The organism is Pseudomonas sp. GW821-FHT02B10 (genome assembly GCF_059421865.1).
Map to the genome: position 1 here is coordinate 456,921 of NZ_JBWKVU010000001.1, position 56,664 is coordinate 513,584.

57 protein-coding genes (1 of these 57 cut by a window edge) are annotated in these 56,664 nt (G+C 60.8%); 53 read left to right on the forward strand and 4 right to left on the reverse strand.

What is annotated here, in order from left to right; all coding sequences use genetic code 11:
* Position 1: 1 nt before the first annotated feature.
* The gene (gene map, locus AC07VU_RS02040) at positions 2–784 is read right to left on the reverse strand and encodes a type I methionyl aminopeptidase (RefSeq protein ID WP_009042382.1); all 783 of its coding nucleotides are present in this window, start codon (positions 782–784) and stop codon (positions 2–4) included.
* Between the two features lie 407 nt (positions 785–1,191).
* Between map and rpsB the strand changes: the two genes are divergently transcribed.
* The 23 genes from rpsB (at position 1,192) to ispD (ending at position 27,481) form a co-directional block, all read left to right on the forward strand.
* On the forward strand, positions 1,192–1,932 hold the full coding sequence (gene rpsB / locus AC07VU_RS02045; protein ID WP_007924078.1) for a 30S ribosomal protein S2: 741 nt from the start codon (positions 1,192–1,194) through the stop codon (positions 1,930–1,932).
* A gap of 204 nt (positions 1,933–2,136) precedes the next feature.
* On the forward strand, positions 2,137–3,003 hold the full coding sequence (gene tsf, locus AC07VU_RS02050; protein WP_007924077.1) for a translation elongation factor Ts: 867 nt from the start codon (positions 2,137–2,139) through the stop codon (positions 3,001–3,003).
* 208 nt (positions 3,004–3,211) lie between these two features.
* The gene (gene pyrH, locus AC07VU_RS02055; RefSeq protein WP_007924076.1) at positions 3,212–3,955 is read left to right on the forward strand and encodes a UMP kinase; all 744 of its coding nucleotides are present in this window, start codon (positions 3,212–3,214) and stop codon (positions 3,953–3,955) included.
* Positions 3,952–4,509, forward strand: coding sequence for a ribosome recycling factor (gene frr / locus AC07VU_RS02060; protein ID WP_007924074.1), 558 nt, complete (start codon positions 3,952–3,954; stop codon positions 4,507–4,509). The genes pyrH and frr overlap by 4 nt, the downstream gene beginning before the upstream one ends.
* 14 nt (positions 4,510–4,523) lie before the next feature.
* Entirely contained in the window at positions 4,524–5,279 is a 756-nt protein-coding gene (uppS, locus tag AC07VU_RS02065; RefSeq protein WP_007924072.1) for a polyprenyl diphosphate synthase, read from the forward strand.
* Positions 5,279–6,085, forward strand: a complete 807-nt coding sequence (locus AC07VU_RS02070; protein ID WP_009042384.1) for a phosphatidate cytidylyltransferase — start codon at positions 5,279–5,281, stop codon at positions 6,083–6,085. The genes uppS and AC07VU_RS02070 overlap by 1 nt, the downstream gene beginning before the upstream one ends.
* A complete protein-coding gene (gene ispC / locus AC07VU_RS02075; RefSeq protein ID WP_277587969.1) occupies positions 6,082–7,272 on the forward strand; it encodes a 1-deoxy-D-xylulose-5-phosphate reductoisomerase in 1,191 nt (396 codons plus the stop codon). Before AC07VU_RS02070 ends, ispC begins: the two co-directional genes overlap by 4 nt.
* Before the next feature lie 54 nt (positions 7,273–7,326).
* Complete coding sequence (gene rseP, locus AC07VU_RS02080; protein WP_277587970.1) at positions 7,327–8,679, forward strand: sigma E protease regulator RseP; 1,353 nt, start codon at positions 7,327–7,329, stop codon at positions 8,677–8,679.
* Between the two features lie 74 nt (positions 8,680–8,753).
* Positions 8,754–11,141, forward strand: a complete 2,388-nt coding sequence (gene bamA, locus AC07VU_RS02085; protein WP_274305656.1) for an outer membrane protein assembly factor BamA — start codon at positions 8,754–8,756, stop codon at positions 11,139–11,141.
* Positions 11,142–11,186: 45 nt separating this feature from the next.
* On the forward strand, positions 11,187–11,690 hold the full coding sequence (locus tag AC07VU_RS02090; RefSeq protein WP_007924063.1) for an OmpH/Skp family outer membrane protein: 504 nt from the start codon (positions 11,187–11,189) through the stop codon (positions 11,688–11,690).
* Positions 11,691–11,693: 3 nt separating this feature from the next.
* Entirely contained in the window at positions 11,694–12,749 is a 1,056-nt protein-coding gene (lpxD, locus tag AC07VU_RS02095) for a UDP-3-O-(3-hydroxymyristoyl)glucosamine N-acyltransferase (protein WP_277587971.1), read from the forward strand.
* 109 nt (positions 12,750–12,858) lie between these two features.
* Positions 12,859–13,299, forward strand: a complete 441-nt coding sequence (fabZ, locus tag AC07VU_RS02100) for a 3-hydroxyacyl-ACP dehydratase FabZ (RefSeq protein WP_007924058.1) — start codon at positions 12,859–12,861, stop codon at positions 13,297–13,299.
* The gene (gene lpxA, locus AC07VU_RS02105; RefSeq protein WP_007924057.1) at positions 13,296–14,072 is read left to right on the forward strand and encodes an acyl-ACP--UDP-N-acetylglucosamine O-acyltransferase; all 777 of its coding nucleotides are present in this window, start codon (positions 13,296–13,298) and stop codon (positions 14,070–14,072) included. The genes fabZ and lpxA overlap by 4 nt, the downstream gene beginning before the upstream one ends.
* Positions 14,073–14,074: 2 nt before the next feature.
* On the forward strand, positions 14,075–15,205 hold the full coding sequence (lpxB, locus tag AC07VU_RS02110) for a lipid-A-disaccharide synthase (RefSeq protein ID WP_422121722.1): 1,131 nt from the start codon (positions 14,075–14,077) through the stop codon (positions 15,203–15,205).
* 11 nt (positions 15,206–15,216) lie between these two features.
* A complete protein-coding gene (rnhB, locus tag AC07VU_RS02115) occupies positions 15,217–15,849 on the forward strand; it encodes a ribonuclease HII (RefSeq protein WP_007924054.1) in 633 nt (210 codons plus the stop codon).
* Between the two features lie 212 nt (positions 15,850–16,061).
* Positions 16,062–19,586: a DNA polymerase III subunit alpha gene (gene dnaE / locus AC07VU_RS02120; protein ID WP_101336966.1), complete on the forward strand. Its 3,525-nt coding sequence runs from the start codon at positions 16,062–16,064 to the stop codon at positions 19,584–19,586.
* 140 nt (positions 19,587–19,726) lie between these two features.
* Positions 19,727–20,674: an acetyl-CoA carboxylase carboxyltransferase subunit alpha gene (locus tag AC07VU_RS02125; protein ID WP_016705313.1), complete on the forward strand. Its 948-nt coding sequence runs from the start codon at positions 19,727–19,729 to the stop codon at positions 20,672–20,674.
* A 119-nt stretch (positions 20,675–20,793) separates the two neighbouring features.
* Positions 20,794–22,122, forward strand: coding sequence for a tRNA lysidine(34) synthetase TilS (gene tilS, locus AC07VU_RS02130; protein WP_457275735.1), 1,329 nt, complete (start codon positions 20,794–20,796; stop codon positions 22,120–22,122).
* Between the two features lie 274 nt (positions 22,123–22,396).
* Positions 22,397–24,028 carry a CTP synthase gene (gene pyrG, locus AC07VU_RS02135; protein ID WP_007924045.1) on the forward strand — a complete coding sequence of 544 codons (1,632 nt, stop codon included), beginning with the start codon at positions 22,397–22,399 and terminating at the stop codon, positions 24,026–24,028.
* Positions 24,029–24,033: 5 nt separating this feature from the next.
* A complete protein-coding gene (gene kdsA, locus AC07VU_RS02140) occupies positions 24,034–24,879 on the forward strand; it encodes a 3-deoxy-8-phosphooctulonate synthase (protein WP_009047224.1) in 846 nt (281 codons plus the stop codon).
* A 157-nt stretch (positions 24,880–25,036) separates the two neighbouring features.
* A complete protein-coding gene (eno, locus tag AC07VU_RS02145) occupies positions 25,037–26,326 on the forward strand; it encodes a phosphopyruvate hydratase (RefSeq protein ID WP_007924041.1) in 1,290 nt (429 codons plus the stop codon).
* A 172-nt stretch (positions 26,327–26,498) separates the two neighbouring features.
* Entirely contained in the window at positions 26,499–26,777 is a 279-nt protein-coding gene (gene ftsB / locus AC07VU_RS02150) for a cell division protein FtsB (RefSeq protein WP_007924039.1), read from the forward strand.
* The gene (gene ispD, locus AC07VU_RS02155) at positions 26,774–27,481 is read left to right on the forward strand and encodes a 2-C-methyl-D-erythritol 4-phosphate cytidylyltransferase (RefSeq protein WP_007924037.1); all 708 of its coding nucleotides are present in this window, start codon (positions 26,774–26,776) and stop codon (positions 27,479–27,481) included. The genes ftsB and ispD overlap by 4 nt, the downstream gene beginning before the upstream one ends.
* Positions 27,482–27,603: 122 nt before the next feature.
* On the opposite strand, the gene AC07VU_RS02160 is transcribed toward ispD, so the two are convergent.
* Positions 27,604–28,500: a LysR substrate-binding domain-containing protein gene (locus AC07VU_RS02160; RefSeq protein ID WP_009047227.1), complete on the reverse strand. Its 897-nt coding sequence runs from the start codon at positions 28,498–28,500 to the stop codon at positions 27,604–27,606.
* 106 nt (positions 28,501–28,606) lie between these two features.
* On the opposite strand from AC07VU_RS02160, the gene AC07VU_RS02165 reads away from it, so the two are divergent.
* The 8 genes from AC07VU_RS02165 (at position 28,607) to rpoS (ending at position 35,803) form a co-directional block, all read left to right on the forward strand.
* A complete protein-coding gene (locus AC07VU_RS02165) occupies positions 28,607–29,719 on the forward strand; it encodes an S-(hydroxymethyl)glutathione dehydrogenase/class III alcohol dehydrogenase (protein ID WP_007924035.1) in 1,113 nt (370 codons plus the stop codon).
* Between the two features lie 83 nt (positions 29,720–29,802).
* Positions 29,803–30,654: an S-formylglutathione hydrolase gene (fghA, locus tag AC07VU_RS02170; protein WP_274305661.1), complete on the forward strand. Its 852-nt coding sequence runs from the start codon at positions 29,803–29,805 to the stop codon at positions 30,652–30,654.
* Between the two features lie 52 nt (positions 30,655–30,706).
* A complete protein-coding gene (gene ispF / locus AC07VU_RS02175; RefSeq protein WP_007924033.1) occupies positions 30,707–31,180 on the forward strand; it encodes a 2-C-methyl-D-erythritol 2,4-cyclodiphosphate synthase in 474 nt (157 codons plus the stop codon).
* Entirely contained in the window at positions 31,177–32,235 is a 1,059-nt protein-coding gene (gene truD / locus AC07VU_RS02180; protein ID WP_123411584.1) for a tRNA pseudouridine(13) synthase TruD, read from the forward strand. The genes ispF and truD overlap by 4 nt, the downstream gene beginning before the upstream one ends.
* Positions 32,223–32,972 carry a 5'/3'-nucleotidase SurE gene (gene surE / locus AC07VU_RS02185; protein WP_009042402.1) on the forward strand — a complete coding sequence of 250 codons (750 nt, stop codon included), beginning with the start codon at positions 32,223–32,225 and terminating at the stop codon, positions 32,970–32,972. The genes truD and surE overlap by 13 nt, the downstream gene beginning before the upstream one ends.
* Before the next feature lie 41 nt (positions 32,973–33,013).
* Complete coding sequence (locus tag AC07VU_RS02190) at positions 33,014–33,649, forward strand: protein-L-isoaspartate(D-aspartate) O-methyltransferase (protein ID WP_172963011.1); 636 nt, start codon at positions 33,014–33,016, stop codon at positions 33,647–33,649.
* A gap of 209 nt (positions 33,650–33,858) precedes the next feature.
* Positions 33,859–34,692 carry a peptidoglycan DD-metalloendopeptidase family protein gene (locus tag AC07VU_RS02195; protein ID WP_007924027.1) on the forward strand — a complete coding sequence of 278 codons (834 nt, stop codon included), beginning with the start codon at positions 33,859–33,861 and terminating at the stop codon, positions 34,690–34,692.
* Positions 34,693–34,798: 106 nt separating this feature from the next.
* The gene (rpoS, locus tag AC07VU_RS02200; RefSeq protein ID WP_007924026.1) at positions 34,799–35,803 is read left to right on the forward strand and encodes an RNA polymerase sigma factor RpoS; all 1,005 of its coding nucleotides are present in this window, start codon (positions 34,799–34,801) and stop codon (positions 35,801–35,803) included.
* Positions 35,804–36,303: 500 nt separating this feature from the next.
* Here the strand turns inward: rpoS and fdxA are convergent, their stop codons facing one another.
* The gene (fdxA, locus tag AC07VU_RS02205) at positions 36,304–36,627 is read right to left on the reverse strand and encodes a ferredoxin FdxA (RefSeq protein ID WP_007924025.1); all 324 of its coding nucleotides are present in this window, start codon (positions 36,625–36,627) and stop codon (positions 36,304–36,306) included.
* Between the two features lie 142 nt (positions 36,628–36,769).
* Positions 36,770–39,349 (reverse strand): DNA mismatch repair protein MutS, encoded by a 2,580-nt coding sequence (gene mutS, locus AC07VU_RS02210; RefSeq protein ID WP_457275739.1) that lies wholly within the window; start codon positions 39,347–39,349, stop codon positions 36,770–36,772.
* A 187-nt stretch (positions 39,350–39,536) separates the two neighbouring features.
* Here mutS and AC07VU_RS02215 point away from each other — a divergent pair, with 187 nt between their 5' ends.
* From AC07VU_RS02215 to AC07VU_RS02320, 22 genes are all read left to right on the forward strand, one after another.
* A complete protein-coding gene (locus tag AC07VU_RS02215) occupies positions 39,537–40,271 on the forward strand; it encodes a LexA family transcriptional regulator (protein WP_173679781.1) in 735 nt (244 codons plus the stop codon).
* 529 nt (positions 40,272–40,800) lie between these two features.
* A complete protein-coding gene (locus tag AC07VU_RS02220) occupies positions 40,801–41,148 on the forward strand; it encodes a phage holin family protein (RefSeq protein WP_007924020.1) in 348 nt (115 codons plus the stop codon).
* A 184-nt stretch (positions 41,149–41,332) separates the two neighbouring features.
* Positions 41,333–42,097, forward strand: a complete 765-nt coding sequence (locus tag AC07VU_RS02225; RefSeq protein WP_495029462.1) for an N-acetylmuramoyl-L-alanine amidase — start codon at positions 41,333–41,335, stop codon at positions 42,095–42,097.
* Between the two features lie 234 nt (positions 42,098–42,331).
* Positions 42,332–42,856, forward strand: a complete 525-nt coding sequence (locus AC07VU_RS02230; RefSeq protein ID WP_495029463.1) for a hypothetical protein — start codon at positions 42,332–42,334, stop codon at positions 42,854–42,856.
* A gap of 3 nt (positions 42,857–42,859) precedes the next feature.
* A complete protein-coding gene (locus tag AC07VU_RS02235) occupies positions 42,860–43,471 on the forward strand; it encodes a phage baseplate assembly protein V (RefSeq protein ID WP_495029464.1) in 612 nt (203 codons plus the stop codon).
* Positions 43,472–43,485: 14 nt separating this feature from the next.
* On the forward strand, positions 43,486–43,818 hold the full coding sequence (locus AC07VU_RS02240; RefSeq protein ID WP_007924012.1) for a phage baseplate protein: 333 nt from the start codon (positions 43,486–43,488) through the stop codon (positions 43,816–43,818).
* The gene (locus AC07VU_RS02245; RefSeq protein WP_495029465.1) at positions 43,815–44,810 is read left to right on the forward strand and encodes a baseplate J/gp47 family protein; all 996 of its coding nucleotides are present in this window, start codon (positions 43,815–43,817) and stop codon (positions 44,808–44,810) included. The genes AC07VU_RS02240 and AC07VU_RS02245 overlap by 4 nt, the downstream gene beginning before the upstream one ends.
* Complete coding sequence (locus AC07VU_RS02250) at positions 44,807–45,442, forward strand: phage tail protein I (RefSeq protein ID WP_495029466.1); 636 nt, start codon at positions 44,807–44,809, stop codon at positions 45,440–45,442. The genes AC07VU_RS02245 and AC07VU_RS02250 overlap by 4 nt, the downstream gene beginning before the upstream one ends.
* Entirely contained in the window at positions 45,443–47,002 is a 1,560-nt protein-coding gene (locus AC07VU_RS02255) for a phage tail protein (RefSeq protein WP_495029467.1), read from the forward strand. It begins immediately after the preceding gene.
* Positions 47,003–47,013: 11 nt separating this feature from the next.
* Positions 47,014–47,445 (forward strand): phage tail protein, encoded by a 432-nt coding sequence (locus AC07VU_RS02260; RefSeq protein ID WP_495029468.1) that lies wholly within the window; start codon positions 47,014–47,016, stop codon positions 47,443–47,445.
* 92 nt (positions 47,446–47,537) lie between these two features.
* Positions 47,538–47,759, forward strand: a complete 222-nt coding sequence (locus AC07VU_RS02265; RefSeq protein ID WP_009042414.1) for a hypothetical protein — start codon at positions 47,538–47,540, stop codon at positions 47,757–47,759.
* A gap of 2 nt (positions 47,760–47,761) precedes the next feature.
* A complete protein-coding gene (locus AC07VU_RS02270) occupies positions 47,762–48,928 on the forward strand; it encodes a phage tail sheath protein (protein ID WP_007924004.1) in 1,167 nt (388 codons plus the stop codon).
* On the forward strand, positions 48,928–49,434 hold the full coding sequence (locus tag AC07VU_RS02275; RefSeq protein WP_114759911.1) for a phage major tail tube protein: 507 nt from the start codon (positions 48,928–48,930) through the stop codon (positions 49,432–49,434). Before AC07VU_RS02270 ends, AC07VU_RS02275 begins: the two co-directional genes overlap by 1 nt.
* Before the next feature lie 127 nt (positions 49,435–49,561).
* A complete protein-coding gene (locus AC07VU_RS02280) occupies positions 49,562–50,143 on the forward strand; it encodes a phage tail assembly protein (RefSeq protein ID WP_023969820.1) in 582 nt (193 codons plus the stop codon).
* A gap of 128 nt (positions 50,144–50,271) precedes the next feature.
* Positions 50,272–52,542 carry a phage tail tape measure protein gene (locus AC07VU_RS02285; RefSeq protein ID WP_495029469.1) on the forward strand — a complete coding sequence of 757 codons (2,271 nt, stop codon included), beginning with the start codon at positions 50,272–50,274 and terminating at the stop codon, positions 52,540–52,542.
* Positions 52,542–52,925, forward strand: a complete 384-nt coding sequence (locus AC07VU_RS02290) for a phage tail protein (protein ID WP_007923988.1) — start codon at positions 52,542–52,544, stop codon at positions 52,923–52,925. Before AC07VU_RS02285 ends, AC07VU_RS02290 begins: the two co-directional genes overlap by 1 nt.
* Positions 52,918–53,130 carry a tail protein X gene (locus tag AC07VU_RS02295; RefSeq protein ID WP_023969822.1) on the forward strand — a complete coding sequence of 71 codons (213 nt, stop codon included), beginning with the start codon at positions 52,918–52,920 and terminating at the stop codon, positions 53,128–53,130. The genes AC07VU_RS02290 and AC07VU_RS02295 overlap by 8 nt, the downstream gene beginning before the upstream one ends.
* Positions 53,131–53,139: 9 nt before the next feature.
* Complete coding sequence (locus AC07VU_RS02300) at positions 53,140–54,159, forward strand: phage late control D family protein (protein WP_495029470.1); 1,020 nt, start codon at positions 53,140–53,142, stop codon at positions 54,157–54,159.
* A gap of 178 nt (positions 54,160–54,337) precedes the next feature.
* Positions 54,338–54,922: a phage tail terminator protein gene (locus AC07VU_RS02305; RefSeq protein WP_495029471.1), complete on the forward strand. Its 585-nt coding sequence runs from the start codon at positions 54,338–54,340 to the stop codon at positions 54,920–54,922.
* Positions 54,919–55,101, forward strand: coding sequence for a DUF2635 domain-containing protein (locus AC07VU_RS02310; RefSeq protein WP_007923975.1), 183 nt, complete (start codon positions 54,919–54,921; stop codon positions 55,099–55,101). Before AC07VU_RS02305 ends, AC07VU_RS02310 begins: the two co-directional genes overlap by 4 nt.
* Positions 55,101–56,597 (forward strand): phage tail sheath subtilisin-like domain-containing protein, encoded by a 1,497-nt coding sequence (locus tag AC07VU_RS02315; RefSeq protein WP_009042423.1) that lies wholly within the window; start codon positions 55,101–55,103, stop codon positions 56,595–56,597. The genes AC07VU_RS02310 and AC07VU_RS02315 overlap by 1 nt, the downstream gene beginning before the upstream one ends.
* Before the next feature lie 66 nt (positions 56,598–56,663).
* A protein-coding gene (locus AC07VU_RS02320; protein ID WP_007923973.1) for a phage tail tube protein crosses the window boundary here: on the forward strand, position 56,664 shows a 1-nt sliver of it. Its footprint extends 347 nt past the window's final position; a 1-nt sliver of its 348-nt coding sequence is all that appears in the window; its start codon straddles the right edge of the window (only 1 of its three bases is visible, at position 56,664); its stop codon lies off the right edge, out of view.

Here is a 56,664-nt window from a genome sequence, read left to right on the forward strand (position 1 = left end):
ATCAGGCCGAGACGCGTGCGATGGTGTCATCGCTGCGCAGGGTGAAGATCTCGTAGCCAGTCTCGGTCACCAGCAGGGTGTGTTCCCACTGCGCGGAGAGCTTGCGGTCCTTGGTGATCGCGGTCCAGCCGTCGCCCAGCACCTTGGTGTCGGCCTTGCCCTGGTTGATCATCGGCTCGATGGTGAAGGTCATGCCGGCTTTCAGTTCCATGCCGGTGCCGGCGCGGCCGTAGTGCAGGATCTGCGGCTCTTCGTGGAACACCTTACCGATACCGTGGCCGCAGAACTCGCGGACCACCGAGAAACCGTTCTTTTCAGCGTGCTTCTGGATGACTTCGCCGATGTCGCCCAGGCGGCAGCCCGGCTTGACCAGTTCGATGGCCTTGTACATGCATTCCTGGGTGATCTGCGACAGGCGCTCGGCCCAGACCGGCACGGTGCCGACGTGGAACATGCGGCTGGTATCGCCGTGGTAGCCGTCCTTGATGACGGTGACGTCGATGTTCAGGGTGTCGCCATCCTTCAGCGGCTTCTCGTTCGGGATGCCGTGGCACACCACGTGGTTGATCGAGGTGCAGATGGACTTGGGGAAACCCTTGTAATTCAACGGCGCGGGAATCGCATGCTGCACATTGACGATGTAGTCGTGGCAGATGCGGTCCAGCTCTTCGGTGGTCACGCCGGGTTTGACATGCTCGGCAATCATTTCCAGCACTTCGGCGGCCAGTTTGCCGGCGACACGCATTTTTGCGATGTCCTCGGGAGTTTTGAGGGTGACGGTCATACAGGCTCTCTTGACGCTCAGTGGCGCGGATAAACACGGAATGGCTTGAAAGCGGTGTATCGAAGGCAGATCCCGTTGTGGGGTCGCCGCGCTTTCAAAAGCCTCAAAAGTGCGATTCTAACAGAGCCCTGGGGCAAATCTGAGGCTCTGTGCGTCGCTTCTTTCTATAACAGTGGAGCATTCTGGCCCGATTCCAAGGGGGGAGCAAAAAAGCCCTCCGGGGGAAATGAGAATCCGGGTTCCGTTTTTACCCTTCTTGTGGTATAAAATGCGCCGCTTTCCGGGGATGCCCCGAAAAGCCTAAACCCACACACGTGTCGACACGATGACCTGGGTGCCCTCAGCACAAGCTGTTGGTTGGTCATTGGGATACGTGGAGGCCTAACCCGACTTATCAAGGAACTATCATGTCCCAAGTCAACATGCGCGATATGCTGAAGGCCGGTGTGCACTTCGGTCACCAAACCCGTTACTGGAATCCGAAAATGGGCAAGTACATTTTCGGCGCGCGTAACAAGATTCACATCATCAACCTTGAAAAAACCCTGCCAATGTTCAACGAAGCTCTGACTTTCGTAGAGCGTCTGGCCCAGGGCAAAAACAAGATTCTGTTCGTCGGCACCAAGCGTTCCGCTGGCAAGATCGTTGCTGAAGAAGCAGCACGTTGCGGTTCGCCGTACGTCGATCACCGCTGGTTGGGCGGCATGCTGACCAACTACAAGACCATCCGTGCTTCCATCAAGCGTCTGCGTGACCTGGAAGTTCAGTCGGAAGACGGTACCTTCGCCAAGCTGACCAAGAAAGAGGCGCTGATGCGCACTCGCGATCTGGAAAAGCTGGATCGTAGCCTGGGTGGTATCAAGGACATGGGCGGTCTGCCTGATGCACTGTTCGTGATCGACGTTGACCACGAGCGCATCGCGATCACCGAAGCCAACAAGCTGGGCATCCCGGTCATCGGCGTTGTCGATACCAACAGCAGCCCGGAAGGCGTTGACTACATCATCCCAGGCAACGATGACGCCATTCGCGCCATCCAGCTGTACATGGGTTCGATGGCTGATGCCGTGATCCGTGGCCGCAACAACGTTGCAGGCGGCACCGAAGTATTCGCTGAAGACGCTCCAGCGCCGGCAGCTGAAGCCTGAGTAACTGACGCTTAGCGTTTACTCAGTACGCAAAAAGGGGGCTAGGCCCCCTTTTTGCCACCTCGGAAATCATTTACCGATGGCGCCCCTGCAGTTCTTGTCATGTGTGGCGGCTATCAAGGGTTTTCGAGAGCGCAGCTCAAGAATTGATCGCCCGTTGAGTCGGGTGGAATGGTTGAAAACCTATCCAAGAGGAATTTGAAAATGGCAGAGATTACTGCAGCGTTGGTTAAAGAACTGCGCGAGCGTACCGGCGAAGGCATGATGGACTGCAAGAAAGCCTTGACCAAGGCTGGCGGCGACATCGAGAAAGCCATTGATGACATGCGCGCTTCGGGCGCCATCAAGGCTGCCAAGAAAGCAGGCAACATCGCTGCTGAAGGCGCCATCGCCATCAAGGACGACGGTAAAGCCGCCGTTCTGCTGGAAGTCAACTCGCAGACCGACTTCCTGGCTCTGCAGGACGATTTCAAGGCATTCGTTGCTGCCAGCGTCGAAAAAGCTTTCGCTGACAAGCTGACCGATGCAGCTCCGCTGATCGAGGCTCAAGAAGCCGATCGTCTGGTTCTGGTTGGCAAGACTGGCGAGAACGTCAACATCCGTCGTCTGGCTCGCGTTGAAGGTGACGTGGTCGGTACTTACCTGCACGGTAACAAGATCGGTGTTGCGGTTGTCCTGAAAGGCGGTTCCGTAGAACTGGCCAAGGACATCGCCATGCACGTGGCTGCAAGCAACCCTGAGTTCCTGCTGCCATCGCAAGTTTCCGCTGAAGCCATCGAGCGCGAAAAAGCTGTGTTCCTGCAGCTGAACGAAGACAAGATGAAAGGCAAGCCAGCCGAAATCGTTGAAAAAATGATCGGTGGCCGTATCAGCAAGTTCCTGGCCGAAGCCAGCCTGGTTGAGCAAGCTTTCGTCAAGGATCCAGAAGTCACCGTGGGTGCCCTGGCCAAGAAAGGCGGCGCAGAAATCGTTTCGTTCACCCGCTTCGCGGTAGGTGAAGGTATCGAGAAGAAAGAAGACAACTTCGCTGAAGAAGTTGCCGCACAACTGGCTGCTGCCAAGCAACAGTAAGACGGTTTTTCAACTGTCGCCCGAAAGAGGCTGCCCGCTCACGCGCGCAGCCTCTTTTCAAATGGGGTAACCAATTTATTGGGTTGCCTTCGGAACCGGTTTACAAAGTCGTGTTCTGATGGCGCTGTGACAGCGTCAAGCTAGAGTGAACGCAGGCTGCAAACAGCTTGCAGAGAATTTTTAAAATACGCCGCAGGAGAGATTCGCAATGGCTCAGCAGGGCAGTGGTTATCAAGCTCGCTATAAACGCATTCTACTCAAGCTTAGCGGCGAGGCCCTGATGGGCTCGGAAGAGTTCGGGATCGACCCTAAGGTGCTCGATCGCATGGCGCTGGAAGTCGGCCAGCTGGTGGGCATCGGTGTTCAGGTCGGCCTGGTCATCGGTGGTGGCAACCTGTTCCGTGGCGCGGCGCTCAGTGCGGCAGGCATGGATCGGGTAACAGGCGACCACATGGGCATGCTGGCCACTGTGATGAACGGCCTGGCCATGCGCGACGCGCTGGAACGTGCGAATATCTCGGCGATTGTCATGTCGGCCATTTCCATGGTGGGTGTGACCGATCACTACGACCGTCGCAAGGCGATGCGCCATCTGAACTCCAAGGAAGTGGTGATCTTCGCTGCCGGTACCGGCAACCCGTTCTTCACGACCGACTCCGCAGCATGCTTGCGGGCGATCGAGATCGATGCCGACGTAGTGCTCAAGGCAACCAAGGTTGACGGTGTGTACACCGCAGACCCATTCAAAGACCCGCATGCCGAGAAGTTCGATCATCTGACCTACGATGAAGTGCTGGATCGCAAGCTGGGTGTCATGGATCTGACGGCGATCTGCCTGTGCCGCGACCATAAGATGCCGTTGCGCGTATTTAACATGAACAAGCCCGGCGCCCTGCTGAACATCGTGCATGGCGGCGCTGAAGGAACCCTGATCGAGGAAGGCGAACAATGATCAACGAAATCAAGAAAGACGCTCAAGAGCGCATGAAGAAGTCCCTGGAGTCGCTGGCTCACGCGTTTGGCCAGATCCGCACCGGCAAGGCGCACCCGAGCATCCTGGGTAGCGTGATGGTGCCTTACTATGGCACTGACACCCCATTGAGCGGTGTGGCCAACGTTACTGTGAAAGACTCTCAGACCCTGCAGGTGGTGCCATTCGAGCGCAACATGCTTGGGGCAATCGACAAGGCCATCGGCAGTGCCGGCCTGAACCTCAATCCGACCAATCTTGGTGAGCTGCTGCTGATCAAAATGGCGCCGCTGACTGAGGAAACCCGCAAAGGCTTCACCAAGCAGGCGCGTGCTGCTGCTGAAGATGCCCGTGTTGCCGTGCGCAATATTCGTCGCGATGCCTTGGGCGATCTGAAGAAGCTGTCCAAGGACAAGGAAATCAGTGAAGACGAAGAGCGTCGCGCCGGTGCTGAGATCGACAAGCTGATCAAAGAGTTCGAGGCTCAGATTGCTAAGGCAACTGACGAAAAAGAAAAGGACCTGATGGCCGTATAAGGGTCGGGCTTTAAATGGACAAGACCAAGCAGAGTGCGCCGTCCTCGGTGCCGCGCCATGTCGCGATCATCATGGATGGCAACAATCGCTGGGCAAAAAAACGCTTCATGCCCGGCGTCGCCGGGCATAAAGCGGGTGTTGATGCTGTTCGCGCGGTGATCGAGGTGTGCGCCGAGGCCAAGGTCGAGGTGCTGACCCTGTTTGCCTTCTCCAGTGAGAACTGGCAGCGGCCGGCCGATGAAGTCAGCGCCTTGATGGATCTGTTCTTCAAGGCATTGCGCCGCGAGGCCAAACGCCTCAATGAAAACAACATCAGCCTGCGCATCATTGGCGATCGTTCGCGTTTCCATCCTGAGTTGCAGGCTGCAATGCGCGAGGCGGAGGCGATGACTGCGGGTAGTGACCGCTTCATTCTGCAGATCGCTGCCAACTATGGCGGTCAGTGGGATATCGCCCAGGCCGCTCAGCGCCTGGCGCGGGAAGTTCAGGCGGGGCACCTGCGTCCTGAGGACATTACCCCTGAGTTGTTGCAAACCTGCCTGGCGACTGGCGACCTACCATTGCCGGACCTGTGCATTCGTACGGGGGGCGAGCACCGCATCAGCAATTTCCTGCTCTGGCAGCTGGCTTATGCCGAGCTGTACTTCTCCGACCTGTTCTGGCCGGACTTCAAACACGATGCCATGCGCGCTGCGCTGGCCGATTACGCTTCTCGCCAGCGCCGCTTCGGTAAAACGAGCGAGCAGGTCGAAGCTGGAGCCCGGGTTTAATGCTCAAACAACGAATCATTACTGCGCTGATCCTGCTGCCGATCGCCTTGTGCGGTTTTTTCTTGCTCGAAGGTTCTGCCTTCGCCCTGTTTATTGGGCTGGTGGTGACCCTCGGGGCTTGGGAGTGGGCGCGCCTAGCGGGTTTCGAGGCTCAGTCGACCCGTATTGCCTATGCAGTAGTGGTCGCTGCGCTGTTGTTCCTGATGCAGCTGTTGCCAGGTATCGCGCCTTGGGTGTTGGGGGCTGCGGTGCTCTGGTGGGGGCTGGCGACTTTCCTGGTGCTCACCTATCCGCGTACCCGTGAGCATTGGGCCGGTGCCGCGGCCAAGCTGGTGATCGGTCTGCTGATTCTGCTGCCGGCCTGGCAAGGCCTGGTCTTCATCAAGCAGCAGCCTTTGGGCAACTGGTTGATCATGGCGGTGATGGTGCTGGTCTGGGGCGCTGATATCGGTGCCTACTTCTCCGGTAAGGCGTTCGGCAAGCGCAAGCTGGCGCCGCAGGTCAGCCCGGGCAAGAGCTGGGAGGGGGTGTACGGCGGCCTGCTGCTGAGCCTGGTGATCACAGCGGTGGTCGGTCTGGTTGCGGGTTGGTCCGTTGGGCAGATCATTCTAGGCTTGCTCGGAGCGGCTATCGTGGTGTTCATCTCGGTGGTCGGCGACCTGACCGAAAGCATGTTCAAGCGCCAGGCCGGGATCAAGGACAGCAGTAACCTGCTGCCTGGGCATGGCGGCGTGCTCGATCGTATCGACAGCCTGACCGCGGCCATTCCGGTATTCGCCGTGCTGTTGTGGATGGCTGCATTGTGAGTCGCCCACAGCAGATTACGGTTCTCGGAGCCACCGGCTCTATCGGCCTCAGTACGCTGGACGTCATTGCCCGTCATCCCGAGCGTTATCAGGTCTTCGCCTTGAGCGGTTTCAGTCGTCTGGCTGAGTTGCTGGCGCTGTGCATCCGTCACGCTCCCCGTTTTGCCGTCGTCCCGCATATCGCTGCCGCGCGCAGCTTGCAGGAAGACTTGCGCAATGCCGGTTCGCGCACCCGTGTACTGGTGGGTGAGGAGGGGTTGTGTGAGGTGGCGTCCGACCCTGAAGTCGACGCGGTCATGGCGGCTATCGTCGGTGCTGCGGGTTTGCGTCCAACCCTGGCTGCCGTCGAGGCCGGCAAGAAAATTCTCCTGGCCAATAAAGAAGCACTGGTCATGTCCGGCGCGCTGTTTATGCAGGCGGTGGGCAAGAGTGGTTCGGTATTGCTGCCTATCGACAGTGAACACAACGCCATCTTCCAGTGCATGCCCGCGGACTTTTCCCGTGGGTTGAGCAATGTGGGGGTGCGGCGTATTTTGCTGACCGCATCCGGTGGCCCGTTCCGCCAAACTCCGCTGGCCGAACTGGAGCAGGTAACGCCCGAGCAGGCGTGTGCCCACCCTAACTGGTCCATGGGGCGCAAGATTTCCGTCGATTCGGCCAGCATGATGAACAAAGGCCTCGAGTTGATCGAGGCGTGCTGGTTGTTTGATGCCAAGCCTGCCCAGGTCGAGGTGGTGATTCATCCGCAAAGCGTGATTCATTCGCTGGTCGACTACGTGGACGGTTCGGTGCTGGCCCAGTTGGGCAACCCGGATATGCGTACGCCGATCGCCAATGCCCTGGCTTGGCCGGAGCGGATCGACTCCGGCGTGCCGCCCCTGGATCTGTTCGCCGTGGCACGCCTGGATTTCCAGGCGCCTGATGAACAGCGGTTCCCTTGCTTGCGTTTGGCGCGCCAGGCCGCGGAAGCTGGCAACAGCGCTCCGGCTATGCTGAACGCGGCCAACGAGGTGGCTGTTGCCGCGTTTCTCGAACGGCGCATCCGCTACCCCGAGATCGCGAGTATCATCGAAGAAGTTTTAAGCCTCGAGCCGGTTGTTGCAGTCGATGAACTGAGCGCTGTGTTCGCGGCGGACGCCAAAGCCCGTGCCCTGGCTGAGCAGTGGCTGGGTCGCAACGGCCGGTAAGGATTGCGACAAGCCTGAGCGTATCGGCACTGGATAGGATTGCGGAGAAAGTAGATGAGCGCGCTCTATATGATTGTCGGCACCCTGATAGCCCTGGGTGTGCTGGTCACCTTCCATGAATTCGGTCACTTCTGGGTGGCGCGTCGTTGCGGCGTCAAGGTTCTGCGTTTCTCCGTGGGCTTCGGCATGCCGCTGCTGCGTTGGCATGACCGGCAGGGTACCGAGTTCGTGATTGCCGCCATTCCGCTGGGCGGCTACGTGAAGATGCTCGACGAGCGCGAAGGTGAAGTGCCTGTCGATCAGCTTGATCAGTCGTTCAATCGCAAGTCGGTGCGCCAGCGTATCGCCATCGTTGCCGCCGGTCCTGTCGCCAACTTCCTGCTGGCGCTGGTGTTCTTCTGGGGGCTGGCGATGCTCGGTACCGAGCAGGTGCGTCCGGTCATCGGCAGTGTCGAGGCTGGAAGCATTGCCGCCAAGGCCGGCCTGAGTTCCGGCCAGGAAATTGTTGCAATCGATGGCGAACCCACCGTGGGGTGGTCGGCGGTCAACCTGCAGCTGGTTCGGCGTCTGGGCGAAAGCGGCACCTTGCAGTTGTTGGTTCGCGAGCAGGGTTCGACTGCCGATTCGCCCCGCGAGCTGGTGCTCGACAATTGGCTCAAGGGGACCGATGAGCCGGATCCTATTCGTTCCCTGGGGATTCGCCCCTGGCGTCCGGAGCTCGCCCCCGTTCTGGCTGAGCTCGACCCGAAAGGCCCGGCCCAGGCGGCTGGCCTGAAAACCGGCGATCGCTTGCTGGCGCTGAATGGTCAGCCGCTGACCGATTGGCAGCAGGTCGTCGACTGGGTGCGTGTACGTCCTGATACCAAAATTGTGCTGCGCGTCGAGCGTGATGGTGCTCAAATCGACGTCCCGGTGACCTTGGCCGCGCGCGGTAAAGAGAAAGTTGCCAGTGGTTATCTGGGGGCTGGGGTGAAGGCAGTCGATTGGCCGCCGGAAATGCTTCGCGAGGTCAGTTATGGTCCGCTGGCTGCGATTGGCGAAGGTGCCCGGCGTACTTGGACCATGAGCGTGCTGACCCTCGACTCACTGAAGAAAATGTTGTTCGGCGAGCTCTCGGTAAAAAACTTGAGTGGACCGATAACCATTGCTAAAGTGGCGGGCGCTTCTGCCCAGTCGGGCGTTGCTGATTTCTTGAATTTCCTTGCTTATCTGAGTATTAGCCTAGGGGTTCTGAACTTGCTGCCCATTCCTGTACTGGATGGGGGGCATTTGTTGTTTTATCTGATCGAGTGGGCGCGTGGTCGTCCCTTGTCGGATCGGGTGCAAGGTTGGGGGATACAGATCGGTATCAGCTTGGTGGTCGGGGTGATGTTGCTTGCCCTGGTCAACGATCTGGGTCGTCTGTAACGCTTCGCTGAATTGCGAATCTGCCGCATTTTGCGGCAGTTTCTTTATTGCCAGTTGGAATAAGAAAGGACTTCATGAAACGTCTGCTGCTAACTGCGGTTCTCTCCGTATTGATGATCGCCGAAGTTCACGCCGAGTCCTTCACTATCTCCGATATCCGTGTCAACGGCCTCCAGCGGGTCTCCGCGGGTAGCGTCTTTGGGGCCTTGCCGCTGAACGTCGGTGAGCAGGCGGACGATCGTCGTCTGGTGGAATCCACTCGTGCGCTGTTCAAAACCGGCTTCTTTCAAGATATCCAGCTGGGCCGCGATGGCAATGTCCTGGTCATCACGGTAGTCGAGCGCCCATCCGTCGCCAGTATCGAAATCGAAGGCAACAAGGCGATTTCCACTGAAGACTTGATGAAAGGCCTCAAGCAATCCGGTCTCGCGGAAGGAGAAATCTTCCAGCGTGCGACCCTTGAAGGTGTTCGTAACGAACTGCAGCGCCAATATGTAGCTCAGGGCCGCTACTCGGCCACCGTAGATACCGAAGTGGTTCCGCAGCCGCGCAACCGTGTAGCGTTGAAGGTCAACATCAACGAAGGCACCGTCGCTGCCATCCAGCACATCAACGTCGTGGGCAACACCGTGTTCCCGGACGAAGACCTGGTCGAACTGTTCGAACTCAAAACCACCAACTGGCTGTCGTTCTTCAAGAACGACGACAAGTATGCGCGTGAAAAACTCTCCGGTGACCTGGAGCGCCTGCGTTCCTACTACCTGGACCGTGGCTATATCAACATGGATATCGCTTCGACCCAGGTTTCGATCACCCCGGACAAGAAACACGTCTATATCACTGTGAACGTCAACGAAGGCGAGAAGTACAGCGTTCGTGACGTGAAGCTCAGCGGTGACCTGAAAGTGCCTGAAGACCAGGTCAAGTCGCTGCTGCTGGTCGAGAAGGGCCAGGTGTTCTCGCGCAAATTGATGACCACCACTTCCGAGCTGATCACCCGCCGCCTGGGTAACGAGGGTTATACCTTCGCCAACGTCAATGGTGTTCCGCAGCCTCACGACGAAGATCACACGGTCGATATCACGTTCGTGGTCGATCCGGGCAAGCGTGCCTATGTGAACCGCATCAACTTCCGCGGCAACACCAAGTCCGAGGACGAAGTGCTGCGTCGCGAAATGCGTCAGATGGAAGGTGGCTGGGCTTCGACTTACCTGATCGACCAGTCCAAGACCCGTCTGGAGCGTCTGGGCTTCTTCAAGGAAGTCAACGTCGAAACCCCGGCCGTGCCAGGTGTCGACGACCAGGTAGACGTCAACTACGCAGTAGAAGAGCAGGCTTCCGGTTCGATCACCGCCAGCGTCGGTTTCGCCCAGAGCGCCGGTCTGATCCTCGGTGGTTCGATCACCCAGAACAACTTCCTGGGTACCGGTAACAAGGTCAGCATCGGCCTGACTCGCAGCGAATACCAGAGCCGTTACAACTTCGGTTATGTCGACCCCTACTGGACTGCCGATGGTGTGAGCCTGGGTTATAACGCGTTCTATCGCACCACTGACTACGACGACCTCGATGTCGACGTGGCGAGCTATGCGGTAGACAGCCTGGGTGCCGGCGTCAGCGTTGGCTACCCGATCAGCGAGACTTCGCGTCTGACCTTCGGCCTGACCGCGCAGCAAGACAAGATCAAGACCGGTCGCTATACCGTCGACGAAATCTTCGACTTCGTGAACCGCGAAGGCGACAACTACCTGAACTTCAAGGCTTCGGCAGGCTGGTCCGAGTCGACCCTGAACAAAGGTGTCCTGGCGACCCGTGGTCATTCCCAGAGCCTGGTGCTGGAAGCCACCACCCCAGGTAGCGACCTGTCGTTCTTCAAGCTCGACTACCGCGGCCAGTTGTTCCAGCCGCTGACCGACACCTACACCATGCGCCTGCACACCGAGCTGGGTTATGGCGACGGTTATGGTTCGACCGACGGCTTGCCGTTCTATGAAAACTACTATGCTGGTGGTTTCAACTCGGTTCGTGGTTTCAAGGACAGCACCTTGGGTCCTCGCAGTACTCCGAGTCGTGGTGTGCTTGAGACCGGTAACTCTGGTACTTCGCGTGATCCCGATCAGGATCCGCTGCCATTCGGTGGCAACGTGCTGATTCAGGGCGGTGTCGAGGTGCTGTTCCCGATGCCGTTCGTCAAGGACCAACGCTCTCTTCGTACCTCCGTATTCTGGGACGTGGGTAATGTGTTCGACTCCAAATGCGAGCAGGTCAGAAACCCTAGTGGTTTGCGTTCCGATACACAGTGTAATGACGTCAGCCTGAGCAATCTGGCCAGTTCTGTGGGTGTCGGCGTGACGTGGGTAACCGCTCTGGGCCCGCTGAGCTTTGCTCTTGCAATGCCTGTCAAGAAACCTGACAACGCTGAAACCCAGGTGTTCCAATTCTCCCTCGGTCAGACTTTCTAAGAGTCCGACCCAAGATAACGACAATGGATTTTGTAGGAGTGCATCGTGCGTAAGTTGACTCAATTGGTTCTCCTGGCGACTGTCCTGGTAGCAGGCCCGGCCTTCGCCGACATGAAAATCGCCGTGCTGAACTATCAGATGGCACTGCTGGAATCCGATGCTGCGAAGAAATACGCAGTGGACGCCGAGAAGAAGTTCGGCCCGCAGTTGAACAAGCTGAAAACCCTGGAAAGCAGTGCCAAGGGTATTCAGGATCGTCTGGTTGCCGGTGGCGACAAGATGCAGCAAGGCGAGCGTGAGCGCCTGGAGCTCGAATTCAAGCAGAAAGCCCGTGACTTCCAGTTCCAGTCCAAGGAACTGAACGAAGCCAAGGCCGTTGCCGATCGTGAAATGCTCAAGCAACTGAAGCCGAAACTCGACAGCGCCGTGGAAGAAGTCATCAAGAAAGGTGGTTTTGACCTGGTGTTCGAGCGTGGCGCAGTGATTGATGTCAAACCTCAGTACGACATCACTCGCCAGGTTATCGAGCGCATGAATCAGCTGAAGTAACCCATGACAGCGACTATAAAGCTCGGCCAGCTGGCCGAGTTCCTCGGAGCCACCCTGCGTGGCTCCGCAGAGAAAGAAATCACTGGGCTAGCCACCTTGCAGGAGGCTGGCCCAGCTCAGTTGAGCTTTTTGGCAAATCCCCAATACCGTAAGTATCTGGCTGACAGTCAGGCAGGCGCCGTGCTGCTGAAGGCGGCGGATGCCGAAGGTTATGCCGGTGATGCCCTGGTCGTGGCCGATCCCTACCTGTCGTACGCGCGGATTTCCCACCTGTTCGATCCCAAGCCCAAGGCGCCGGCCGGTATTCATCCGACTGCGGTCATTGCCGAGGATGCTGTGGTCGACGCAGCGGCCAGCGTTGGCGCGTTTGCGGTTGTCGAGAGCGGCGCGCAAATTGCTGCGGGCGTCACGATCGGTGCTCATTGTTTTATCGGTGCTCGTTGCCAGATCGGCGAGGGCGGCTGGCTGGCTCCACGCGTGACGCTTTATCACGATGTGCGTATCGGCAAGCGTGTGGTCATTCAGTCTGGTGCGGTACTGGGCGGCGAAGGTTTCGGTTTCGCCAACGAGAAGGGCATCTGGCAGAAGATCGCGCAGATTGGCGGTGTCACCATTGGCGACGATGTCGAGATCGGCGTGAATACCGCTATCGATCGCGGAGCGCTGGCCGATACCGTCATTGGTAATGGCGTGAAGCTGGATAACCAGATTCAGATTGCCCACAACGTCCAGGTCGGTGATCACACCGCCATGGCAGCCTGTGTCGGTATTTCCGGCAGCACCCGGATCGGCAAGCACTGCATGCTCGCCGGCGGTGTCGGGCTGGTTGGTCACATCGATATTTGCGACAACGTTTTCCTGACCGGGATGACCATGGTGACCCACTCGATTACCGAGCCGGGTGCCTACTCTTCCGGTACAGCCATGCAGCCTGCTGCCGAGTGGCGCAAAAGCGCGGCACGCATCCGTCAGCTCGATGATCTCGCGCGACGCCTGCGGCAACTGGAAAAGCGCGTTGGGGAAGTGACCCCCGACGGTAAAGCTTCATCAGATGGCTGATACCATTTCCATATCAAGTGTGCACAGCCGTTAGACTGCCTCCTTGATTTGCTAGAGGAGTGTGCGTTAGTCGCACGCTCCCAATCTTTACTACAGGCTTCCCCCCGAAATGATGGACATCAACGAGATTCGCGAATACCTGCCTCACCGTTACCCGTTCCTGTTGGTGGACCGGGTAGTGGACCTGGATGTTGAGGGCAAGTGCATTCGTGCCTACAAGAATGTCAGCATCAACGAACCTTTCTTCAATGGTCACTTCCCCGCGCATCCAATCATGCCGGGCGTGCTGATCATCGAAGCCATGGCTCAGGCTGCGGGCATTCTTGGTTTCAAGATGCTGGACGTGAAGCCGGCCGATGGCACCCTCTATTACTTCGTCGGTTCCGACAAGCTGCGCTTCCGCCAGCCGGTGCTGCCGGGTGACCAGTTGATCCTGGAAGCCAAGTTCATCAGCTGCAAGCGCCAGATCTGGAAATTCGAATGCCAGGCTTCGGTCGACGGCAAGCCAGTCTGCTCCGCTGAAATCATCTGTGCGGAACGCAAACTATGAGTTTGATTGACCCTCGCGCAATCATCGATCCGACGGCCATTCTGGCCGACGACGTTGAGGTTGGCCCGTGGTCGATCGTTGGTGCCGGTGTGGAAATCGGCGAGGGTACGGTGATCGGGCCTCATGTAGTTCTCAAAGGCCCGACCCGGATCGGTAAGCACAATCGTATCTACCAGTTCTCCTCGGTAGGCGAAGACACTCCCGATCTAAAGTACAAAGGCGAGGAAACCCGCCTGGTGATTGGTGACCACAACGTCATTCGTGAAGGCGTGACCATTCATCGCGGCACTGTCCAGGATCGTTCCGAGACCACCCTCGGCGATCACAACCTGGTCATGGCGTACGCCCATATCGGTCACGACAGCGTGATCGGCAACCATTGCATCCTGGTCAACAATACGGCGTTGGCCGGCCATGTGCATGTGGACGACTGGGCGATCCTGTCCGGTTTCACCCTGGTTCACCAGTACTGCCATATCGGCGCCCACAGCTTTTCCGGCATGGGTACGGCGATCGGCAAGGATGTTCCGGCCTTTGTCACAGTGTTCGGCAACCCGGCCGAGGCACGCAGTATGAACTTCGAGGGCATGCGTCGTCGTGGTTTCAGCGAAGACGCGATTCACGCCCTGCGTCGAGCCTATAAAGTGGTGTATCGCCAAGGCTTGACCGTCGATCAGGCGCTCGTCGAGTTGGCAGAAGCTGCTGCACAGTTTCCCGAAGTCGCGGTATTTCGCGACTCGATCCAGTCTTCGACCCGCGGCATCACCCGTTAATCATGAGCAAACTGCGTATTGCGCTGGTGGCTGGCGAAGCTTCCGGCGACATTCTTGGCGCCGGTTTGATGCGCGCGCTCAAGGCCCAGCATCCCGCCGTTGAATTCATCGGTGTCGGTGGCCCGCTGATGCAGGCCGAAGGGCTGACCTCTTACTTCCCGATGGAGCGCCTGGCGGTCATGGGGCTGGTGGAAGTCCTGGGGCGCTTGCGCGAACTGCTGGCCCGGCGCAAGAAGCTGGTTCAGACCCTGATCGCCGAGAAGCCGGACGTGTTTATCGGTATCGATGCCCCCGACTTCAACCTCAACATCGAACTCCAGTTGCGTCAGGCCGGCATCAAGACCGTGCACTACGTCAGCCCCTCGGTCTGGGCGTGGCGGCAAAAGCGCGTGCTGAAGATCCGCGAAGGTTGCGACCTGATGCTGACGCTATTCCCGTTCGAAGCCAAATTCTATGAAGAGAAGGGTGTGCCGGTGCGGTTCGTTGGGCACTCCCTGGCTGACGCCATTCCGCTAGAGGCTGACCGGGCCGCGGCTCGCACTGAGCTGGGCTTGCCCGAGGGCCCGCTGGTGGCCCTGATGCCGGGCAGCCGTGGCGGTGAAGTCGGGCGCCTGGGAGCCTTGTTCCTCGACGCGGCACAGCGCCTGCGCGCCTTGCGTCCTGGGGTGCGTTTCGTCATGCCTTGCGCGAGCCCCGAGCGACGCACTCAGTTGGAAGAGCTGCTGGCCGGTCGCGACCTGCCGCTGACCCTGCTCAATGGCCAGTCGCATCAGGCGCTGGCGGCTTGCGACGCGGTATTGATCGCTTCTGGCACCGCGACCCTTGAGGCGCTGCTGTACAAGCGCCCGATGGTCGTTGCCTATCGCCTGGCGCCGCTGACCTTCTGGATTCTCAAGCGTATGGTCAAGAGCCCTTATATTTCCCTGCCGAACCTGCTGGCCCAGCGCCTGCTGGTTCCCGAGCTGCTGCAGGACGACGCCACTGCAGAGGCCCTGGCCCAGACCCTGTCGCCCTTGATCGAAGACGGCCAGGAGCAGACCCGCGGGTTTGACGAGATCCATCGTACCCTGCGCCGAGATGCCTCCAACCAGGCGGCTGAAGCGGTGTTGAACCTGATTGGCAAACCGGCATGAGTAACGAAAAGATGCAGATGGGACTGGATTTCTCGCTGGTGGCCGATGCCGAAGACCTGGTGGCCGGTGTCGACGAAGTAGGGCGCGGCCCCTTGTGCGGCGCAGTGGTCACGGCTGCAGTCATCCTCGATCCGAGTCGGCCGATTCTCGGCCTGAACGACTCGAAGAAGCTCACCGAGGCCCGTCGCGAAAAGCTCTACGACGAGATTTGTGAGAAAGCCTTGAGCTGGTGCATTGCCCGCGCCGAAGTCGAGGAAATCGACGAGTTGAATATCCTGCATGCCACCATGCTGGCCATGCAGCGCGCGGTAGAAGGGCTGAGTGTGACCCCGAAACTGGCGATGATCGACGGTAACCGTTGCCCGAAACTGTCGATGCCTGCCGAAGCCGTGGTCCAGGGTGATAGCAAGGTGCCTGCGATCGCCGCGGCGTCGATTCTGGCCAAGGTCAGCCGGGATCGCGAGATGGCGGCGTTCGAGCTGATCTACCCCGGTTATGGCATCGGCGGACACAAGGGCTATCCGACGCCCGTTCATCTGGAAGCGCTGGCCCGCCTGGGGCCGACACCGATTCACCGGCGTTCGTTCGCGCCGGTACGCCAAGCCTACGAAGCCCGTGAGAACGTGGGCGAGATTCAGTCCTGAGGCTGATGTTTTAGCGAAGGCCCGGTACAATCCGGCTGTTTTAGAGGGTGAAGAGCGAAGGTAAGACAAGGCGAACGGTGGTGATAAAGCGCAGTTGACGTTAGTCAATGAGCATTTTGAGCCGCTGTTCAACGCAGTATTACCGAGCTCGACCCCTTTAAATCTCCGGATTTCCGGGCCTTGTTGTTTTCGCGCTTTCTTACAGGATCACTATGCCGGCTTCATTCGTTCATCTACGCCTGCACACTGAATATTCCCTGGTTGACGGTCTGGTGCGGATCAAACCGCTGGTCAAGACGTTGGCCGGCATGGGCATGCCCGCCGTGGCGGTTACCGACCAGAACAACATGTGTTCCCTGGTCAAGTTCTACAAGGCGGCCATGGGCACCGGGATCAAGCCGATCTGTGGCGCCGACTTGTGGCTGTCGAACAAGGATCCCGAGAATCCACTGAGCCGCATCAGCCTGCTGGTGATGAATGCCGTGGGCTATCGCAACCTGACCGAGCTGATTTCCCGCGGCTTCATCGATGGCCAGCGTAATGGCCAGATCATCATCGAGCGCGAGTGGGTGGCCGAGGCCGCCGAAGGCCTGATCATGCTCTCGGCCGCGAAAGAGGGTGAGATCGGTATCGCCTTGCTCTCTGGCGATCTGCAAGAAGCGCAAACCCTGGCGCGCGAGTGGATGGCGGTGTTCCCGGATCGTTTCTATCTGGAAGTGCAGCGTACCAACCGTCCCAACGACGAAGAGCAGTTGCACGCAGCTGTGGCCCTGGCGGACAAGATCGGCGCGCCGCTGGTGGCGACCAACGATGTGCGGTTCATCAAGCGCGAAGACTTCGAGGCCCATGAAACCCGGGTCTGCATCGGTGAAGGCCGTGCCCTCGACGACCCGCGCCGTTCGAAGAACTACAGCGACCAGCAGTACCTGAAAAGCGCCGAGGAAATGGCCGAGCTGTTCAGCGACCTGCCCGAGGCCCTGGAAAACACGGTCGAGATCGCCAAGCGCTGCAATATCGAAGTGAAGCTGGGCAAGCACTTCTTGCCTGACTATCCGATTCCCGATGGCATGACCATCGATGAGTATTTCCGCAAGGTGTCGTTCGACGGGCTGGAAGAGCGCCTCAGCGTGCTGCTGCCCAAGGACACCACCGAAGACTATGAAGCCAAGCGCCAGGTGTATGTCGACCGGCTGAACTTCGAGCTGGATATCATCATCCAGATGGGGTTCCCCGGTTACTTCCTGATCGTTATGGACTTTATCCAGTGGGCCAAGAGCAACGGTGTGCCGGTGGGGCCAGGCCGGGGGTCGGGTGCCGGCTCCCTGGTGGCCTACGTGCAGAAGATCACCGACCTCGACCCGCTGGCCTACGACCTGCTGTTCGAACGTTTCCTCAACCCGGAACGGGTTTCCATGCCCGACTTCGACGTCGACTTCTGCATGGACGGTCGTGACCGGGTCATCGACTACGTGGCCGAGAAATACGGCCGCAACGCGGTAAGCCAGATCATCACCTTCGGTTCCATGGCCGCCAAGGCGGTGGTGCGTGACGTGGCGCGGGTGCAGGGCAAGTCTTACGGCCTGGCTGACCGTCTGTCGAAGATGATTCCCTTCGAAGTCGGCATGACCCTGGAAAAAGCCTACGAGCAGGAAGAAATCCTGCGTGACTTCATCAAGGTCGATGAAGAAGCGGCGGAAATCTGGGAAATGGCGCGCAAGCTCGAGGGCGTGGTGCGTAACGTCGGCAAGCACGCCGGTGGTGTGGTTATCGCCCCGACCAAGCTGACCGACTTCTCGCCGATCTATTGCGACGAAGCCGGCGACGGCCTGGTGACCCAGTTCGACAAGGACGACGTCGAGGCCGCCGGCCTGGTGAAGTTCGACTTCCTCGGCCTGCGGACCCTGACCATCATCAAGTGGGCGATGGAGACCATCAACCGCGAGCAGGTCAAAAAGAACCTGCCCGACGTCAACATCGACTTCATCCCGCTGGACGACAAGAAGACTTACGAGCTGTTGCAGAAGGCCGAGACCACTGCGGTGTTCCAGCTCGAATCCCGAGGCATGAAAGAGCTGATCAAAAAGCTCAAGCCCGACTGTCTGGAAGACCTGATCGCACTGGTAGCGCTGTTCCGTCCTGGTCCGTTGCAGTCGGGCATGGTGGACGACTTCATCAACCGTAAGCACGGTCGCGCCGAGCTGGCCTATCCGCATCCGGATTACCAGTACGAGGGCCTGCGGCCGGTACTGGCGCCGACCTACGGCATCATTCTGTATCAGGAACAGGTGATGCAGATTGCCCAGGTGATGGCGGGCTACACCCTTGGCGGGGCCGACATGCTGCGTCGTGCCATGGGTAAGAAAAAACCCGAGGAGATGGCCAAGCAACGCGGCGGCTTCATCGAAGGTTGCGCCAACAACAATATCGATGCCGACCTGGCGGGCAACATCTTCGACCTGGTGGAAAAGTTCGCCGGCTACGGTTTCAACAAGTCCCACTCGGCCGCCTACGGCCTGGTGTCCTACCAGACTGCATGGCTCAAGACGCATCACCCGGCGCCTTTCATGGCCGCGGTACTGTCCGCGGATATGCACAACACCGACAAGGTGGTGGTGCTGATCGAAGAAGTGCGCAGCATGAAGCTGCGCCTCGATGCTCCGGATGTGAACAGTTCCGACTTCAAGTTCACCGTTAATAACGACGGCCGCATCGTCTATGGCCTGGGAGCGATCAAGGGCGTGGGCGAGGGGCCGGTGGAGGCGATCGTCGAGGCCCGTGCCGAAGGTGGCCCGTTCAAGGACCTGTTCGACTTCTGCAGCCGGGTCGACCTCAAGCGCATCAACAAACGTACCCTCGATGCCTTGATCCGCAGTGGTGCCCTGGACCGCCTGGGGCCTTACTTCCACGACGAAATCAAGGCTTACCAGGCCAACATCGACCGCAATCGCGCGGTGCTGTTGTCGGCCCTGGAGGAAGCGGTCAAGGCGGCCGAGCAGACCGCGCGTACCGCTGACAGTGGCCACGCCGACCTGTTCGGCGGGGTCTTCGTCGAAGAAGATGCGGATGTCTACGCCAATCATCGCAAGGCCAAGGAACTGACCCTCAAGGAGCGCCTGAAAGGGGAGAAAGATACCCTCGGCCTGTACCTGACCGGGCACCCGATCGACGAATACGAAGGTGAGATCCGCCGTTTCGCCCGCCAGCGCATCGTCGACCTGAAGCCGGCGCGCGATACCCAGACCGTCGCGGGCATGATCATTGCCCTGCGGGTCATGAAGAACAAGAAGGGCGACAAGATGGGGTTCATTACCCTTGACGATCGTTCGGGGCGGATCGAGGCTTCGCTGTTCGCCGAGGCCTTCCATTCGGCCCAGTCCCTGCTGCAGACCGACGCGATGGTGGTGGTCGAGGGCGAAGTCAGCAACGACGACTTCTCCGGCGGCCTGCGCCTGCGGGTCAAGCGGGTGATGAGCATGGAAGATGCGCGTACCAATTTGGCGGAAAGCCTGCGCCTGAAGGTGCACACCGAAGCCCTCAAGGGCGATCAGCTACGCTGGCTGGGGGAGTTGTGCAAACGCCATCGCGGCGCTTGCCCGATCTCCATGGAGTACACCAAGGAGGACGCCAAGGCCTTGCTGCAGTTCGGCGAAGCCTGGCGGATCGATCCGGCGGATGCCTTGATTCAAGCCCTGCGTGACCAGTTCGGGCGAGACAACGTCTTCCTCCAATACCGTTGACGGTCTGGCGCCATAAAAGTGCGCCGATCTCGACCCGAATTTTTAATCTCGACCTGAACGCGCCTCTCCCTTAAGGTAGGGCGCGAATAGACAACCGGCCGGCCCAAGCTTTCTTGGACGTCGACCCAAGACGGACGCCTATGAACCCGAATTTTCTTGATTTCGAACAGCCGATCGCCGACCTGCAAGCCAAGATCGAAGAGTTGCGCTTGGTCGGTAATGACAATTCGCTGAATATCGGCGATGAGATCTCCCGCCTGCAAGACAAGAGCAGCACACTGACCGAGGACATCTTCGGCAAGCTGACCAGCTGGCAGATCGCACGCCTGGCGCGTCACCCGCGTCGTCCGTACACCCTGGACTACATCGAGCACATCTTCACCGAGTTCGACGAACTGCATGGCGATCGTCACTTCTCCGACGACGCCGCGATCGTCGGCGGCGTTGCCCGTCTGGACGACCAGCCGGTCATGATCATCGGTCACCAGAAAGGCCGTGAAGTACGCGAGAAGGTCCGTCGCAACTTCGGTATGCCGCGCCCTGAAGGCTATCGCAAGGCCTGCCGCCTGATGGAAATGGCCGAGCGCTTCAAGATGCCGATCCTGACCTTCATCGACACCCCGGGCGCCTACCCGGGCATCGACGCCGAAGAGCGCAACCAGAGCGAGGCCATTGCCTGGAACCTGCGGGTCATGGCGCGCCTGAAGACCCCGATCATCGCCACTGTGATCGGTGAAGGTGGTTCTGGCGGTGCGCTGGCCATTGGTGTCTGCGATCAGCTGAATATGCTGCAGTACTCCACTTACGCGGTAATTTCGCCGGAAGGTTGCGCCTCGATCCTGTGGAAAACCGCCGAGAAAGCACCGGATGCCGCCGAAGCCATGGGCATCACCGCCGAGCGCCTGAAAGGCCTGGGCATTGTCGATAAGGTCATCAGCGAGCCGCTGGGTGGCGCGCACCGTGATCCGGCTGCCGCTGCCGCGCTGATCCGCGCCGAGCTGACTTCCCAGCTGGCGATGCTCAAGAAGATGGATAACGACACCCTGCTGGCGCGTCGTTACGATCGCCTGATGAGCTACGGTCTCTGATAGATCGACGCTCCTTGTAGGGGCGGGCTTGCTCGCGAAATGGGCGCCTCGGCCATTCAGGTCGAGGCTTTTCAGGCACTGCGAGCACGCTCGGTCTCTACTCAGGATCCGCTCCATTCATGAGCCCATTCGATACAGCCCTCACGCAAAAACTGCTGCAACGCCTCCTGCCCTGGCTGGATCGATCGGCCTGGCGCATCGCATTCTCTGGTGGCCTCGATTCCACCGTCCTGCTGCACCTGCTTGCCCAACTCAAGCAGCGACACAGACTTCCCCCTTTGACCGCCATACACGTCCATCACGGCCTTCAGGCTGCGGCTGACGCCTGGCCGGAGCATTGCCGGGCCCAGTGCGAGGCTTTGGCTGTGCCGTTACAGGTGGTAGCGGTGCAGGTGCAACCAGGAGCCAGCCTCGAGCGCGCGGCGCGAGAAGCGCGTTATGCCGTGTTCGAGGCAGTAACCGGCAGCAATGAGTTGCTGCTGACGGCCCAGCACTGCGACGATCAGGCGGAAACCCTGTTATTCCGTCTGCTGCGCGGAGCCGGAATCAGGGGGCTGTCGGCCATGCCGGCGTCGCGTGCGTTGGGGCTGGGGCATTTGTTGCGGCCTTTGCTCGACGTCTCCCGCGACGAACTGGAGCGTTACGCTCGGGATCACCAGTTGCACTGGATCGACGACCCCTCCAACCAGGACCGGCAGTTCTCCCGCAATTACCTGCGCCATCAGGTATTCCCATTGCTGACCGCCCGCTGGCCACAAGCTGCCAGCAGCATGGCGCGCAGCGCGGCGCATTTGCGCGAGGCGCGGGAGTTGCTGGATGAGCTGGCCATTATCGATCTGCAAGAGGCGGCCAAGGGCGCCGAGTTCGAGTGGCTGGGATTACCGTCCCTGGCGCTGGCGCCTTTGCTCGGCTTGTCGCAGGCACGCCAGCGCAATGCCCTGAGTCACTGGCTGAGCCGGTTCACGCCGCTGCCGGACAGCGATCACTGGGTGGGCTGGCAGACGCTGCGCGATGCCGCGGGCGACAGCCGTCCGGTATGGCGGCTGGGGCAGGGCGAGTTGCAGCGGGCGGCAGGGCGCGTCTGGTGGTTGTCGGATAGCTGGCTGCAACCCGTACTGTCTGCACCGAGTTGGGTCGATACCGCTGCGCCTCTGCCGTTGCCGGGTAATGGTCGGTTGCAATTCATCGGTAGCGCGCCGCAAGGGCCTTTGCAAGTGCGTTACCGTCAGGGGGGCGAGGTGATGCAACTGCCAGGACGCGGCCACCGCGACCTCAAGCGTCTGCTCAACGAGGCAGGTCTGCCGGCCTTCGTCCGTGGCAGATTGCCGCTGCTGTATCGAGGCGAAGAATTGCTCGCGGTGGCGAACCTGCCAGGTCTTGACGCAAATGCCCATGAAGGTTGGCAATTGCATTGGCAGCCGCCTTCGAGCGATCAAGGTTTGAGCTGAAAGTCCCTTTCCGGTAGACTACGCTCCCTTCTTGATACAACTTCTGTGGATTCGCCTGAATTGCAGGAGTTGCCGATTACCAAGCAGTCTTTGCTGGGCGATTCCAAAAAATGTGTAGCGAGCAACGTACCGGTGTTTTCTCTTCCGGTCTGTCCCAACGCGGCGGTTTTTTTGAAAGGTGCACTGTGATTAATGCAGGTGATCGGGGGCTTCGGCCTTCCTTCGCTTTCCCCGGCGGCTCGGACCGCTTTAACGCAGACTTCTAGGGTTTTTCATGACGCGCTACATATTCGTCACGGGCGGTGTTGTTTCTTCATTGGGGAAAGGCATTGCCTCGGCTTCATTGGCGGCCATCCTGGAGGCGCGGGGACTTAAGGTCACCATGCTCAAGCTGGACCCGTACATCAACGTCGACCCGGGCACCATGAGCCCGTTCCAGCACGGTGAAGTGTTCGTCACCCACGACGGCGCCGAGACCGACCTGGACCTGGGCCACTACGAGCGGTTCATTCGCACGACCATGACCCAGAACAACAACTTCACCACCGGTCGCGTCTACGAGCACGTGCTGCGCAAAGAGCGCCGGGGTGACTACCTGGGCGCCACCATCCAGGTGATTCCGCACATCACCGACGAGATCAAGCGTCGCATCATCAAGGGCGCCGGCGATGCCGACGTGGCCCTGGTAGAGATCGGCGGCACCGTGGGCGACATCGAGTCGCAACCGTTCCTCGAGGCCATCCGCCAGCTGCGTGTCGAAGTCGGTTCCAAGCGCGCGATGCTGATGCACCTGACCCTGGTTCCGTACATCGCTACCGCTGGCGAGACCAAGACCAAGCCAACCCAGCACTCGGTGAAAGAGCTGCGTTCCATCGGCCTGCAGCCTGACGTGCTGATCTGCCGCTCCGACCATCCGGTGGATGTGTCCTCGCGTCGCAAGATCGCGCTGTTCACCAACGTTGAAGAGCGCGCGGTGATCTCCCTGGAAGACGTCGACACCATCTACAAGATCCCGGCCGTGCTGCACGCGCAGGGTCTGGACGATTTCGTCGTCGAGCGTTTCGGCCTGCAATGCAACGGTGCCGATCTGTCCGAGTGGGAAAAGGTGGTCGACGCCAAGCTCAACCCCGAGCACGAAGTCACCATCGCCATGGTCGGCAAGTACATGGAGTTGCTGGACGCCTACAAGTCGCTGATCGAAGCGATGAGTCACGCCGGCATCACCAACCGCACCAAGGTCAACCTGCGCTATATCGATTCCGAAGACATCGAGAACCAGGGCACCGCGCTGCTTGAAGGCGTCGATGCGATCCTGGTGCCAGGCGGCTTCGGTCTGCGTGGCGTGGAAGGCAAGATCACCGCCGTCCAGTACGCTCGCGAAAACAAAGTGCCGTACCTGGGTATCTGCCTGGGTATGCAAGTGGCCGTGATCGAGTTCGCTCGTAACGTCATGGGCTGGAAAGACGCCAACTCCACCGAGTTCGATCGTGCCAGCGGTCACCCGGTCGTCGGCCTGATCACCGAGTGGGCAGATGCCACCGGTGCCGTCGAAACCCGCACCGAAGCTTCCGACCTGGGCGGCACCATGCGTCTCGGCGCTCAGGAATGCCTGCTCGAAGCTGGCTCCAAGGTGCACGATTGCTACGCCAAGGACGTGATCGTCGAGCGTCACCGTCATCGCTACGAAGTGAACAACAACTTGCTGCCGCAGCTGATCGACGCCGGTCTGAAAATTTCTGGTCGTTCCGGCGATGGCGCGCTGGTTGAAGTGGTCGAGGCGCAGGATCATCCATGGTTCGTCGCCTGCCAGTTCCACCCTGAGTTCACCTCGACCCCACGTGACGGCCATCCGCTGTTCAGTGGCTTCGTCAAGGCCGCTTTGGCTCAACACCAGAAGAAGGCGTAACCCCGATGGCACAGAAGATCATCCGCGTTGGCGACATCGAGATTGCCAACGACAAGCCCATGGTGCTGTTCGGCGGCATGAACGTGCTAGAAAGCCGTGACATGGCCATGCAGGTCTGCGAAGAGTACGTGAAGGTCACCGAGAAGCTCGGTATCCCTTACGTGTTCAAGGCCAGTTTCGACAAGGCCAACCGGTCTTCTGTGACCTCTTATCGCGGTCCTGGCCTGGAAGAGGGCATGCGCATCTTCCAGGACATCAAGCAAGCCTTCGGCGTGCCGATCATCACCGACGTCCACGAGCCCTACCAGGCCGCGGTCGTCGCCGAGGTCTGCGACATCATTCAGCTGCCGGCCTTCCTGTCGCGCCAGACCGACCTGGTGGTCGCGATGGCCAAGACCGGTGCGGTGATCAACATCAAGAAAGCCCAGTTCCTCGCGCCCCAGGAAATGAAACACATCCTGAGCAAATGCGAGGAAGCAGGTAACGATCAGTTGATCCTCTGCGAGCGTGGTTCGAGCTTCGGCTACAACAACCTGGTGGTCGACATGCTCGGCTTCGGCATCATGAAGCAGTTCGAATACCCGGTGTTCTTCGATGTGACCCACGCGCTGCAAATGCCCGGCGGTCGTGCCGACTCGGCTGGCGGCCGCCGCGCCCAGGTCACCGACCTGGCCAAGGCCGGCATGAGCCAGTCCCTGGCCGGCCTGTTCCTGGAAGCCCACCCGGACCCGGACAACGCCAAATGCGACGGTCCATGCGCCCTGCGCCTGGATAAGCTCGAACCTTTCCTGGCCCAGCTCAAGGCCCTGGACGAACTGGTTAAGAGTTTTCCGACGGTAGAGACCGCGTAAAACCGATTTCTCCGGTAAAGTACCGCACGATTAATCGCTCAGGCCCGCGGGCCTGAGCCTTATCGTCCGCAAGTCTGCCCCCTGTTCCCTGCTTGCCGACGGTAAAGAGATTCCCTTCAGCTGCGTCGTTTTCGTCAACTTTGGAGTGTTTACAACAATGGCAAAAATCGTCGACATCAAAGGTCGTGAAGTTCTCGACTCCCGTGGCAACCCCACCGTCGAAGCGGACGTGCTTCTCGATAACGGCATCATCGGCAGCGCTTGCGCGCCGTCCGGTGCCTCCACCGGCTCGCGTGAAGCGCTGGAGCTGCGTGATGGCGACAAGAGCCGTTACCTGGGCAAGGGCGTACTGAAGGCCGTAGCCAACATCAATGGTCCGATCCGCGACCTGCTGCTGGGTAAAGACCCAAGCGACCAGAAATCCCTCGATCAGGCGATGATCAAGCTGGACGGTACCGACAACAAGGCCACCCTGGGCGCCAACGCGATCCTCGCCGTTTCCCTGGCCGCGGCCAAGGCAGCAGCACAGGACCAGGACCTGCCGCTGTACGCGCACATCGCCAACCTGAACGGTACCCCGGGTGTCTACTCGATGCCGGTGCCGATGATGAACATCATCAACGGTGGCGAGCACGCCGATAACAACGTCGACATCCAGGAGTTCATGGTACAGCCGGTTGGCGCCAAGTCCTTCTCCGAAGGCCTGCGCATGGGCACCGAGATTTTCCATCACCTCAAGGCTGTGCTGAAGGCCCGTGGTCTGAGCACCGCCGTGGGTGACGAAGGTGGTTTCGCGCCGAACCTGGCTTCCAACGAAGACGCCCTGAAAGTGATCTCCGAAGCCGTGGCCAACGCCGGTTATAAGCTGGGCACCGACGTGACCCTGGCTCTGGACTGCGCAGCCAGCGAGTTCTTCGAAGACGGCAAGTACAACCTGTCCGGCGAAGGCCAGGTGTTCACCGCTGAAGGTTTCGCCGACTACCTGAAAGGCCTGACCGAGCGTTACCCGATCATCTCCATCGAAGACGGTCTGGACGAGTCCGACTGGGCTGGCTGGAAGATCCTCACCGACAAGATCGGCGAGAAGACCCAGCTGGTGGGCGACGACCTGTTCGTGACCAACACCAAGATCCTGAAAGAAGGCATCGACAAGAAGATCGCCAACTCGATCCTGATCAAGTTCAACCAGATCGGCACCCTGACCGAAACCCTGGAAGCCATCCAGATGGCCAAGGCTGCCGGTTACACCGCAGTGATTTCGCACCGTTCCGGCGAAACCGAAGACTCGACCATTGCCGACCTGGCCGTGGGCACCTCGGCTGGCCAGATCAAGACCGGTTCGCTGTGCCGTTCCGACCGCGTGTCCAAGTACAACCAATTGCTGCGTATCGAAGAGCAATTGAATGGCAAAGCCAAGTACAACGGTCGCAGCGAGTTTCGCGGTTAAGCGGTAGATGGTACAAAGACACCGGATTGGGTCAGAAAAATCGCATCAGCGAGATTTTTGCCACTAATCTGATGCCTTAAGAGCACAAGCCTGGTTCTTCCAGGCTTCGTGCTGTCAGTAGGTTCGAAGTTGTTGGCATGGCTGTCTTTTTTCACTGGATACCCGATATTCGATGCGCAGTCCCAATTGGTTGTTCCTCGTCTTGCTCTTGCTGCTGGCTGGCCTGCAGTACCGCCTCTGGGTGGGGAATGGCAGCTTGGCGCAGGTAACCGACCTGACTCAGCAAATTGCCGATCAGCGCGCTGAAAACGAGCGCTTGCTGGAGCGCAATCGTGTACTCGACGCGGAAGTCATGGAATTGAAGAAAGGCATGGAGACCGTGGAAGAGCGGGCTCGTCATGAACTGGGCATGGTCAAGGAGGGCGAAACCCTCTACCAGTTGGCCCAATGATCCAGTCGTTACCGGCCTTCTGGGCCGTGATTCCTGCCGCGGGCGTCGGTGCCCGCATGGCCGCGGACCGTCCCAAGCAATACTTGCAACTGGGCGGGCGCACTATTCTCGAACACAGCCTCGGCTGTTTCCTCGACCATCCTTGCCTGAAGGGGCTAGTGGTCAGCCTGGCGCTTGACGATCCTTACTGGCCGACCCTGGCCTGTGCCCACGACCCAAGGATCCAGCGGGTCGAAGGCGGTGCGGAGCGTTCCGGATCGGTCCTCAATGCCTTGCTCCATCTGCATGCCCAGGGCGCTGCGGATGAGGACTGGGTGCTGGTTCACGATGCCGCACGGCCGAACCTGTCCCGTGATGACCTGGACAAGCTGCTGAGCGAATTGGCGGATGACCCGGTGGGCGGCCTGCTCGCGGTGCCGGCCCGTGACACCCTGAAGCGGATCGACAAGCACGGCCGAGTGCAGGAAACCGTGGACCGCAGCCTGATCTGGCAAGCCTATACGCCGCAGATGTTCCGTCTTGGCGCCTTGCATCGCGCCTTGGCCGACAGCCTGGTGGCGGATGTGGCGATTACCGATGAAGCGTCGGCGATGGAATGGGCCGGCCAGGCGCCACGCCTGATCGAAGGGCGTTCGGACAACCTCAAGGTGACCCGTCCGGAAGACCTGGAGTGGCTGCGCCAGCGTTGGGCCAATCGCCGCTGAGCTTAGCTTTTCGCGGGCCCCTGTAGCCGCTGCCGCAGGCTGCGAACGGCCCGGAACGGGACGGGTTTTTTATAGTCGTCATGTACTTCAAGCCGATCGCAGCCTGCCGCAGCGGCTACGGATCAATCCTTGTACTCCGGCCGTTTGGCCAACCCCTCCTTGAGATAGTCCACCAGCTTGCGCACCTTGGGCGACAGATGCCGTTGTTGCGGATACAGCGCCCATACCGCGGTATTCGGCGGCTGATGCGCCTCGAGCAGGGAAATCAGGGTGCCCTGATGCAAATGTTCCAGCACGTAATAATCCGGTAGCTGGCAGAGGCCAACCCCCTGTAGCGCTGCATCCAGCACGGCCTGCCCGCTGTTGCAGCGCCAGTTGCCTTGCACCCGCTGGGAGAACTCGCGGCCGTCCTGCTCCAGTTGCCAGATGTCCGAGCTGCCGATCAGGCAGTTGTGGCGACTCAATTCCGACAGGCTGTGGGGGCGGCCGTAGCGTTCCAGGTAGGACGGCGAGGCGCAGAGGTACATGCGGCGTGGCGCCAGGCGGGTCGCCACCAGTCGTGAGTCCTGCAGGCGACCGAGGCGAATCGCCAGGTCCAGGCCCTCGTGCACCAGGTCCAGGGGCCGGTTGCTCAGTTCGATATCCACCCGCAGTTGCGGATAAAGCCCCATGAAACTGGTGACCAGCGGCACGATAAACCGCTCGCCGTAAGCCACCGCACAGGTCATGCGCAGCATGCCCTTGGGCTCGCTGGTCAGGTCGCCGACGGCGCGCAATGCCTCTTCGCGCCCGTCCTGCAGGCGCTGGCAATGCTGCAAGAAAGTCTGCCCGGCCTCGGTCAGGGTCACTCGGCGGGTACTGCGATACAGCAGGCGGGTCTGCAGCCGTTCTTCCAGGCGGACGATTTGCCGGCTGATATGGGAAGACGACACCCCGAGGCGCTCCGCGGCGGCAGTGAACTGGCTGCACTCGGCCACGGCGACGAATTCGTCGATGCCTTCCCAGCGGTTCTCGTTCATGGTGATTATCCCTGCACAGCAATAATGTTTTGCTTTTGTCCGGATTATTCATCGTCAGGCGCTGTTTTACACTCCCTGTCTCGTTTTTATTCGCTGGAGACCCAGGATGATCAAGTCACGCGCTGCCGTTGCCTTCGAGGCCAAGAAACCCCTTGAGATCGTTGAAGTCGATGTCGCCATGCCCAAGGCCGGCGAAGTGTTGTTGCGGGTCGTCGCTTCCGGCGTGTGCCACACCGACGCCTACACCCTGTCCGGGGCCGATCCGGAAGGCATCTTCCCGTCGATCCTCGGTCACGAAGGCGGTGCCGTGGTCGAGGCCATCGGCGAGGGCGTGACCTCGGTGGCCGTGGGCGATCACGTGATCCCGCTGTACACCCCGGAATGCGGCAAGTGCAAATTCTGCCTGTCGGGCAAGACCAACCTGTGCCAGGCGATCCGCGCCACCCAGGGCAAGGGCCTGATGCCGGACGGCACCACCCGTTTCTCCTATAAAGGCCAGCCGATTTTCCACTACATGGGCACCTCGACCTTTTCCGAGTACACCGTGTTGCCGGAAATCTCGGTGGCCAAGATCCCTAAAGAAGCGCCTCTGGAAAAAGTCTGCCTGCTGGGTTGCGGCGTCACCACCGGGATCGGTGCGGTGATCAATACCGCCAAGGTCAAGGCCGGCGACACCGTGGCGATCTTCGGCCTGGGCGGCATCGGCCTGTCGGCGGTGATCGGTGCCGTGAAAGCCAAGGCTGGCCGGATCATCGCCATCGACATCAACCCGGCCAAGTTCGAGATCGCCAAGCAGTTGGGTGCCACCGATTGCGTGAACCCGAAAGACTTCGACCGGCCGATCCAGGAGGTCATCGTCGACATGACCGACGGCGGCGTGGACTTCTCCTTCGAATGCATCGGCAACGTGCAACTGATGCGTGCCGCACTGGAGTGCTGCCACAAGGGCTGGGGCGAGTCGGTGATCATCGGCGTGGCCGGTGCCGGCCAGGAAATCTCCACCCGTCCGTTCCAGCTGGTTACCGGTCGCGTCTGGCGCGGTTCGGCGTTCGGTGGCGTGCGTGGCCGCTCCGAGTTGCCAAGCTATGTGGAAATGGCCCAGAGCGGCGAAATCCCGTTGGATACCTTCATCACCCACACCATGGGGCTGGAGGACATCAACAAGGCCTTCGACCTGATGCATGAAGGCAAGAGCATCCGTACCGTCATTCATTTCTAAGGAGCAGTGGCAAGCTGCAAGCCGGAAGCTGCAAGAGCGATCACCGCCAACTTGCAGCTTGAAGCTTGAAGCCTGCGGCTGAAATGCCCATGAGTCTGGAAAACCTGTCCTGCCAGAAAAGCTTCGGCGGCTGGCACAAACGCTACAAGCATCATTCCGAGGTGCTGGGCTGCGACATGGTGTTCGCCGTGTACCTGCCGCCGCAGGCAGAGCAGGGCGGCAAGCTGCCGGTGCTGTACTGGTTGTCCGGCCTGACCTGCACCGACGAGAACTTTATGCAAAAGGCCGGTGCCCAGCGTCTGGCCGCCGAGCTGGGGTTGATCATTGTCGCGCCGGATACCAGCCCGCGCGGCCCTGGCGTGCCGGGCGACCCGGATGGCGCCTGGGACTTCGGCCTGGGGGCCGGATTCTATCTGAATGCCAGCCAGCAGCCCTGGGCCGAGCATTACCGCATGCATGACTATGTAGTGCAGGAGCTGCCGGCATTGGTCGAGGCGCATTTCCCGGCCTCGGACAAGCGCGGCATCAGCGGGCACTCCATGGGCGGCCACGGTGCTCTGGTCTGCGCGTTGCGCAATCCGGGACGTTACCAGTCGGTATCGGCTTTTGCGCCGATCAGCAACCCGATGGATTGCCCGTGGGGGCAGAAAGCCTTTTCCCGTTACCTGGGCGAAGAGCGCTCCCGCTGGCGCGAATGGGATGCCAGCGTGCTGATCCAGGAGGCCAGCGAAAAGCTGCCGTTGCTGGTGGACCAGGGCGATCGTGACGATTTCCTGGCCAATCAGCTCAAGCCCGAAGTGCTGCAACAGGCGGCGAAAGCCGCGGGTCATCCGCTGACGTTGCGCCTTCAACCCGGCTACGACCACAGCTATTTCTTCATCGCCAGCTTCATTGGCGACCACCTGCAGCATCATGCGCGCGCTCTGAGCGGCTAATGTCCGCCAAAGCAGGTAGAATCACGCCCTGACTCAATCAGGGCGTTTTTTTATGCGTATTGGCCACGGCTACGATGTGCACCGTTTCGCTGAAGGCGATTTCATCACTCTGGGCGGCGTGCGTATTGCACACAGCTTCGGGCTGCTCGCCCACTCCGACGGCGACGTGCTGTTGCATGCTCTGAGCGATGCCTTGCTGGGTGCTGCCGCACTGGGCGACATAGGCAAACATTTCCCGGACACCGATCCGCAGTTCAAAGGCGCCGACAGCCGTGCGCTGTTGCGTCATGTCGTCGCACTGATTCATGCCAAGGGCTGGAAGGTCGGCAACGTCGATAACACCATCGTGGCTCAGGCGCCGAAGATGGCTCCCCATATTGAAACGATGCGCGCGCTGATTGCCGCGGATCTGCAAGTCGAGTTGGATCAAGTGAACGTCAAGGCCACCACCACCGAAAAGCTCGGCTTCGTCGGGCGCGAAGAAGGCATCGCCGTGCATTCCGTTGCCTTGTTGCTGCGCGCATGAACGAACTGCAACTGTTGGGCCCGCGGGCCTATGGCGAAGCCTTGGGTAGCGCGGTACTGAAGGCCACCGCCGAAGATTTCCAGGTCGACGAAGTCCTGGACATTCCCCTGACCGGCGAAGGCGAACACCTGTGGTTATGGGTGGAAAAGCGCGGCTTGAACACCGAAGAAGCGGCACGGCGGATTGCCAAGGCCGCGGGTGTGCCGTTGCGCACCGTCAGTTATGCCGGCTTGAAGGATCGCCAGGCGCTGACCCGGCAGTGGTTCAGTGTGCAGTTGCCCGGCAAGGCGGATCCAGACCTGTCGGCGGCTGAAAACGACACGCTGAAGATCCTCAAGCTGACCCGCCACAAGCGCAAGCTGCAACGCGGCGCCCATGCGGCCAACGGCTTTACCCTGCGCCTGACCGAATTGAAGGCAGACAAGGCGGGGATCGAAGAACGCCTGCAATCGATCGCCAAACACGGCATCCCCAATTATTTCGGCGCACAGCGTTTTGGCCATAACGGCGGTAACCTGGTCGATGCCCGCGATTGGGCCGCCCGCAAGGCCTTGCCGGAGCAGCGCAATGTACGTTCGCGGCTGCTTTCCACCGCGCGCAGCTATCTGTTCAACCGGGTGCTGGCGGCGCGCGTGGCCGATGGCAGCTGGCAGCGGGCCCAGGTCGGCGACCTGTTGGCCTTCACCGACAGCCGCAGTTTTTTCCCGGCCGGCGAAGCCGAATGCAGCGATCCGCGCCTGGCCATCCTCGACTTGCACCCGACCGGCCCGCAGTGGGGCGAAGGCGAATCACCTGCCGCTGGGGCGACCCAGTTGCTGGAGCAGCAGGTGGCTGCCGACGAAGCGGATCTGCGCGATTGGTTGATTAAAGCCGGAATGAGCCACGAACGTCGCATCCTGCGGCTGCCCATTGGCGGGTTGACGTGGCATTATCCCGAGCCTGACATTCTGCAACTGGAATTCGTCCTGCCGGCCGGATGCTTCGCCACCGTATTGGTGCGTGAACTCGTCGATCTGGTGCCGGTGGGGCAGACGGACAGCCCATGCGTATTCTGATTTCTAACGACGATGGTGTAACAGCACCCGGTCTCGCCGCGCTTCATGCTGCGCTGGCGGATTACGCCGAGTGCGTGGTGATCGCCCCGGACCAGGACAAAAGCGGCGCCAGCAGCTCGCTGACGCTGGACCGGCCGTTGCACCCGCACACCTTGAGTAACGGTTTCATCAGTATCAATGGCACCCCCACCGATTGCGTGCACCTGGGCCTCAACGGGCTGCTGGAACGCGATCCGGACATGGTCGTGTCCGGAATCAACCTCGGGGCTAACCTGGGTGACGACGTGCTGTATTCCGGCACCGTCGCCGCGGCCCTGGAAGGGCGTTTCCTGAACCTGCCGGCGTTTGCCTTTTCGTTCGTCTCGCGTCAGGTGGATAACCTGCCGACGGCTGCCTATTTCGCCCGCAAACTGGTCGAGGCCCACGGGCAGCTGGATCTGCCACCACGTACCGTGCTGAACGTGAACATTCCCAATCTGCCGATCGATCACATTCGTGGCATTCAGTTGACTCGCCTGGGCCATCGCGCCCGTGCGGCGGCGCCGATGAAGACGGTCGACCCGCGCGGCAAGGCCGGTTATTGGATCGCCGCGGCGGGGGACGCCGAGGACGGCGGCCCGGGTACGGACTTCCACGCCATCATGCAGGGCTATGTCTCGATCACGCCGTTGCAGCTCGATCGCACCTTCAATGATGCCTTCAGAAGTCTTGATGGCTGGCTGGAGGGGCTGCGCTGATGGCTCGCGAGCAGGACGATTTGTTGCGTCGCGGTATCGGGATGACTTCCCAGCGTACCCGCGAACGCCTGATCCAGCGTCTTTACGATGAAGGCCTGTCCAACGCCCAGGTACTGGAAGTCATTCGGCGTACACCGCGGCATCTGTTCGTCGACGAGGCCCTGGCACATCGGGCCTATGAAGACACGGCCCTGCCGATCGGGCACAACCAGACGATCTCGCAGCCTTATATGGTGGCGCGCATGAGCGAGTTGCTGCTGGCGGCTGGTCCGTTGGACAAGGTGCTGGAGATCGGCACCGGGTCGGGTTACCAGACGGCGGTATTGTCGCAACTGGTGGAGCGGGTGTTCTCGGTCGAGCGCATCAAGGTGTTGCAGGATCGGGCCAAGGAGCGTCTGGTCGAGCTGAACCTGCGCAACGTGGTATTCCGCTGGGGCGACGGCTGGGAAGGCTGGCCGGCGCTGGCGCCGTACAACGGGATCATCGTGACGGCGGTCGCCACCGACATCCCCCAGGCCCTGCTGGACCAATTGGCGCCCGGTGGCCGGATGGTGATTCCAGTCGGTGCCGGCGAAGTGCAGCAACTGATGCTGGTCATTCGTGAGGAACAGGGGTTTTCACGGCAGGTTCTCGGCTCGGTTCGCTTCGTTCCCTTGCTCAACGGGCCATTGGCCTGAGCATTTGTTTGGAACGGGTGAATTCTGTTTGATCGGCTTGGTCTTACAGCTTGATCAATCGGTTAAGTAACCTTGAACCCTGATCGATAGGCTGGTGCCTGCTGATTTCGCTTTGCCGGGAATAAAGCGTGGGTGGCCGGTTATACTTGCGACATTTCATGCCTGAGCCAGGCACTAATTATCTTCAACCACCACAAAGGGAGCGGCGGGTGAGTCTCACAGTCATTGCGCAGCGTATGGGTACAACAAGCTTTCAGCGACTGGTGATTGGCCTTGTCTTGAGTTCTCTGTTGGTCGGCTGTTCGAGCAATAAGTCGAGCAGCGCCCGGGTCGTCGATCGCACCAGCGCGGTACCGCAGCGCCCGACGGTGACTACGGGGCAATACACGGTTCGTCGCGGCGACACCCTGTTCTCCATCGCCTTCCGTTATGGCTGGGACTACAAGGCCCTGGCCGCGCGCAACAATATTGCCGAGCCGTACACCATTCACCCGGGGCAGACCATCCGCTTCGACGGCCGCTCGGGTTCGGCCCCGACAGCCGTGGTTACAAAGTCGGCTTCCAGTGCATCTTCTTCAAGTAAAACCACGGTAATTCGTCGTCCGGCAGGGGCCGCGCCAACGATTGCGAGCCAGCCCGCTCCGGCTCCATTACCGCCTGCGGGCCCCGCGCCAAAGGGCTGGGGCTGGCCTGCGAACGGTATTCTGATTGGAAAATTCTCTTCAAACGGTAGTTTGAATAAAGGCATTGATATCGCCGGGGATTTGGGACAGCCTGTTTTAGCTGCGTCTGATGGGACGGTGGTTTACGCCGGGAGTGGCTTAAGGGGCTACGGCGAACTGGTCATCATCAAACACAGCGATACCTACGTCAGTGCTTACGGCCACAGCCGTAGGCTGTTGGTTCGGGAGGGGCAGCAGGTCAAAGTCGGACAGACAATTGCCGAAATGGGATCAACTGGTACAGACCGGGTGAAACTGCACTTTGAGATTCGCCGACAAGGTAAACCTGTAGATCCGCTGCAATTCCTGCCACGTCGTTGATCCGTTACCAAGCCTGTTCCGTCACGTAGAGGGAACAGGTTCCAGCGTTGCCAAGGATAAAGGCGTCGCTTGAGCCTGAGGTCGAACTCACCAAAGGACTATAACAATGGCTCTCAGTAAAGAAGTGCCGGAGTTTGACATCGACGATGAAGTTCTCCTTATGGAGACGGATATCGCCACTGATTCGATGTCGAATGAGGGATCTGCTGTACCTTCAGTTCGTGCCAAATCCAAACACTCCGCTTCATTGAAACAACACAAATACATTGATTACACGCGAGCGCTCGACGCGACGCAGCTGTATCTCAATGAAATCGGCTTTTCCCCATTGCTCTCTCCGGAAGAAGAAGTTCATTTTGCGCGTCTGTCGCAAAGTGGCGATCCGGCCGGGCGCAAGCGCATGATTGAAAGCAACCTGCGTCTGGTGGTGAAAATCGCCCGACGTTATGTCAATCGTGGGCTTTCGCTGCTGGACCTGATCGAAGAGGGCAACCTCGGTCTGATCCGGGCGGTGGAGAAGTTCGATCCGGAGCGCGGTTTCCGCTTCTCGACCTATGCCACCTGGTGGATCCGTCAAACCATCGAACGGGCAATCATGAACCAGACCCGGACTATCCGGCTGCCGATTCATGTGGTCAAAGAGCTCAACGTCTACCTGCGGGCAGCACGGGAGCTGACACAGAAACTCGACCATGAACCCTCCCCTGAAGAAATCGCCAACCTGCTGGAGAAACCGGTAGGTGAGGTCAAGCGCATGCTGGGCTTGAACGAGCGGGTTTCTTCAGTCGACGTCTCGCTGGGTCCGGATTCGGATAAAACCCTGCTGGACACCCTCACCGACGATCGTCCTACCGATCCGTGCGAGCTGCTGCAGGATGACGACCTGTCGCAAAGCATCGATCAGTGGCTTTCCGAATTGACCGACAAGCAGCGTGAAGTGGTAGTTCGCCGCTTCGGCTTGCGCGGCCACGAGAGCAGCACCCTGGAAGATGTGGGCCTGGAGATCGGGCTTACCCGAGAGCGGGTACGCCAGATCCAGGTCGAAGGTCTCAAGCGTCTGCGTGAGATCCTCGAGAAGAACGGCCTCTCCAGCGAGTCGCTGTTCCAGTAACGGCACGAGCGATCCTGCCGTGAAAAGCCCCGACACGTTCGGGGCTTTTTATTGGGTAATCGATAGGAGCCAGATGAAATAGGCAGGCGCGCGTTCAATAGCTGAAAGAGCATGTAAGTAAAGGCTGACTCTTTCGTAAGTGTTCGGTTTTTATGCGGTATGAAAGTTGTCCGTTTGATCTGATGTTTTTAGTTATCTTATTGATTTATAACAACTTATTTTAATGCTTGGAGCAGTGTTCGACACGTTTTCTACCCGTCAGTGCCATTGCTCTGTCATGGAAACTCTCTAATATCAGCCCTGTGTCGACGGATAGACACAGCCATCAAGGATGATGGTCAGGACATCGCAGGACGCGATTCATCAGGACGATGAAAAGGAACACAGGGACTAGGGAAAAAAGGTGGGCGGGTCATACCGCCCCTTTTTTTGCCTGTGTAAAAGTGAATCCGGAACAGCAAAAAGGCCCGCAACGGGCCTTTTTGGGGAACGCGAGGTAATCAGCGTTCGAGATCCTTGATCTTGCCTTTGACGCCATCCCACTCTTCGGCATCGGGCAGGGAATCTTTCTTTTCAGTGATGTTGGGCCAGATCTCGGCCAGCTCAACGTTCAACTGAATGAACTCCTGCATCTCTTCTGGAACTTCGTCCTCGGAGAAGATCGCTACAGCGGGGCATTCAGGCTCGCACAGCGCGCAATCAATGCACTCATCCGGGTGAATCACCAGGAAGTTCGGGCCTTCGTAAAAGCAGTCCACCGGACAGACTTCTACGCAGTCGGTGTACTTGCACTTGATGCAGTTGTCGGTGACGACGAAGGTCATTTCTAATTCTCTCCTCAGGCGGCGGCAGCGGAGCCCCTTCAGGACGGGGTCGCCAGGTTCGGGAGCGATAGTCTGCGGACCAGGCTAATAGTCCGCAGCATCCCAAACCGCGCGAGATTCTAACAGCTTGAAAGCATCAGCGTTAGATGCGTGTCTTCAATGTATAGAGCATTTCCAGTGCCTTGCGCGGGGTCATATCGTCCAGATCGAGCTTGGCCAGGTCATCGAGTACCGGGTGCGGCAGGCTGGCGAACATGTCGCTTTGCTGCGGGACTGAAGGCTTGCCCGCTACCGGAGGCGGCGCTTCATGGGGCAGGCTGGTGGTCTCCAGGCGACTCAGGTGCTCGCGGGCACGGACGATCACATCGCTCGGAACCCCCGCCAGCTGGGCCACGGCCAGGCCATAGCTCTGGCTGGCAGGGCCTGGCAGCACGTGGTGCAGGAACACGATGCGTTCGTTGTGCTCGGTGGCATTGAGGTGCACGTTGGCCACCAGCGGTTCGTTTTCCGGCAGGACGGTGAGCTCGAAGTAGTGGGTGGCGAACAGGGTGTACGCCCGCAGCTGGGCGAGACGTTCTGCCGCAGCCCAGGCCAGGGACAGACCATCGAAGGTACTGGTGCCGCGACCCACTTCGTCCATCAGCACCAGGCTGCGCTCGGTAGCGTTATGCAGGATGTTGGCGGTTTCGCTCATTTCCACCATGAAGGTGGAACGACCGCCGGCCAGGTCGTCACTGGAGCCGATCCGAGTAAAGATCCGGTCCACCAGAGACAGCTCGCAGCTCGCTGCCGGCACGAAGCTGCCGATATGGGCCAGCAGCACGATCAGCGCGGTTTGTCGCATATAAGTGGATTTACCACCCATGTTCGGGCCAGTGATCACCAACATCCGGGTCTGATCGTCGAGGCTCAGGTCGTTGGCCACGAACGGCGTGGTCAGGACCTGCTCGACCACCGGGTGGCGACCCTGGGTGATGCGCATGCATGGCTCGCTGACGAAGCGCGGGCAATTGAGGTCGAGATTCAGCGCTCGCTCGGCCAGGTTGCTCAGCACGTCCAGCTCAGCCAGCGCCCCCGCGGTGTCCTGCAACGGCGGCAGGTGACCGATCAGGGTCTCCAGCAAGGCTTCGTAGAGCATCTTCTCGCGGGCCAGGGCGCGGCTCTTGGCGGATAGCGCCTTATCCTCGAAGGCCTTGAGCTCCGGAGTGATGAAGCGTTCGGCGCCCTTGAGGGTCTGGCGGCGGATGTAGTCCGCCGGGGCCTGTTCCGCCTGTTTGCTTGGCAATTCGATGAAGTAGCCGTGAATCCGGTTGTAGCCGACTTTCAGGTTGGCCAGGCCGGTACGGGCCTTTTCCCGGGCTTCCAGGTCGATAAGGAACTGGCCGGCGTTTTCGCTCAGCGATTGCAGTTCGTCCAGCTCGGCGTCGTAACCGGTCTTCAGCACGCCGCCATCGCGGATCACCGCCGGCGGGTTGTCGATGATGGCTTTCTCCAGCAGCGCGGCCAGTTCCGGGTAAGTGCTGGTGGTCACAGCCAGTTGGCTCAGGTGCTCGGCCTCGAGTTCGGTCATCGCCACTTGCAGTTCCGGCAGCGCCGCCAGGGCATCGCGCAGGCGCGCCAGGTCGCGGGGGCGGGCGTTGCGCAGGCCGATACGGGCGAGGATCCGCTCGATGTCGCCGATTTCCTTGAGCTGCGGTTGCAGCCTTTCGAAACGGTAACCGTCCAGCAGGCAGCCAATCGAAGTCTGTCGCGCCTGCAGGACTTTCAAGTCGCGCAGCGGGCGGTTCAGCCAGCGGGTCAGCAGGCGGCTGCCCATGGCGGTCTGGCAACGGTCGACCACCGACTGCAGGGTGTTGTCGCGGCCGCCGGCGAGGTTGGTGTCCAGCTCCAGGTTGCGCCGGCTGGCGCCGTCGAGCACCACGGTGTCGTCCAGGCGCTCGTGACGCAGGCTGCGCAGGTGGGGCAGGGCGGTGCGCTGGGTTTCCTTGGCATAGCTCAGCAGGCAACCGGCGGCGCCGATGGCCAGGGTCAGGTTCTCGCAGCCGAAACCCTTGAGGTCCTGGGTGGAGAACTGCTGGCACAGGCTCTTGTGGGCCGAGTCGCGTTCGAAGTCCCAAGGCGCGCGACGACGCACGCCGCGGCGTTTTTCCGCCGGCAGGCCTTGTGGCCAGTCATCCGGGATCAGCAGTTCCACCGGGTTGATGCGTTCCAGCTCGGCCAGCAGGTTTTCCCAGCCCTTGATTTCCAGGACCGTGAAATTGCCGCTGGTGATGTCCAGCACCGCGAGACCGAATAAACGCTCGTCGCCCAGCACCGCCGCGATCAGGTTATCCCGGCGCTCGTCGAGCAGGGCCTCGTCGCTGACGGTCCCCGGGGTGATGATCCGTACCACCTGGCGCTCCACCGGGCCCTTGCTGGTGGCCGGGTCGCCGACCTGTTCGCAGATCACCACCGACTCGCCGAGCTTCACCAGCTTGGCCAGGTAACCTTCGGCGGCGTGATAAGGAATCCCGCACATCGGAATCGCCTGGCCAGCCGACTGCCCGCGCGCGGTCAGGGTGATGTCCAGCAACTTGGCGGCCTTCTTCGCGTCTTCATAGAAGATTTCGTAGAAGTCGCCCATGCGATAGAACATCAGCTGGTCGGGGTGCTGGTTCTTGAGGCGCCAGTACTGCTGCATCATCGGGGTGTGGGAGGACAGATCGGTGAGCGCTTTATTCATCGGGTCGTCAGGTTGATTCGTTGAAAGGGTGGGCAAAAGCAGAGGGCATGGGCCCGGCTTTTTCGCGATGGGCGCAAGGTTACCATGGGCGGTCCGACCTTCGCAGGGATGACCCCGGCAGGATTTCGGGTGTTTTATGCATGAATATGCATTTTAGCATTTGCCGTCGGCGAAAATAACCCGCAATATGCGCATTATGCAAAAGCGCAACGTTTCTACCGTCTTAAGAGAGCTGCTCGATCGCGATGGCATTTCCCCCACGGAACTCCATCGGCGTACCGGTGTGCCTCAATCCACCCTTTCGCGGATCCTCAGCGGCAAGATTGTCGATCCTTCGGACAAACACATCTCGCGGATCGCCGAGTACTTCCTGGTGAGCACCGATCAACTGCGCGGGCGTGCGGCTGTCGCTCCTGCCCGGTCGGCCGATCCGCATTCGGAACTCAAGGACATAAGTCTGTGGGACGACGATACCCCCGTCGATGACGACGAGGTGTCGGTCCCCTTTCTTCGCGAGGTTGAATTGGCTGCGGGATCAGGAAGATTCGTCATCGAGGAAAGCGAGCGCTCCAGCCTGCGCTTCGGCAAGCGCAGCCTGCGGCACAATGGCGTGCAGTTCGACCAGGCCAAATGCGTGACGGTCCGCGGCAACAGCATGCTGCCGGTGCTGCGCGACGGCGCCACGGTGGGGGTCAATGCCGGCAAGTGCGGTATCGGCGATATCATCGACGGCGACCTGTATGCCATCAACCACAACGGCCAGCTGCGGGTGAAGCAGCTCTATCGCCTGCCTTCCGGTATTCGCCTGCGTAGCTTCAACCGCGACGAACATCCGGATGAGGACTACAGCTTCCAGGAAATGCAGGAAGAGCAGATCGTCATCCTCGGTCACGTCTTCTGGTGGGGTATGTACGCCCGCTAACCGCAGCCCATAACGCCAAAGCCCGCCATCGAGCGGGCTTTTTTGTGCCCGCGGAAAACCCTCCACGCCTTTATTTATGCGGTGCTCAAGCGCAGATGCATTTGCCGCGCATAAATAAATGCATTTATGCATTGACTGTATATGCATCCATGCATATTATTCGTTCCAAGCCGCCCGACAGCGGCGAGCAACACCGCTCTTTAGTGGCAAAAGCAAAGGCAGCGATGAACCGGCCTCGACGGTTCAGAGGGTTGGCAACTGACCCGGGTGTGCAGCGTAAAGCACCGTGAACAGTTATCCGGCGGACAGGGTCGCGGTCGGAGGAACAATTTGAATGGATCCGTACCGCGCCAGTAGCGCCGAACGATCAGGTCCCCTTGAAACTGGACCGCATTACTGAAAAGCCCGGGCGACCGGGCTTTTTGGAATGCCTACCTACCGTGGGCCATGCCGGGATATGCACCGTTGATACACAAGCCAATTGATTACCGGGCCAGCGCATTGGCCTTTTCCACTCAGGAGGAGTGACATGACAAACGAGCAACAAGCGTTGCTGGACATGCCCATCTGGCTTGTCATCGTCCTTGCCCTGGTGGGTGGGGTGTCCGGCGAAATGTGGCGCGCCGACAAGGAGGGCGCCCGCGGCTGGTTGCTGCTGCGGCGCCTGGCCCTGCGCTCCGGGGCCTGCGTGATCTGCGGGGTCTCGACCATCATGCTGCTGTACGCCGCCGGCGTATCGATCTGGACCGCCGGCGCCTTCGGTTGCCTGACCGCCATGGCGGGCGCCGATGTGGCCATCGGGCTCTACGAGCGCTGGGCGGCCAAGCGGCTCGGTGTGTGTGAGGTGCCGCCCAAGGATCCCCGCTCGGACGCCTGAACAACCGCCACAAGCATTCGTTCATTCATTAAGTCGACCCCGCCACCTTATCCACGTGGGTATCTACCCGCCTGACGCAGGACGCGTACTCGTATTGAGCGGCGCTCAATCAACCCTCCCGGCCGGGAGGTGCCCGATACGGCCCAGCGCCTTACACCCATCCGTTTCAAAGAGAGGCAAAATCATGATCCCAATCGACTACAACAGCTACCGCACCCTCGCGCCCTACAACAAGCGGGTGCGTTTCCTGGTGCTGCATTACACGGCGCTGAACTTCGAGGCATCGGTCAAGGCGCTGACCACTGGCGCGGCGAGTGCCCATTACCTGATCCCGGCGCTGCAGGACCCGACGTATCAGGCCGCGGGCTTCCAGGAACAACGAATTTTCAACCTGGTGGCCGAAGAAGATCGCGCCTGGCATGCCGGTGTCAGTGACTGGGCCGGTCGCATCGGCTTGAACGACACCTCCATCGGCATTGAGATCGTCAATGAGGCCACCGATGTCAATGGCGTCTTCACGTTCCCGGACTACGAACGCTCCCAGGTCGAGGCGCTCAAGCAACTGGCCCTGAATATTCTCCAGCGTTATCCGGACCTGTCGCCGAAAAACGTGGTGGGCCACTCCGATATCGCGGTGGGCCGCAAATCCGATCCGGGCCCCAAGCTGCCCTGGAAAGAGCTCTACAAAGCCGGCATTGGCGCCTGGTACGACGAGCCGACCAAGAAGAAATACGTCCAGCAATTCCGCGCCGCGGGACTGCCCGAGCGTGCCGAAGTGCTCAAGGCCTTCGCCACCTATGGCTATGGCGTGCCGGCCCAGGCAACGGACGACTTCTTCCAGTCGCTGGTGCGGGCGTTCCAGATGCACTTCAGGCCGAAGAACTACACCGGGAAACTGGACATGGAAACCTGCGCGATCCTGTATGCGCTGAACGAGAAGTACGCCTGATTCGATCAAGGCGAATCGCTCGCAGGGCAGGGGGCTCCATCGAAGGTGATGCCGGACCTCAGCGAAGTCTCGTGAGCCATCCGTTGCATCACCGATCCCGTCCCTGACGTCGCTCGCCGACCTGGCGATCAAGAATCCTGCCCAAATCGACATTCGCTGTTCCTCCACCTCGCGCGACATCCGCAGCGCTCCTGCGCAACTTCAACCCCTGATATCTGAACAGGAGGCCTCTCTATGCCCGCAGTCATCGACAAGCCGTCGCAGCTGTTTTTCGCCATTGCCGAGACCCTGCGAGGGGCTGGCCTTGGCCTCAAGGTTGGCAGTCACCAGGACTTTGATGGAGTGCTCGATCAAGCCTGGGTGTTGATTGCGATCGAGCGCGATGCCCCGGGCATGCGCAGCCAGGAAGGGCGTATCGCCCATGCCCTGACAGTCTCGCTGCAAGTTGTGGCGGCCGTGGGGGCCGAGCGGTCCGGGTTCGAGCCCTGCGATCTGGCGAGCGTGCTGAAGGATCTGGCCACGGATAACCGCTGGGGATTACCGGCAGCGCAGTGCGACCTGCCGATGAACCTCGAGGGCCTGCCTTCGACCCTGATTCGCGGCGAGCAGCAGCACATGGCCTGGACGCTGTCGTTCACCCAGACGCTGTACCTCGGGCAGCCCTTGCTGGACGACCCGACCGGCATACCGAAGTTCGCCCGCACCTGGGAAGTCTCGAACATCGACGACCCCGACCAATACCAAGCACTGGAGGGCTGAGCCATGTTTGACGAGCTGCTGCGCATGCAGCTGGGCCCGATCATCGAGCGCCTGGCCGAAATGGAAACCGAACTCGATGACTTGCACCGACGGGCGGAAAACCATTGCCGTATCGGCGTGTGCCAGGCGGTCGATGCGGCCAGCAACACCTGTCGGGTCAGCCACGGAGAGCTGCTGACCCCGGCGATCCGCTTCTTCAACCCCAGCGCCGGCGCGCAAAGCGAGTCGCGCATTCCCTCCGTGGGCGAGCAGTGCCTGCTGTTCAACTACGGTGGCGGCGACGGCGGCGCGCAGTCGGTGGCGCTGTTTGGCCTCAACTGCGACCGCTTTCCACCGGTGTCGACCCTGGCCGCGCTGACCCGCCGTCAATACGCCGATGGCACCCAAAGCAGTTATGACGATGCCGGCCATGTCTTGAGCTGGAGCAATGGCCCGACCGCGCTGACCGCCTCCCGCGAGGCGGTCGAGTTGAGCATCGGTCCCGCCCGGCTGGCGATGCGGCCCGAGGCGATCGAGCTGCGGCTGGGCGGCGCGGTCGGCATCTTGCTCGACAGCGCCGGCATCCACTTCAGCGGCCCCCTGGTGGAACACCAGGGCCGCGTTATCAGCCCTTGATTAAGAGGCTTCCCATGATTGGAGTCGATAGAAACACCGGCGCCGCGGTCGATGACTGGCTGCAGTTCGTGCAGCGCGCGACCCGCGCCCTGACCACGCCGCTGGGCACGCGGCAGAAGCGCCCGTTGTACGGCTCGCTGATTCCCGACCTGCTGGGCCAGAACCTCGGCGATGACTTGCTGATCCTCGCCCAGAGCCATGCGGCGCAGGCGTTCTACAACGAGCAGAACGGCATCGGCGATTTCGAGCCGCAGGTCATAGTCGCCAGTCGGCGCGGCGCCGGGCTGCTGTTGCGTTTCGCCGGCACCTGGAAAAACCGCCAACAGACGTTCGAGGTCGTGACATGAGCATGCTGATACCCGGTGAACACCAGTTGGCCGAGCCGGCCATTGTCACCGTCGAAGAGTTCGAGCCACTGCTCGCCGAGTTCAAGACCTTCGTCGTCGATTACGTGGCCCAGCGTTCCCCCGCCAATGCGCAGAAACTCCAGGCCAGCCTGGCCAACGAAAGCGAGCTGCTGACCCTGGCGCTGGAAGCCTTCTGCCTGCGCCTGCAAACCCATGAGCGCAAGTACAACGCCCGCATCAAGCAGATGCTGGCCTGGTGGGCCACCGGCAGCAATCTCGATGCACGCCTGGCGGACATGGGCCTGGAGCGGCAGTTGCTCGACCCGGGCGATCCGGCGGCCTTTCCGCCGGTGCCCGCGGTCTACGAAAGCGACCAAGACGCTCGTCTGCGCTATTACCTGGCGCCCCACGCACCGGCCGCCGGTTCGCGCATGCAGTACCGCCGCGAAGTCTTCACCCTCAGCGAGCGGCCGACGGTGAAGGTGGACTCCACCGAGGCGGGCGTGGTGACCGTCATCTACACCTTCGACCCGGACGGTTTCGCCGCTCAGGTCAAGGATGGCAACGGGCGCCGTACCGCGCCGGGCGAAGTCCAGGTCACCGTGCTCTCGCGGGAAGGCGACGGCACCCCATCCGAGGACCTGCTTGAAGGCGTGCGCAAACACTTTGCGCGACCGGATGTTAAGCCGGAAACGGATCGGGTGACGGTGCAGGCGGCACAGATCAAGCCCTACAAGATCCGCGTGGTGGCCAAGATCAACCCGGGGCCCGATTCCGGACTGACCCAGCTCGCCACGCAGCAGCAATTGCAGGCGTACGCCGACAGCTGCCATCGCCTGGAAGGGCGAGTGGATCCGAGCTGGATCGATTACACGCTGCATGCCGCGGGTGCGGTGCAGCTGGAAATTCTCGAACCCTTGGCGCCGATCGTCACGACGGCCTTCCAGGCGCCGTACTGCACGGATGTCGAGGTTGAGGTGCTCACGCTATGAAGGACGAAGCCGCTCACCCAAGTCTCCTGCCGGTCAACAGTTCGCCTTTGGAGCGAGCGCTCGACCTCGGTTTTGCCCGCTTGCTCGAGCGTGTCGCACCGCCGTTTCCGGAGCTGATGAGTCCTGCCGAAACGCCGGTGGAGTTCTTGCCCTATCTCGCGGCTGATCGGGGTGTCGGTGAGTGGCGCTCCGAAGCGCCCGAGGCCGAAAAACGCTTGACGGTCGAACTGGCCTGGCCCACCGCGCGCCAGGCCGGTACACGCAAGGCGCTGGAAAATGCCGCCAAGGGTTTGCAATTGATACCCGAGGTTCGCGCCTGGTATGAGCAGACCCCAGCGGGGGCGCCTTACAGCTTTTCGGTCAGGGCCTTCACCGAGCAGCCCTACAGCGAAGAGATCGACGCGCGCCTCGATCGGCGCCTGGCGGATGCCAAAAGTGAACGCGACATCTTGGCGATATCCGTGGGCCTGAGCGCATTCGGTTCCCACTCCATCGCGGCAGCGACCGTCTGCGGCGAGTTGACCACCCTCTACCCGATCGTCGTCGAAGGGCTCGAAGCCTCGGGCCAGGCCTTTATGGCCGCCGGGCTGTACAGCGTCGAAACATCCACTATTTATCCTCAGGGGTCCTAAATGGCCGACTATTACACCCTGCTCACCAATGCGGGGATCGCCTACGAAACCGCCTGCAAGGCGGCAGGCGTACCGATCAAGCTGTCGCAGATTTCCGTCGGTGACGGCGGTGGCGCGGTCTACAACCCGGCGGCGACTGCCACCGCACTCAAGCGCGAAGTCTGGCGCGGCCCGCTGAACGCATTGTTCCAGGACGAGAAAAACCCCAGCTGGCTGCTGGCCGAAGTGACCATCCCGCCCGAGGTCGGCGGCTGGTATGTACGCGAGGCCGGGCTGTGGACCGATACTGGAATCCTTTACGCCATCGTCAAGTATCCGGAGTCGTTCAAACCGGTGCTGGCGACTTCGGGATCGGGGAAAGAGTTCTATATCCGCTCGATTTTCGAGACCAGTAATGCGTCGCTGGTGACGCTGCTGATCGACGATACGGTGGTAAAAGCGACACGGGCCTGGGTGGCGGGTTATGTCGCCGATGAGTTGGCCAAGCTCGACGCGAAGCAGTCAGTGAGGGCGTCGACCACAGGGAATATCGTCTTAAGTGCTGCGCAGATGATTGATGGTGTCGCGGTGCTGGCTGGTGATCGGGTGCTTGTCAAGAATCAGACCCTGGCTAAGGACAACGGTATCTATGTCGTTGCCAATGAACTATGGACTCGTGCAAAAGATGCGGATAACAACGCCAAGGTAACCCCGAACCTGACGATTTCGGTAGAGGAGGGGGCGACGCAGGCTGATACGATCTGGCAACTGACTACTGATGGTCAGATTGTACTGGGTACTACCGCGCTCGCTTTTCAGGATGTGACAGCGGGTTTCGCACGTCTGCTTTCGCCGGCATTTGTGGGGAGCCCTACCGGCCCGACTCCTCCGCGCTTTAATAACTCCAAGTTGCTTGCCACAACCGAATTCGTTCGGTTCGCTCAGGGCAGCCGCAGCGGCTACATCGACTATCAGGCGGCAAGCGGAACAGTCCCGGTGTCTGATGCCGGAAAATACATTGGATTTAACCGCGGGGCTGCTCAGGCGTACGCGCTCCCCGACGCAAACACGCTTCCCTTAGGAACGAGCTTCTACCTTGAGGCTGTCGGAGGGGACGTTTCGCTAACGGCGCCAAACTCGAGGTTTGCAGGGCCTGCAGCGCAGATGGTGTCATCTTCATATGTCCTGAGGAACGGCAGCGCCTGCGAGTTCATTGTCATGTCCAGTGCTTCGGTTGGCGAACCGGGTTTTTCATATCGAGTGGTTGGTGGGGTTGGTAAAGCCTTAGTTGCGCGGAATGGCTATGAACGTATGCCGAATGGCTTAATTCGCATGTGGGGGGATGGTGGCGCGGGCGGTCACGCAAATCATTGCGCGTTCGGCAACTCAATTGTGAAAAGTACCTATAACGCCTTCCCTATCCCTTTTCCAAATGAGTTGTTCGGTGTTGTGGCCACTCACAATAGTGCAGGCTGTCCGTCAGTTGTAATAGTGACCACCGGTGAAACTAATAATGGTTTTTATGCTGCTGGTAGCTGGACTACTGATACTTCTATTCGTTGGCAAGCTATTGGCCGTTAGGAGTTATTGACATGAAATTCAGCCCAATTAAGGGACAGTTTTATCCTGACGACTTTGGTTATCGGAAAGATGATATTCCAGACGATGTTATTGATGTTTTTGAAGAGGATTTCACCGCGGCCATGGCTCGTCAGCCAGGCGATTTACTTTCTGTCAAGGATGGCCGTGTTGTGGTTTTGCCAGCACCTGAGGTCGATCTTATCGAGCGCTCGGCAGCACTTGAACGCTTCTGGCGTTCTCAGAGGCTTTTGCTAACGGACGCGGCGGTTATTCGTCACCGTGACGAGCAAGAGGAGGGGGGGCAAACGACCCTCTCAATGGAGCAATACATACAATTGCAGTCATTCCGTCGTGCTCTTCGCGATTGGCCCGAGTCGGGTGACTTTCCGTTGATCGATCACCGCCCCTCTGCGCCCGATTGGCTGGCTGAACAACTCGAATAAACGCCCCGCATCGTCGGGGCGTTTTCTTGTCCGCAAAGCAACACCCAACAGCCCCACTCACCTGGGGCTTTTTCGTATCTGGAGAGACTGAAATGGCTAACCGCCAAACCTACACCGTCCTCGTGCCGTTCCCCACCGGCGGCGGCCACTGGTCGAAGGTCGACCAACAGCTCGACCTGCTCGACGTCGAGGCCAGTGCCCTGCGTGCCGCCGGCCGCCTGGAACTGACCAGCGTCCTTGCGGCGCGCCAACCGGCCGAACCGGCCACCCCATCCACCGCGGCCAAAAAAGCCGCTGCCAAGAAGGCTGAATAACCATGGCTGAGGTCCTGAACTTCGAGCACAACGGCATTACCGTCAATGCCACCGAATCCCCCGAGGCCATGGGTGGCCTGGGTGACAACGTCATCGGTCTGGTCGGCACCGCGCCGAAGGCCGACCCGCTGATTCCGCGCAATGCGCCGTTCCGCATCAACAGCTTCACCACCCAGGCCCTGCTGGACCCGACCGGCGCTGAGTCGGGCACCCTGTTCCAGGCGGTGTACCAGATCCTCAAAGTGGTCAAGGTCCCGGTCTATGTGGTGATCGTTGAAGAGGGCGCGACCCCGGCCGACACCGTCAACAACGTGATCGGCGGCGTCGACGCCACCACCGGCCGCAAGCTCGGCCTGGCTGCCCTGGGCAGTGTCCCGGAAGACCTGACCATCATCGGCGCGCCGGGCTTCACCGGTACCAAGGCGGTGGCCGGTGAGTTCGCTGCCTTCGGCAAGCGCATCAAGGCCCGTGTGGTGCTCGACGGCAAGGACGCCTCGGTCGCCGATCAGGTGACCTACAGCAAGGAACTGGGCGGCGCGGACCTGGGTTTCGACCGCTGCCTGGTGGTGCACAACATGCCGGCCGTGTACTCCAAGGCGGCGAAGAAGAACGTGTTCCTGGCGCCGTCAAGCCTGGCCATCGCCGCGCTGGCCAAGGTCAAGCAGTGGGAGAGCCCGGGCAACCAGGTGACCTTCGCCGAAGACGTCTCGCGGACCGTGGAATACAACATCCTCGACACCTCGACCGAGGGCGACCTGCTCAACCGCTACGGCGTCAGCTACTACGCCCGCACCGTGCTCGGCGGCTTCTCGCTGCTGGGTAACCGCTCCATCACCGGCAAGTTCATCAGCTATGTCGGCCTGGAAGATGCGATCAGCCGCAAGCTGGTCAAGGCCGGGCAGAAAGCCATGGCCAAGAACCTGACCAAGTCCTTCATGGACCAGGAGGTCAAGCGCATCAACGACTGGCTGCAGACCCTGGTCGCCGACGAAACCATCCCGGGCGGCAGCGTGTACCTGCACCCCGAGTTGAACAGCGTCGAGAAGTACAAGAACGGTACCTGGTACGTGGTCATCGACTACGGCCGCTACGCGCCGAACGAGCACATGGTGTATCAGCTCAACGCCCGCGATGAAATCATCGAGCAGTTCCTGGAGGATGTTCTCTAATGTTTACCAACCGCGTAAGACAGGCCATCGCGGCCACCCTGCAAGGCCTGCCGTTGTCGGCGACCGTGGAAGAGTTCACCCCGCCGAAGATCGAATTCGACATGGAAGAGATGCGCGGCGGGCGCTTCATCGGCGAAGAAATGGCCAAGGGCGGCAAGGTGCTCAACGCCAAGTTGACCCTCCAGGGCGTAGGCCCGGAAATCATGCTCGCCCTCGGCGTGAGCGTGGGCGACGACATTCTGTTGAATGTGCGTGAAGCCGGCCAGGACCAGGATGGCAACACCTACTTCACCTACCACACGGTCGGCGGCAAGTTGAAGTCCCTGGAAGAGACGCAACTGAAAATGGGTGAAAAGCCTAAGACCAATCTGGAACTCAGTTGCCGTACCTACAACCGCCTGGAAAACGGCGTGCCGGTGATCGACATCGACGTACGTACCCAGAAGTTCATGCTCAATGGTGTCGACATCCTCGGTGATGCGCGCCGCGCTGTGTTGATGCCGTAACCCGCGACACTTCCCCTCTGTAGGCGCGAGCCGGCTCGCGATGACGGCCTGACAGCCCGCATCGCAAGCGCTGTTCATCTCCTGTCGCGAGCCCGCTCGCTCCTACCTTTCACATAGGAATTCATTCATGTCCTGGACGCCTCCGATCCATGTCCTGCTGTGCCCGATCACCGCCGACGATGAGTCGCAGATCGCGCAGATTCAGCTCAAGCCATTGTTCTACGCCGCGCAGAAAGAAGCGCTGGCCCGTGCCGGCGACGATGAGGACGATCAGTTCTTCGAGCTGGCCAAGCTGGCCACCGGCCTGTCGGTGAAAGAGCTGGATCAGCTCAAGCGACCGGATTACGTGAGCATTGCGCAGTACGTTCACGAGATGTCGACCCGTCCGACCGCCCACTTCCTCAAACAGGCCGAGGGCGAGATCAACGAGGACAACCCGGACCAGGTGCAACTGTTGCTGCCGCTGGCCGTGGCCGGCCAGGACGTGACCTCGCTGACCCTGGAAATGCCGGCGCTGCGGGCGACCAAAGCGATGAAAAAACTCAAGACGGCCAAGGAACGCGCCGAGTTCATCACCGCCCACTGCACCGGCCTGATGATTCCCGATCTTGCCCAGCTGACGGTGCCCGACTGGACCCAGCTGCAGGTACGCATCGACGATTTTTTAAACAAACCGGCGGCCTTCTTTCGGAGCGCGACATCGAAGTGATACTCGATGTGGTGCCGCTCATTTACTCGGTGAGTGAAGCGGAAATCCTGGAGTGGGACGCCGGCAAGGCATTGCGCCGCTACGACATCGCGATCACTCGCCTTGGCGTGAAACAGGAGTAGAGCGGGATGGCGGACGATAAGTTTTCGCTCAAGTACACCGCCGTCAAGGAAGGCTGGTTGACGTTCGGTGACATCAGGTCGGTCGACCTGAACACGCCCGTCGCGAGCATCGCGCCGTCGGGTGGATTGACAGCCCTGCCCAAGGACCGGCTACCCGACCTTGACCGGGCGCTGGATACCCTCAGCACCGATATCGGGTTGCTGGTGACCAGCCTCGACGCCCTGAACCTGACCCTGTCGTCGCAACGTCTGCGGCAGGCGGTTACGGCTACCCAGGCTGGTGGCGCCAAGGGCGAGGCAGGCCAGCAAAAAAGTACGGGCAAGGCAGGCGGCGGCATCGAGCCGCCGGACTTGCTCAAACCTGCGATCAGCATGGACTCGGCGATGGCCGACCTGGGGCGCCTGGTCGATTTCCAGGGGCGCGATCGCGAAACAATGGCTATGGAAAACCAGCGGATGGCTGCGCTTCCACAGATTGCTGCCGGGGGAACCAAGGCGGTCGATTTGGTAAGGATCGAATACACGGCGGCCAAGGCGGGGATCGGTAGCGATCAAGGCTCGGGTGAAGCCAGGCAAAAGGCGTTGCTGGCCTTTGCCGATGCTGCCGCAATCACCGCGACGGCATTCAAGATGTCGGGCACGGATGCCGGGGAGATGATGGCCGGCTGGCGCACATCGATGAAGCTCAACGCCGACCAGGCCATGGATCTGGCGGATGCGACCAATCACCTGGGTAAAGCCCCCGGTGACGCCGAGGCGGCTGATATCGGAGCCATCCTCCAGCGTCATGGTAGTGCGGCGACCTCGGTTGGCCTAGCGCCGGTGCAGGCCGCGGCCCTCACGGCGGCATTGCTCAACAGCGATACGTCCAAGGCCGATGCCGGCGGTGCGCTCAAGAATATCGTCACGACCCTGGGTAAGGGCGATCAGGCAACGGCGACTCAGCAAGCGGCCTGGAAGGCGCTGGGACTGGACCCGGCGAAAGTGGCCGGGGGCTTGCGCGAGGATGCCGGGGGAACTGTGGCATCTGTGCTGCAGGCTCTGAACAGGCAGCCCGCCGAGAAGCGGTCGACGCTGGCCACGGCATTGTTTGCCGAGGGCGATCAGGCGGTGCTGCGTCTGGCACAGAATCTCGATGACGTTAAGCAGACCTTCTCCCGGGTAGCCGGCTCGGACCCAGATGTCCCCTCGGAGTCGAATTACCACGGCTCGGCACGGGAGTCGGCGCTGGCGCAGTCAAAGACCCAGAAAACCACCTGGGACACCTTCGAGGCACGCACCGAGCGACTGTCCACTGCCGCGGGCAACGCGTTGGCACCGGTAGTCGACAGTACGCTTACTCCTCTTGGCGAGTTGGTGGATGGCCTCAGCGAACTGGCCGAAACCTTTCCCAAGGTCACAGCCGCCATCGTGCTGCTCGGCGCGGCGCTGGCGCCATTGATCGGCAAGCAGGCCAAGGCGGTGGTGGACGAGGTGTTCAACCGCGGCGCCAAACGCATCCTTGACGGTGCAGGCGCTCGCCAGCCCGGCGCTCCAGGTTCTTCGGGCGGTCCCAGTGCTCCGAGTTCCCCGAGCGGTCCGAGCATAGATGTTCCCCAGGAACAACGTTCCAAAGGCAAGGCCGCAAAGAGGGCCGCTAAAAAGGCTGCCCAGAAAGCGCTGAACGCCACGGCCGCTGTTCCAGGTGCAGGTTCGTCCTTTGCTTTTGGTTTGTCCGGGTCGCAGGCCTCGGTTCGTTCCTTGAGCCGCAGGGCTCCAGGGCCGGCGAAGTACCTCGGCGCCGCGGTGGATGTCGCCGAAGGCCTGGTGACCGGCGATACCCAGATGCTCGCTTCTGGCCTGGGAACCGCCGGTGGCGGCTGGGCGGGGGCTTCCGCAGGGGCTGCCCTCGGCGGGGCGATCGGCAGTGTCGTGCCCATCATCGGAACGGCTCTCGGTGCGGCCGTCGGTGGACTGTTCGGCGGCTATTATGGCGGTGACTATGGCGCCAGCCTGGGCGACAAGCTCGGTGCCCTGGTCGATCGCCTCAGCTCGCCGGAGCAGGTCAAGAACGACCTGGTGGACGGCCAGCTGGCGAACCCGGCGGGTGCCGGTCAGGCAGTCAACCCGCCGATCACCTTCGCTCCGGTCATTCAGATCAGCGGGCCCGATCAAGCCAGCTCCCAGCATATTGCCGACCTCGTGCTGCAACAGCTCAGGGCGCAGTTCATACCCTTGATGATGACCGACCCACTCGCGGTAAGACGCGGTGCCGCCCTGAGCGATGGAGGTGTTTGATGCGACAGCAAATGGTGCTGGGCAGTTTTATTTTCGGCCAGTCGCGGGGGTTCGCTTACAGCTCCCTGGTGCGCAAGTCGGGTGGTGGTTGGGTGAGCCTGGAGATTCTCACCAGCAAGCCTAAATCCAGCCAGACCGGTCAGGGCCTGCAAGGGCTGACAATCAGTGGCAAGTCCATGCGTGCGATCGCCATGACGCGGCTCGATGAGTTGCGTGCCTTGCAGGCGTTGCGGGTGCCGCTGCCGCTGGTCGATGGCATCGGCCGTAACTGGGGCCTGTGGCGAATCGACAGTGTGTCCGAGAGCCAAAGCTACGTGATCGATGACGGCACGGCGATGGTCAACGACTGGGTCATAGAACTGACGGAGTTCATCAATGCGTAAGGTCAGAAGCATTGCCGGCGATTCGGTGAACCTGTTGCTCTACCGCGAGCTTGGTCGCAACGACGATGCCGCCGAGGAAGCACTCTGGCGGCTCAACCCAGGGCTGGCCGAGCATGGGCCGGTGCTGCCGGCGGGGCTCTGGGTGAAACTACCCGAGCTGGAGACCCGGCCGGTACTCGCGACGCCAGTATCGGCCTGGGATTAAGGAGGCGACATGGCACTTGGATTTACGCCGTTGGTAGAGATCTACGGCGCCAACGCGGCGCTGCTCAATGAGCGTCTGGTGCAATGGCAGCACATCGACGCGGCCGGAATCGAATCCGATCAACTGACCCTGACCCTCGATACCGAAGGGCTCGACGGGTTGCCCAGCCTGGGCGGCCGCATTGGTTTGCGGGTCGGTTACCTGGAGTCGGGCATGGTGGACAAGGGGCAGTTCATCATTGCCCGGCGCACCCCCTTCCTGTACCCCATGCGCCTGGTGCTGGTGGCCACCGCCGCGCCGTTCAAGGAGAGCGACGAGACGGGTTTCAGGCGCCGCCGATCCGCCAGCTACGGGCCGATCACCCTCGGCGCGCTGTTTCGTCAACTGGTCACCCGCCACGGGTTTTCGCCGCGGGTAGCGCCGGAGCTCGATGGGGTACAGATCGCTCATGTCGATCAGTCCAACGAAACCGACATGAGTTTTCTGACGCGCCTGGCCAGGGAGTACGGCGCGGTGACCAAACCGGTGAACGGCCTGTATGTGCTGGCTCGCAGCGGTCAGGTCAAGTCCCTGTCGGGACAAACGCTGCCGGATGTGCGCTTGTCGGTGACCCGGGATAACCGCCCGGGGGATTCGGCCTTCATCTCGGCCAAGGTCGATGAGGAAAGCCGCTCGAAATTCCAGGGTTGCCAAAGCACCTGGTGGGACAGCGCCGCCGCCAAGGAGCGAGTGGTGCAGGTCGGTACCGCGCCCTTCAACAAGTTGGGCCAGCGTCGGGCCAGCGAGCAGGAAGCCCTGGCCGCGGCCGTCAGCGAGATGCGCAGACAGGAACGTGAGGCGCGCAATATCCAGATCGAATGCCCTGGCAACCCGGCGTTGTCGGCCGAGGGGCTGGTCCTGCTCGACGACACCTGGCCCGGCTTCATGCGGGGACGCTGGTCGATCAAGAAGGTGACCTCCAGCGGCTCCCGCACCCAGGGCTATCGCTGCACCCTCTCGGCCAAATGCCTGGAGCCCCAGCCGGACTGAGTTTGCCCGGCTCAACGGCGGCCTGATCTCTCTGGCCGTCCGCAACCTTCTCCTCTGTCAGCCCCTGATAAACCTCAAGCCTATGTGGGGGAGGGGAGCGTTCGCCCTTTGTGCATCCGCCAAGGGCTGCCGGGTAGCCCCCAGGTTTTCTTATCTCATTCGATTCTGGAGCTTCTTCATGAAGATCACTCCGATCCTCACGCAACTGCGCGATCACTGCCCCGGCCTGGCCAATCAGGTGGCCGTCGGCGTCGATCTCGCGCTGCTGCAAAGTAATACCGCGTTGCCCACCCCCAGTGCCCATGTGACGCCGATCGCCGATCTGGCCAGCCCGAGCACCGGGCAGAACGTTACCCGCCAGGCCATTCGCGACCGCTTGGTGATCACCCTGGTGCTGGACGCCAGCGACGGCCGGCAGGCCCTGGAGCAACTCGAAAGCCTGCGGGCCGAGTTGTGGCGGGCGCTGGTGGGGTTCAAGCCGGGCGCGGACTACAACCCGATCGAATACGACGGTGGCGAGCTGGTTTCGCTCAGCGCCACGCGGTTGTTCTATCAGCTGCGCTTTTTCGCCGAGTTCCAGCTGGGACGCAACCTGGCCAGCCAGCCGGCGGAAACCTGGCGTGAGCGTGAACTGGATGGCTTGCCGTCCTTTACCGGGGTCACGGTGCGGGTCGATGCCATCGACCCGGCGGACCCCAATTTGAAACGCCCAGGGCCCGACGGGCGCCTGGAGATGACTTTTTCAGGAGACGTAACGCAATGAGCAAACGCATCACTGTGCTGCCGGCCGCGGGCCGCGCCGTGCCGGACCCCGAAGCCGGCGACCTGTTGCCGCTGGAAGGCCGTGAAGTCGACGACAACGCCTGGTGGCGCCGGCGTCTGGCCGATGGCGATATCACCCTCAAGGCCGCGAAGGCGGCCAAACCACAAGGAGCCAAATAATGGCGATCGGATTCAGCAATATTCCGGCGGACATTCGTGTGCCGCTGTTCTACGCCGAGATGGACAATTCGGCGGCCAATAGCGCTTCTTCGGCCATGCGCCGACTGATCGTGGCCCAGGTCAACGATAACGTCGCGCCGGCCGAAACCGGCAAGCTGGTGCTGGTGTCCAGCGTCGCGCTGGCCAAGAGTATCGGCGGTCAGGGCTCGATGCTCGCCTCCATGTACGAGACCTGGCGCAAGACCGATCCGATTGGTGAAATCTGGTGCCTGCCGCTGCACAACGTCGAAGGCAGCGTGGCCAAGGCTGAGCTGAAGTTCACCGGCACCGCCAGCGCCAGCGGCGTGCTCAACCTGTATGTCGGTGGTGTGCGGGTTCAGGCCGCCATCGTCAACGCCGCCACCGCGGCTCAGGCCGCCAGCGCGCTGGCGCTGAAAATCAATGCCGCCGCCGACCTGCCAGTGAGCGCCGAGGCGGTCGAAGGCACCCTGACCCTGACCGCCAAATGGACCGGCGACAGCGCGAACGACATCAGCCTGCAGCTCAACCGCCTGGGCAAGAGCAATGGCGAAGAAACCCCGGCCGGCTTGAGCGTGACGGTCGGCAAAATGGCCGGCGGCGCCGGCGTGCCGGATCAGGTTGCCGCACTGGCGGCCCTGGGCGATGAACCTTTCGAGTTCATCTGCATGCCGTGGACCGACACCGCGACCCTCAACGCCTGGCAAGCCGTCATGGACGACAGCACCGGTCGCTGGTCCTGGGCCAAGCAACTGTTCGGTCACGTCTACAGCGCCAAGCGCGGCACCGTCGGCACCCTGGTGGCGGCAGGGCAAGCACGCAACGACCAGCACATCACCATCCAGGCCCTGGAGCCGGGCGTACCGCAGCCGTTCTGGGTGCAGGCCGCGGCACTGGCCGCGCGCACCTCGGTGTTCATCTCCGCCGATGCCAGCCGTCCGACCCAGAGCGGCAGCCTGCCGGGCGTCGATCCGGCGCCGGCCAGCGAGCGTTTCACCCTGACCGAGCGTCAATCGCTGCTCAGCTACGGCATCGCCACCGCCTACTACGAAGGCGGCTATGTGCGCATCCAGCGTTCGATCACCACCTACCAGAAGAACGCCTACGGCCAGGCCGACAACTCCTACCTGGACAGCGAAACCATGCACCAGTCGGCCTTTATCGTGCGCCGCCTGCAAAGCGTGATCACCAGCAAGTACGGGCGCCACAAACTGGCCGCCGACGGTACCCGCTTCGGCGCCGGCCAGCCGATCGTGACCCCGAGCACCATTCGCGGCGAGCTGATCGCCCAGTACGCCAAGCTCGAACTGGAAGGCCATGTGGAGAACGCCGAGCTGTTCGCCGAGCACCTGATCGTCGAGCGCGACAGCCAGGACCCGAGCCGGGTCAACGTGCTGTTCCCGCCGGACTACATCAACGGTCTGCGTGTGTTCGCGCTGCTCAACCAATTCCGTCTGCAGTACGACGCGGCGGCCTAAGCCGAGCCTCTTTCACTGCGCTTTTCCAGCCCGCCTGGTGCGGGCTCATTTTTTGGGAGAAACACCA

Coding starts and splice junctions, on each gene's coding strand:
- map (WP_009042382.1), bottom strand. CDS start 784: ATGACCGTCACCCTCAAAACTCCCGAGGACATCGCAAAAATGCGTGTC.
- rpsB (WP_007924078.1), top strand. CDS start 1,192: ATGTCCCAAGTCAACATGCGCGATATGCTGAAGGCCGGTGTGCACTTC.
- tsf (WP_007924077.1), top strand. CDS start 2,137: ATGGCAGAGATTACTGCAGCGTTGGTTAAAGAACTGCGCGAGCGTACC.
- pyrH (WP_007924076.1), top strand. CDS start 3,212: ATGGCTCAGCAGGGCAGTGGTTATCAAGCTCGCTATAAACGCATTCTA.
- frr (WP_007924074.1), top strand. CDS start 3,952: ATGATCAACGAAATCAAGAAAGACGCTCAAGAGCGCATGAAGAAGTCC.
- uppS (WP_007924072.1), top strand. CDS start 4,524: ATGGACAAGACCAAGCAGAGTGCGCCGTCCTCGGTGCCGCGCCATGTC.
- AC07VU_RS02070 (WP_009042384.1), top strand. CDS start 5,279: ATGCTCAAACAACGAATCATTACTGCGCTGATCCTGCTGCCGATCGCC.
- rseP (WP_277587970.1), top strand. CDS start 7,327: ATGAGCGCGCTCTATATGATTGTCGGCACCCTGATAGCCCTGGGTGTG.
- bamA (WP_274305656.1), top strand. CDS start 8,754: ATGAAACGTCTGCTGCTAACTGCGGTTCTCTCCGTATTGATGATCGCC.
- lpxD (WP_277587971.1), top strand. CDS start 11,694: ATGACAGCGACTATAAAGCTCGGCCAGCTGGCCGAGTTCCTCGGAGCC.
- fabZ (WP_007924058.1), top strand. CDS start 12,859: ATGATGGACATCAACGAGATTCGCGAATACCTGCCTCACCGTTACCCG.
- lpxA (WP_007924057.1), top strand. CDS start 13,296: ATGAGTTTGATTGACCCTCGCGCAATCATCGATCCGACGGCCATTCTG.
- lpxB (WP_422121722.1), top strand. CDS start 14,075: ATGAGCAAACTGCGTATTGCGCTGGTGGCTGGCGAAGCTTCCGGCGAC.
- rnhB (WP_007924054.1), top strand. CDS start 15,217: ATGCAGATGGGACTGGATTTCTCGCTGGTGGCCGATGCCGAAGACCTG.
- dnaE (WP_101336966.1), top strand. CDS start 16,062: ATGCCGGCTTCATTCGTTCATCTACGCCTGCACACTGAATATTCCCTG.
- AC07VU_RS02125 (WP_016705313.1), top strand. CDS start 19,727: ATGAACCCGAATTTTCTTGATTTCGAACAGCCGATCGCCGACCTGCAA.
- tilS (WP_457275735.1), top strand. CDS start 20,794: ATGAGCCCATTCGATACAGCCCTCACGCAAAAACTGCTGCAACGCCTC.
- pyrG (WP_007924045.1), top strand. CDS start 22,397: ATGACGCGCTACATATTCGTCACGGGCGGTGTTGTTTCTTCATTGGGG.
- kdsA (WP_009047224.1), top strand. CDS start 24,034: ATGGCACAGAAGATCATCCGCGTTGGCGACATCGAGATTGCCAACGAC.
- eno (WP_007924041.1), top strand. CDS start 25,037: ATGGCAAAAATCGTCGACATCAAAGGTCGTGAAGTTCTCGACTCCCGT.
- ftsB (WP_007924039.1), top strand. CDS start 26,499: ATGCGCAGTCCCAATTGGTTGTTCCTCGTCTTGCTCTTGCTGCTGGCT.
- ispD (WP_007924037.1), top strand. CDS start 26,774: ATGATCCAGTCGTTACCGGCCTTCTGGGCCGTGATTCCTGCCGCGGGC.
- AC07VU_RS02160 (WP_009047227.1), bottom strand. CDS start 28,500: ATGAACGAGAACCGCTGGGAAGGCATCGACGAATTCGTCGCCGTGGCC.
- AC07VU_RS02165 (WP_007924035.1), top strand. CDS start 28,607: ATGATCAAGTCACGCGCTGCCGTTGCCTTCGAGGCCAAGAAACCCCTT.
- fghA (WP_274305661.1), top strand. CDS start 29,803: ATGCCCATGAGTCTGGAAAACCTGTCCTGCCAGAAAAGCTTCGGCGGC.
- ispF (WP_007924033.1), top strand. CDS start 30,707: ATGCGTATTGGCCACGGCTACGATGTGCACCGTTTCGCTGAAGGCGAT.
- truD (WP_123411584.1), top strand. CDS start 31,177: ATGAACGAACTGCAACTGTTGGGCCCGCGGGCCTATGGCGAAGCCTTG.
- surE (WP_009042402.1), top strand. CDS start 32,223: ATGCGTATTCTGATTTCTAACGACGATGGTGTAACAGCACCCGGTCTC.
- AC07VU_RS02190 (WP_172963011.1), top strand. CDS start 33,014: ATGACTTCCCAGCGTACCCGCGAACGCCTGATCCAGCGTCTTTACGAT.
- rpoS (WP_007924026.1), top strand. CDS start 34,799: ATGGCTCTCAGTAAAGAAGTGCCGGAGTTTGACATCGACGATGAAGTT.
- fdxA (WP_007924025.1), bottom strand. CDS start 36,627: ATGACCTTCGTCGTCACCGACAACTGCATCAAGTGCAAGTACACCGAC.
- mutS (WP_457275739.1), bottom strand. CDS start 39,349: ATGAATAAAGCGCTCACCGATCTGTCCTCCCACACCCCGATGATGCAG.
- AC07VU_RS02215 (WP_173679781.1), top strand. CDS start 39,537: ATGCGCATTATGCAAAAGCGCAACGTTTCTACCGTCTTAAGAGAGCTG.
- AC07VU_RS02220 (WP_007924020.1), top strand. CDS start 40,801: ATGACAAACGAGCAACAAGCGTTGCTGGACATGCCCATCTGGCTTGTC.
- AC07VU_RS02225 (WP_495029462.1), top strand. CDS start 41,333: ATGATCCCAATCGACTACAACAGCTACCGCACCCTCGCGCCCTACAAC.
- AC07VU_RS02230 (WP_495029463.1), top strand. CDS start 42,332: ATGCCCGCAGTCATCGACAAGCCGTCGCAGCTGTTTTTCGCCATTGCC.
- AC07VU_RS02235 (WP_495029464.1), top strand. CDS start 42,860: ATGTTTGACGAGCTGCTGCGCATGCAGCTGGGCCCGATCATCGAGCGC.
- AC07VU_RS02240 (WP_007924012.1), top strand. CDS start 43,486: ATGATTGGAGTCGATAGAAACACCGGCGCCGCGGTCGATGACTGGCTG.
- AC07VU_RS02245 (WP_495029465.1), top strand. CDS start 43,815: ATGAGCATGCTGATACCCGGTGAACACCAGTTGGCCGAGCCGGCCATT.
- AC07VU_RS02250 (WP_495029466.1), top strand. CDS start 44,807: ATGAAGGACGAAGCCGCTCACCCAAGTCTCCTGCCGGTCAACAGTTCG.
- AC07VU_RS02255 (WP_495029467.1), top strand. CDS start 45,443: ATGGCCGACTATTACACCCTGCTCACCAATGCGGGGATCGCCTACGAA.
- AC07VU_RS02260 (WP_495029468.1), top strand. CDS start 47,014: ATGAAATTCAGCCCAATTAAGGGACAGTTTTATCCTGACGACTTTGGT.
- AC07VU_RS02265 (WP_009042414.1), top strand. CDS start 47,538: ATGGCTAACCGCCAAACCTACACCGTCCTCGTGCCGTTCCCCACCGGC.
- AC07VU_RS02270 (WP_007924004.1), top strand. CDS start 47,762: ATGGCTGAGGTCCTGAACTTCGAGCACAACGGCATTACCGTCAATGCC.
- AC07VU_RS02275 (WP_114759911.1), top strand. CDS start 48,928: ATGTTTACCAACCGCGTAAGACAGGCCATCGCGGCCACCCTGCAAGGC.
- AC07VU_RS02280 (WP_023969820.1), top strand. CDS start 49,562: ATGTCCTGGACGCCTCCGATCCATGTCCTGCTGTGCCCGATCACCGCC.
- AC07VU_RS02285 (WP_495029469.1), top strand. CDS start 50,272: ATGGCGGACGATAAGTTTTCGCTCAAGTACACCGCCGTCAAGGAAGGC.
- AC07VU_RS02290 (WP_007923988.1), top strand. CDS start 52,542: ATGCGACAGCAAATGGTGCTGGGCAGTTTTATTTTCGGCCAGTCGCGG.
- AC07VU_RS02295 (WP_023969822.1), top strand. CDS start 52,918: ATGCGTAAGGTCAGAAGCATTGCCGGCGATTCGGTGAACCTGTTGCTC.
- AC07VU_RS02300 (WP_495029470.1), top strand. CDS start 53,140: ATGGCACTTGGATTTACGCCGTTGGTAGAGATCTACGGCGCCAACGCG.
- AC07VU_RS02305 (WP_495029471.1), top strand. CDS start 54,338: ATGAAGATCACTCCGATCCTCACGCAACTGCGCGATCACTGCCCCGGC.
- AC07VU_RS02310 (WP_007923975.1), top strand. CDS start 54,919: ATGAGCAAACGCATCACTGTGCTGCCGGCCGCGGGCCGCGCCGTGCCG.
- AC07VU_RS02315 (WP_009042423.1), top strand. CDS start 55,101: ATGGCGATCGGATTCAGCAATATTCCGGCGGACATTCGTGTGCCGCTG.